The 56170-nt window shown below is 46.2% G+C and carries 65 protein-coding genes and 1 tRNA gene (1 of these 66 only partly in view); 8 read left to right on the forward strand and 58 right to left on the reverse strand.

The window, feature by feature from the left end; genetic code table 11:
* Positions 1-52: 52 nt before the first annotated feature.
* The 13 genes from NYE50_RS18435 to terL form a co-directional block, all read right to left on the reverse strand.
* A complete protein-coding gene (locus tag NYE50_RS18435) occupies positions 53-424 on the reverse strand; it encodes a hypothetical protein (protein WP_268556526.1) in 372 nt (123 codons plus the stop codon).
* 57 nt (positions 425-481) lie between these two features.
* Complete coding sequence (locus NYE50_RS18440) at positions 482-1036, reverse strand: hypothetical protein (RefSeq protein ID WP_029973260.1); 555 nt, start codon at positions 1034-1036, stop codon at positions 482-484.
* Positions 1037-1060: 24 nt separating this feature from the next.
* Positions 1061-1450: a minor capsid protein gene (locus NYE50_RS18445; RefSeq protein ID WP_104678878.1), complete on the reverse strand. Its 390-nt coding sequence runs from the start codon at positions 1448-1450 to the stop codon at positions 1061-1063.
* 6 nt (positions 1451-1456) lie between these two features.
* Positions 1457-1864, reverse strand: a complete 408-nt coding sequence (locus tag NYE50_RS18450) for a hypothetical protein (RefSeq protein WP_014470941.1) — start codon at positions 1862-1864, stop codon at positions 1457-1459.
* On the reverse strand, positions 1861-2181 hold the full coding sequence (locus tag NYE50_RS18455) for a hypothetical protein (RefSeq protein WP_129091899.1): 321 nt from the start codon (positions 2179-2181) through the stop codon (positions 1861-1863). The genes NYE50_RS18450 and NYE50_RS18455 overlap by 4 nt, the downstream gene beginning before the upstream one ends.
* A gap of 15 nt (positions 2182-2196) precedes the next feature.
* Complete coding sequence (locus tag NYE50_RS18460; RefSeq protein ID WP_129091900.1) at positions 2197-2583, reverse strand: hypothetical protein; 387 nt, start codon at positions 2581-2583, stop codon at positions 2197-2199.
* Positions 2584-2596: 13 nt separating this feature from the next.
* On the reverse strand, positions 2597-2788 hold the full coding sequence (locus NYE50_RS18465) for a hypothetical protein (protein WP_069449007.1): 192 nt from the start codon (positions 2786-2788) through the stop codon (positions 2597-2599).
* A 55-nt stretch (positions 2789-2843) separates the two neighbouring features.
* Positions 2844-3752, reverse strand: coding sequence for a major capsid protein (locus NYE50_RS18470; protein WP_069449008.1), 909 nt, complete (start codon positions 3750-3752; stop codon positions 2844-2846).
* Between the two features lie 32 nt (positions 3753-3784).
* Positions 3785-4345 (reverse strand): ribonucleoside-triphosphate reductase, encoded by a 561-nt coding sequence (locus NYE50_RS18475; protein ID WP_069449009.1) that lies wholly within the window; start codon positions 4343-4345, stop codon positions 3785-3787.
* 90 nt (positions 4346-4435) lie between these two features.
* Positions 4436-5260 carry a phage minor capsid protein gene (locus tag NYE50_RS18480; protein WP_129091901.1) on the reverse strand — a complete coding sequence of 275 codons (825 nt, stop codon included), beginning with the start codon at positions 5258-5260 and terminating at the stop codon, positions 4436-4438.
* Positions 5260-6900 (reverse strand): phage portal protein, encoded by a 1641-nt coding sequence (locus NYE50_RS18485; protein ID WP_069449011.1) that lies wholly within the window; start codon positions 6898-6900, stop codon positions 5260-5262. Before NYE50_RS18485 ends, NYE50_RS18480 begins: the two co-directional genes overlap by 1 nt.
* 5 nt (positions 6901-6905) lie before the next feature.
* On the reverse strand, positions 6906-7337 hold the full coding sequence (locus NYE50_RS18490) for a phBC6A51 family helix-turn-helix protein (RefSeq protein WP_069449012.1): 432 nt from the start codon (positions 7335-7337) through the stop codon (positions 6906-6908).
* A 16-nt stretch (positions 7338-7353) separates the two neighbouring features.
* Positions 7354-9108 carry a phage terminase large subunit gene (gene terL, locus NYE50_RS18495; protein WP_033575279.1) on the reverse strand — a complete coding sequence of 585 codons (1755 nt, stop codon included), beginning with the start codon at positions 9106-9108 and terminating at the stop codon, positions 7354-7356.
* An 82-nt stretch (positions 9109-9190) separates the two neighbouring features.
* Here terL and NYE50_RS18500 point away from each other — a divergent pair, with 82 nt between their 5' ends.
* On the forward strand, positions 9191-9739 hold the full coding sequence (locus NYE50_RS18500) for a site-specific integrase (RefSeq protein WP_146282643.1): 549 nt from the start codon (positions 9191-9193) through the stop codon (positions 9737-9739).
* Positions 9740-9943: 204 nt separating this feature from the next.
* Here the strand turns inward: NYE50_RS18500 and NYE50_RS18505 are convergent, their stop codons facing one another.
* From NYE50_RS18505 to NYE50_RS18575, 15 genes are all read right to left on the reverse strand, one after another.
* Positions 9944-10225 (reverse strand): hypothetical protein, encoded by a 282-nt coding sequence (locus tag NYE50_RS18505; RefSeq protein ID WP_233662626.1) that lies wholly within the window; start codon positions 10223-10225, stop codon positions 9944-9946.
* Positions 10226-10245: 20 nt separating this feature from the next.
* A complete protein-coding gene (locus NYE50_RS18510) occupies positions 10246-10380 on the reverse strand; it encodes a hypothetical protein (protein ID WP_267914708.1) in 135 nt (44 codons plus the stop codon).
* Positions 10381-10619: 239 nt separating this feature from the next.
* Positions 10620-10754: a hypothetical protein gene (locus NYE50_RS18515; protein ID WP_265737295.1), complete on the reverse strand. Its 135-nt coding sequence runs from the start codon at positions 10752-10754 to the stop codon at positions 10620-10622.
* Positions 10741-11031 (reverse strand): hypothetical protein, encoded by a 291-nt coding sequence (locus NYE50_RS18520; protein WP_146282645.1) that lies wholly within the window; start codon positions 11029-11031, stop codon positions 10741-10743. Before NYE50_RS18520 ends, NYE50_RS18515 begins: the two co-directional genes overlap by 14 nt.
* 1215 nt (positions 11032-12246) lie before the next feature.
* Entirely contained in the window at positions 12247-13131 is an 885-nt protein-coding gene (locus tag NYE50_RS18525) for a replication/maintenance protein RepL (RefSeq protein ID WP_069449017.1), read from the reverse strand.
* A gap of 65 nt (positions 13132-13196) precedes the next feature.
* On the reverse strand, positions 13197-13487 hold the full coding sequence (locus tag NYE50_RS18530) for a hypothetical protein (protein WP_069449018.1): 291 nt from the start codon (positions 13485-13487) through the stop codon (positions 13197-13199).
* A gap of 1 nt (position 13488) precedes the next feature.
* On the reverse strand, positions 13489-14301 hold the full coding sequence (locus NYE50_RS18535; RefSeq protein ID WP_069449019.1) for a hypothetical protein: 813 nt from the start codon (positions 14299-14301) through the stop codon (positions 13489-13491).
* A 63-nt stretch (positions 14302-14364) separates the two neighbouring features.
* Entirely contained in the window at positions 14365-14736 is a 372-nt protein-coding gene (locus NYE50_RS18540; protein ID WP_129091905.1) for a sigma factor-like helix-turn-helix DNA-binding protein, read from the reverse strand.
* Between the two features lie 102 nt (positions 14737-14838).
* On the reverse strand, positions 14839-15069 hold the full coding sequence (locus tag NYE50_RS18545; RefSeq protein WP_076984065.1) for a helix-turn-helix transcriptional regulator: 231 nt from the start codon (positions 15067-15069) through the stop codon (positions 14839-14841).
* Positions 15070-15517: 448 nt separating this feature from the next.
* Positions 15518-15718, reverse strand: coding sequence for a hypothetical protein (locus tag NYE50_RS18550; RefSeq protein WP_069449021.1), 201 nt, complete (start codon positions 15716-15718; stop codon positions 15518-15520).
* Complete coding sequence (locus tag NYE50_RS18555; RefSeq protein WP_224960667.1) at positions 15711-16028, reverse strand: hypothetical protein; 318 nt, start codon at positions 16026-16028, stop codon at positions 15711-15713. The genes NYE50_RS18550 and NYE50_RS18555 overlap by 8 nt, the downstream gene beginning before the upstream one ends.
* Positions 16029-16048: 20 nt before the next feature.
* A complete protein-coding gene (locus tag NYE50_RS18560; RefSeq protein ID WP_069449023.1) occupies positions 16049-16375 on the reverse strand; it encodes a hypothetical protein in 327 nt (108 codons plus the stop codon).
* A gap of 37 nt (positions 16376-16412) precedes the next feature.
* Positions 16413-16955, reverse strand: a complete 543-nt coding sequence (locus NYE50_RS18565; RefSeq protein WP_069449024.1) for a hypothetical protein — start codon at positions 16953-16955, stop codon at positions 16413-16415.
* Positions 16948-17085, reverse strand: coding sequence for a hypothetical protein (locus NYE50_RS18570; protein WP_169061475.1), 138 nt, complete (start codon positions 17083-17085; stop codon positions 16948-16950). Before NYE50_RS18570 ends, NYE50_RS18565 begins: the two co-directional genes overlap by 8 nt.
* A 467-nt stretch (positions 17086-17552) precedes the next feature.
* Complete coding sequence (locus NYE50_RS18575; protein ID WP_014470967.1) at positions 17553-18728, reverse strand: AimR family lysis-lysogeny pheromone receptor; 1176 nt, start codon at positions 18726-18728, stop codon at positions 17553-17555.
* A gap of 119 nt (positions 18729-18847) precedes the next feature.
* Here NYE50_RS18575 and NYE50_RS18580 point away from each other — a divergent pair, with 119 nt between their 5' ends.
* Positions 18848-19063: a helix-turn-helix domain-containing protein gene (locus NYE50_RS18580; RefSeq protein WP_014470968.1), complete on the forward strand. Its 216-nt coding sequence runs from the start codon at positions 18848-18850 to the stop codon at positions 19061-19063.
* 315 nt (positions 19064-19378) lie between these two features.
* Here NYE50_RS18580 and NYE50_RS18585 read toward each other — a convergent pair whose 3' ends face one another.
* Together NYE50_RS18585 and NYE50_RS18590 are read right to left on the reverse strand one after the other, a co-directional pair.
* Positions 19379-19717 (reverse strand): hypothetical protein, encoded by a 339-nt coding sequence (locus NYE50_RS18585; protein ID WP_069449026.1) that lies wholly within the window; start codon positions 19715-19717, stop codon positions 19379-19381.
* 270 nt (positions 19718-19987) lie between these two features.
* Entirely contained in the window at positions 19988-20131 is a 144-nt protein-coding gene (locus NYE50_RS18590) for a hypothetical protein (protein ID WP_169061474.1), read from the reverse strand.
* A 181-nt stretch (positions 20132-20312) separates the two neighbouring features.
* Here NYE50_RS18590 and NYE50_RS18595 point away from each other — a divergent pair, with 181 nt between their 5' ends.
* Complete coding sequence (locus NYE50_RS18595; protein ID WP_069449027.1) at positions 20313-20540, forward strand: helix-turn-helix domain-containing protein; 228 nt, start codon at positions 20313-20315, stop codon at positions 20538-20540.
* Positions 20541-20812: 272 nt separating this feature from the next.
* On the opposite strand, the gene NYE50_RS18600 is transcribed toward NYE50_RS18595, so the two are convergent.
* The 5 genes from NYE50_RS18600 to NYE50_RS18620 all read right to left on the reverse strand — a co-directional run bounded on the left by NYE50_RS18600 (position 20813) and on the right by NYE50_RS18620 (position 25884).
* Positions 20813-21538 carry a helix-turn-helix domain-containing protein gene (locus NYE50_RS18600; RefSeq protein WP_069449028.1) on the reverse strand — a complete coding sequence of 242 codons (726 nt, stop codon included), beginning with the start codon at positions 21536-21538 and terminating at the stop codon, positions 20813-20815.
* Positions 21539-21695: 157 nt separating this feature from the next.
* Positions 21696-22685, reverse strand: coding sequence for a tyrosine-type recombinase/integrase (locus tag NYE50_RS18605; protein ID WP_069449029.1), 990 nt, complete (start codon positions 22683-22685; stop codon positions 21696-21698).
* A 200-nt stretch (positions 22686-22885) separates the two neighbouring features.
* Positions 22886-22961: transfer RNA gene (locus NYE50_RS18610), tRNA-Arg, on the reverse strand.
* A gap of 206 nt (positions 22962-23167) precedes the next feature.
* The gene (locus NYE50_RS18615; RefSeq protein ID WP_159354621.1) at positions 23168-24637 is read right to left on the reverse strand and encodes a glycoside hydrolase family 32 protein; all 1470 of its coding nucleotides are present in this window, start codon (positions 24635-24637) and stop codon (positions 23168-23170) included.
* A 14-nt stretch (positions 24638-24651) separates the two neighbouring features.
* Positions 24652-25884 (reverse strand): MFS transporter, encoded by a 1233-nt coding sequence (locus tag NYE50_RS18620; protein ID WP_070082426.1) that lies wholly within the window; start codon positions 25882-25884, stop codon positions 24652-24654.
* Between the two features lie 388 nt (positions 25885-26272).
* Between NYE50_RS18620 and NYE50_RS18625 the strand changes: the two genes are divergently transcribed.
* Both NYE50_RS18625 and clpP read left to right on the forward strand, forming a co-directional pair.
* Positions 26273-27247 carry a LacI family DNA-binding transcriptional regulator gene (locus NYE50_RS18625; protein ID WP_014418949.1) on the forward strand — a complete coding sequence of 325 codons (975 nt, stop codon included), beginning with the start codon at positions 26273-26275 and terminating at the stop codon, positions 27245-27247.
* Between the two features lie 246 nt (positions 27248-27493).
* Complete coding sequence (clpP, locus tag NYE50_RS18630) at positions 27494-28090, forward strand: ATP-dependent Clp endopeptidase proteolytic subunit ClpP (protein ID WP_003151513.1); 597 nt, start codon at positions 27494-27496, stop codon at positions 28088-28090.
* Between the two features lie 44 nt (positions 28091-28134).
* Here clpP and pgmB read toward each other — a convergent pair whose 3' ends face one another.
* The 10 genes from pgmB to NYE50_RS18680 form a co-directional block, all read right to left on the reverse strand.
* Positions 28135-28824 carry a beta-phosphoglucomutase gene (pgmB, locus tag NYE50_RS18635; protein WP_021495243.1) on the reverse strand — a complete coding sequence of 230 codons (690 nt, stop codon included), beginning with the start codon at positions 28822-28824 and terminating at the stop codon, positions 28135-28137.
* Positions 28821-30506, reverse strand: coding sequence for a glycoside hydrolase family 13 protein (locus NYE50_RS18640; RefSeq protein ID WP_053285127.1), 1686 nt, complete (start codon positions 30504-30506; stop codon positions 28821-28823). Before NYE50_RS18640 ends, pgmB begins: the two co-directional genes overlap by 4 nt.
* Complete coding sequence (locus tag NYE50_RS18645) at positions 30499-32772, reverse strand: glycoside hydrolase family 65 protein (protein ID WP_025649320.1); 2274 nt, start codon at positions 32770-32772, stop codon at positions 30499-30501. The genes NYE50_RS18640 and NYE50_RS18645 overlap by 8 nt, the downstream gene beginning before the upstream one ends.
* Complete coding sequence (locus tag NYE50_RS18650) at positions 32750-33634, reverse strand: DUF1189 family protein (protein WP_224988847.1); 885 nt, start codon at positions 33632-33634, stop codon at positions 32750-32752. The genes NYE50_RS18645 and NYE50_RS18650 overlap by 23 nt, the downstream gene beginning before the upstream one ends.
* 4 nt (positions 33635-33638) lie before the next feature.
* Complete coding sequence (locus NYE50_RS18655; protein ID WP_025649322.1) at positions 33639-34475, reverse strand: sugar ABC transporter permease; 837 nt, start codon at positions 34473-34475, stop codon at positions 33639-33641.
* Complete coding sequence (locus NYE50_RS18660) at positions 34476-35786, reverse strand: carbohydrate ABC transporter permease (RefSeq protein ID WP_224988845.1); 1311 nt, start codon at positions 35784-35786, stop codon at positions 34476-34478.
* A gap of 39 nt (positions 35787-35825) precedes the next feature.
* On the reverse strand, positions 35826-37082 hold the full coding sequence (locus NYE50_RS18665) for an extracellular solute-binding protein (protein WP_224988843.1): 1257 nt from the start codon (positions 37080-37082) through the stop codon (positions 35826-35828).
* Between the two features lie 93 nt (positions 37083-37175).
* Positions 37176-38945: a glycoside hydrolase family 13 protein gene (locus tag NYE50_RS18670; RefSeq protein ID WP_224988841.1), complete on the reverse strand. Its 1770-nt coding sequence runs from the start codon at positions 38943-38945 to the stop codon at positions 37176-37178.
* A gap of 101 nt (positions 38946-39046) precedes the next feature.
* Positions 39047-39997: a LacI family DNA-binding transcriptional regulator gene (locus NYE50_RS18675; RefSeq protein WP_014418958.1), complete on the reverse strand. Its 951-nt coding sequence runs from the start codon at positions 39995-39997 to the stop codon at positions 39047-39049.
* Positions 39998-40170: 173 nt separating this feature from the next.
* Positions 40171-40746, reverse strand: coding sequence for an LOG family protein (locus tag NYE50_RS18680; protein WP_014418959.1), 576 nt, complete (start codon positions 40744-40746; stop codon positions 40171-40173).
* A gap of 115 nt (positions 40747-40861) precedes the next feature.
* Between NYE50_RS18680 and NYE50_RS18685 the strand changes: the two genes are divergently transcribed.
* Positions 40862-41182 carry a MazG nucleotide pyrophosphohydrolase domain-containing protein gene (locus tag NYE50_RS18685; protein ID WP_159354627.1) on the forward strand — a complete coding sequence of 107 codons (321 nt, stop codon included), beginning with the start codon at positions 40862-40864 and terminating at the stop codon, positions 41180-41182.
* A gap of 44 nt (positions 41183-41226) precedes the next feature.
* Here NYE50_RS18685 and NYE50_RS18690 read toward each other — a convergent pair whose 3' ends face one another.
* On the reverse strand, positions 41227-42816 hold the full coding sequence (locus NYE50_RS18690; protein WP_025649327.1) for a SulP family inorganic anion transporter: 1590 nt from the start codon (positions 42814-42816) through the stop codon (positions 41227-41229).
* A 2-nt stretch (positions 42817-42818) separates the two neighbouring features.
* On the reverse strand, positions 42819-43400 hold the full coding sequence (locus NYE50_RS18695) for a beta-class carbonic anhydrase (protein WP_003151503.1): 582 nt from the start codon (positions 43398-43400) through the stop codon (positions 42819-42821).
* 400 nt (positions 43401-43800) lie between these two features.
* Here NYE50_RS18695 and NYE50_RS18700 point away from each other — a divergent pair, with 400 nt between their 5' ends.
* Together NYE50_RS18700 and NYE50_RS18705 are read left to right on the forward strand one after the other, a co-directional pair.
* Entirely contained in the window at positions 43801-44766 is a 966-nt protein-coding gene (locus NYE50_RS18700; RefSeq protein WP_159354628.1) for a 2-hydroxyacid dehydrogenase, read from the forward strand.
* Between the two features lie 204 nt (positions 44767-44970).
* Positions 44971-45360 (forward strand): ribonuclease, encoded by a 390-nt coding sequence (locus NYE50_RS18705; RefSeq protein ID WP_223204413.1) that lies wholly within the window; start codon positions 44971-44973, stop codon positions 45358-45360.
* A gap of 61 nt (positions 45361-45421) precedes the next feature.
* Here NYE50_RS18705 and NYE50_RS18710 read toward each other — a convergent pair whose 3' ends face one another.
* The 11 genes from NYE50_RS18710 to NYE50_RS18760 form a co-directional block, all read right to left on the reverse strand.
* The gene (locus NYE50_RS18710; RefSeq protein ID WP_095270766.1) at positions 45422-46168 is read right to left on the reverse strand and encodes an arylamine N-acetyltransferase family protein; all 747 of its coding nucleotides are present in this window, start codon (positions 46166-46168) and stop codon (positions 45422-45424) included.
* 24 nt (positions 46169-46192) lie between these two features.
* Entirely contained in the window at positions 46193-46450 is a 258-nt protein-coding gene (locus tag NYE50_RS18715; RefSeq protein WP_012118534.1) for an HPr family phosphocarrier protein, read from the reverse strand.
* A gap of 23 nt (positions 46451-46473) precedes the next feature.
* The gene (gene whiA, locus NYE50_RS18720) at positions 46474-47424 is read right to left on the reverse strand and encodes a DNA-binding protein WhiA (protein ID WP_007407421.1); all 951 of its coding nucleotides are present in this window, start codon (positions 47422-47424) and stop codon (positions 46474-46476) included.
* 26 nt (positions 47425-47450) lie between these two features.
* On the reverse strand, positions 47451-48404 hold the full coding sequence (locus NYE50_RS18725) for a gluconeogenesis factor YvcK family protein (RefSeq protein ID WP_007407422.1): 954 nt from the start codon (positions 48402-48404) through the stop codon (positions 47451-47453).
* Positions 48401-49288, reverse strand: a complete 888-nt coding sequence (gene rapZ / locus NYE50_RS18730; protein WP_012118535.1) for an RNase adapter RapZ — start codon at positions 49286-49288, stop codon at positions 48401-48403. The genes NYE50_RS18725 and rapZ overlap by 4 nt, the downstream gene beginning before the upstream one ends.
* 25 nt (positions 49289-49313) lie before the next feature.
* Entirely contained in the window at positions 49314-49781 is a 468-nt protein-coding gene (locus tag NYE50_RS18735; protein WP_003151491.1) for an 8-oxo-dGTP diphosphatase, read from the reverse strand.
* 273 nt (positions 49782-50054) lie between these two features.
* The gene (gene trxB, locus NYE50_RS18740; RefSeq protein ID WP_007407423.1) at positions 50055-51005 is read right to left on the reverse strand and encodes a thioredoxin-disulfide reductase; all 951 of its coding nucleotides are present in this window, start codon (positions 51003-51005) and stop codon (positions 50055-50057) included.
* Positions 51006-51211: 206 nt separating this feature from the next.
* The gene (locus NYE50_RS18745; RefSeq protein ID WP_007407424.1) at positions 51212-52624 is read right to left on the reverse strand and encodes a C40 family peptidase; all 1413 of its coding nucleotides are present in this window, start codon (positions 52622-52624) and stop codon (positions 51212-51214) included.
* A 396-nt stretch (positions 52625-53020) separates the two neighbouring features.
* A complete protein-coding gene (locus NYE50_RS18750) occupies positions 53021-54475 on the reverse strand; it encodes a tetratricopeptide repeat protein (RefSeq protein WP_021495253.1) in 1455 nt (484 codons plus the stop codon).
* 115 nt (positions 54476-54590) lie between these two features.
* Positions 54591-55652: a sensor histidine kinase gene (locus NYE50_RS18755; protein ID WP_154817966.1), complete on the reverse strand. Its 1062-nt coding sequence runs from the start codon at positions 55650-55652 to the stop codon at positions 54591-54593.
* On the reverse strand, positions 55649-56170 hold the 3' portion of the coding sequence (locus NYE50_RS18760) for a response regulator transcription factor (protein ID WP_159354630.1). 156 nt of this gene lie beyond the right edge of the window; the window shows 522 of its 678 coding nt (coding positions 157-678); its start codon lies off the right edge, out of view; its stop codon occupies positions 55649-55651. Before NYE50_RS18760 ends, NYE50_RS18755 begins: the two co-directional genes overlap by 4 nt.

Raw genomic sequence — 56170 nt, forward strand, 5'->3', positions numbered from 1 at the left:
ATAGCCGCTTCGATTAGATAGTCGTCAATCGTATACGGATCGCCCTCTTCGTCTACTTTTCGAGTTTCGGAAGAAGGCTCTTCACGTTTTTTGCTTGTGAATCAAGGCGGTTCTTTTTAACGGTGAGCCTGATGTACTCGATAATTTCGTCTGTACCAACTTCTTCATGGATGTACTCAGCATCTACGCCGCTCAATAATGCCGTAATCTCGACGATCTCATCCATGCCGACCTCAATTGCGTTCACTAAGTACGAGTAGAACTCCACTTTAGGTGCGCTAAAGACTTCCAGAACGAGAAACGGAATTTTATCGAGTGCCGCGAAAAGCTGTTTCCATTTGGCCGGAGTAAGTTTCGCAACCTCGACCGGATACTTTCCGAGCTGGACCGAATCAGTCTCCTGTTTCTTTTTGAAAATGTTCATGCGACTCTCCTTTCGTTAATTAAAAAGACACCGCCTCTCGACGATGCCTTTCGTTTGTTATTCGCTGCCGGTTCCGGAAGAGGTCCCGGCCGTTTCGTCGCCCATAATAAAAAGATCGCCGTCTCCCATCGTGTCCGGATAACCGGTAAACGTTAGGTTAGCGATCCTCTCATTATCGGAATCATACGTATATTCGATGTCAGTCGACGCACCAGCTAACGGAATCGTGAGCCAGTCGTTGGCCGTCGCTTCCGGATCTGTCGGCTTAATTCGTAAAGGCTTCGCATCCTTCAGTAAGTCATATCCGGCTTTGCCGCTGACTACTAGCTTCTTTTTGTCTCCGTCAGACACGTACTTACTGTTCGGCACCGCCTTATGAATCTTTTCTAAATCATAGATCGCAAACGGTACGGTACATTCGCAAGTTCCGCCCTTTGTCCGTGAGCCTACAATCGAGTCACCGTATTGGTCGACCGTTGTATCCTGCTTAGACATCTGCGCCTTAAAAACGATGCCACCCTTCGTGATGTCAAACGTCACCATATCCTTACCCTCGCCGTATTCGACGATTGCGGGGCCGATAGGAACTTGAATCGTTTTAATTCCAGCCATCCGTTTTCCTCCTTTATTTTTGCATTAAAAAAGCGCCCGGTTAGGGCGCACTACACAATCGAAATTTAACGAGTATTGGGGACGATCATTGTCGTCGTATCCGATAAATAACGGCACCGAATTGGCTGCGCGGATAACAACGATTGAGCTATTACCGATAAACACTTCACGGAGATTCGTTAACGCTTCCTGAAGCTGATACGCTTTCTCTTCGCAGTCAGCGTCGCCCCTTGCCTTTCCTCGTACGATTATTTGAAACGACGGCTGACTCTTTCCGGTCCATTGAGACGGAGGAAATCCGCCTGTAAATCGCACATAAGTACATTCGTCTGCCGCATTCCGCGGGAATCCGTTCGCGTAATAAACGCCGTCAACCCGCGACTGTATAAACGAGATTAATTCGGTTATCTTCAACGATTATCACAACTCCCTTCTCACCGCGTCTGCTACGTGATTAATGTATTTCTGCGATTCACCTTTCAGCGGACGTTCTAGGTACTTATTTCCGACCGGATAACCGTTGATGCCGCCTGCACCTGCCGAAACTGGTCCGAGGTTGTAATCCGCCTCGTGCGTCCATAGCGCATAGTTAAAGCCTTTATCGACGGCCCGGAACGATACTTCACCGATCAGACTATCGCGCTTTAACGTAACCTTCTTCTTCATGCCTCGACGGAGCGTAGCTTTGTCAATCGGAGCGATATTTTGCGCAAGTCTAGCGAGGTCATCCGTGTTATCATGCATCGCTGTCTTTGCTGCCTGCTCAACGGCTACCTCTCGGCTATCCAATAACGATAGAAAATCGCCAGCATCCAACGTAAAACTCATACGATTACCTCGGTCAGAATCGGCTTACCGCTGACATGCCGTTTCACATTTATTTCCTTCGGTTTACGTTCAATAGTTTCGCCCAGCTCGTTCGTGAACGCGAGTGTATCCGTATACCTGATGTCGGCTAATTTATCGACCAATATACGCGCCGTGGCTACGACTTCCTCGCTCTTCACAACGCCGGAAGAACGTGAATTCGCAATAGTAGATCCTTCGTCGATTCGGCACTTAATTTCGAACGGCTCGACGTTCACAGGGTTTCCCCATACGTCTATTTCGTCTGAAGCACGAGTAACGGTCACGACCTGACGCATTGGTATGATCGCCAACTACATCACCGTCGCTTTTACGGTCCGGCCGCTAAGTTTTACGTCGTTCTCTTCTTCGATCAGGTCGATTGTCTTTTTGGGTATGAGAGACTCATCGTCAGCTCGAAGCGTTTCCTTATACGTAAACGACCCGACGCCGGTGAGTGAGTAAGACGCGATTCCATGCTTTTTCAGGCGGTTCGTATCGTTATAAGCAATCGCAAGCACGTTCGTAAACTCGTAAACTGCGTCATCCGGGATGACGTACTTACGAAACTTTCGAGCCAAGACGTCCTCGGCTACGTTTAGTACACGCTGCTGCTTTGCGTCGTCATAGTCGTTCCAATCCTCGTTATCGATTGTCATTCGGTTAATATATTCGTTTGCAGCTTCTACGCTTAAAGCCATACGCACAGCCCCCTTATTTTCCGGAGGACTTACGTGCAGGCTTTTTCGGCGCCTTAGCCTCCGGGGTGATGTCTGCATATCCGAAATTATTTACGAGATCGTCTCGTACTTCTTTCGAGTCGATTTCAGCAACGCCGGAAGAAAAAGAAACACCCGCAGTAACGCCGTTATAATGCTCATTTGGGGCCTGGATTTTATATTTCATTATCTTCCTCCTTAAAAGAATAGGGCGGACTATACCGCCCCGTTAGTCACTGCGATTAGATTTTACGCTGTACACCTTTAAGACGAGCAGCAGATGAAGAGTTCTGAACAACTAATCCGGCGTAAAACTCGATACGTGTACGGTAAGCTGGTTTTTGTTGCAGCTCGCCTAGATCGTATACTTGAACGCCACCGTTAGTAATGCCCGCAACGCCGTCAGCTTCGTCAACACGGAGCGCGTAGATAGAACCAGTGTCCGTAGAAGTTCCTTGCGTTTCATTAAAACCGAGAATTTCAGCGTTGTTTGTATCTTTGCCGATAGTACGGATAGGAACGCCGCCATACATTAATACAGGGCGACCAAACGCGTCGTAGCCTTCGGTTTCAAAATATCCGTTTTCGGCTTGGATAAGTGCTTTTAAATTTCTTCGCATTTCCTTAGACATCAACAAAACATTAGGGCCGCCATCGACCGCGTCTAGCAACTCATCAAGCATTGAAAGCGTTAAAGTATTACCGTTCTCGCCGGCGTCCACAACCGATGTGGTAAGTTTTTTCAGTCCGTCAAATCCGTTAGGGTTAGCTCCTACATCTCCGTCAATGAAGTTCTTTTCGAAAAAACGCGCAAATGCTTTTACTTTAAGAGATGTTTGTACCATTCGTTGGTCATTGATATTGCTTCTTGTTTGAGCAATAAATTTATCAACATCTACGTCTCCACCAAGAATCGCTAAACGAGCGACTTGGTTGTTCACTGTTCCTGAGCTTTCTTTGTAAGCTTCATTTACTCCACGGAAATCGATACCGGGCAGCGCACCTTCACGGTTATAAGAGAACGCATTACCTTCCATTTCAATAAACGGTAAGACCTCCAATGCTGCTGAGTTCTGCGCGTACTCTGTAATAACACCCTTCTTCAGTGCGTCTTGGGTTAGTTTTGCTGATTCCACTAATGAGATTGCCATTTAAATAAACACTCCTTTGGTTTTCATGTAGGTTACTGGTTTTTCGCGTATCCTCTTCTGATCATCTCGCGCGGCGATAAGTTTGATAGATGCTCACTTGTATCTGGTTGCGGGTTACTTGGTTTTCCTAGCGGCGTCTTAGCTTTAGAGGCAAATAGCCCTTTTTCTTCAGCTTTTACAACCCAATCTAGCCGCTGCTCGATAGGTCCGTCGCTAGGGATAAGATCACGAAACTCTTCCGGGATGCCTGTAATTTTGGAATCAAATATCTTGGTAAGTGTTCCTTCCAGGACGTCCCTTCGCGCCTCGACTTCGGCATATTTTTCTAAAGTCGAGCTGTCCGCCTTTGTCTTGTCTTCTAGCGCAGTTACTTGGGCTTTTAAATCCTCGTAATCTGCATACTTCTTCTTCTCCCGATCAACTCGTTCTGCTACAATTCTGTTAAGCTCTTCCTGAGTGAACGTCTTTTCCACCAGTGGTGCTTCCTCTGAGCTTGTGTCCGCTTTAGGTTCAGCGAGATCGCTCGACGCCTCTTCGGATGAATCCGAGAAAAACTGAAGATTCTTCATTTGAAGAAAATCTAATTTGCTCATACAGTCCCTCCACCGCTTAAAGCCCGTCGGCTATTGAGTGATGCAGCCGTTTCTTTTAACGTCATAACGTTCGGACAAAATAAAAAAGCGCTACACAGCGCTTGATGGGTTTCTTACTGTAGAAATTACGTGCTTACAACGCGGGTGAAATATCTCCCCAGTCGCTTTGAGTTCGTCATATGTCGGATAATTGCCGGGAGCATCGTCAGTCAGCTTAATGATTTGTCCCTCGTGGAGACGGCATAGATCCTTCGCTCCGTGCGACGAAATTTGCGCATAATATGCGCCACGACTTACCGCCTCATTCGTATGAGCTTCCCGGTAGGTTTCCATCATCTTTGTACGGACGACCATGTCCGCATACACTTCCGGCTTCCATCGATTTCCCCTCGCGTCGATAATGCCGGTATTCACCGAAGCCCGAAGAGACTTGCGCACCAGATCCGTTATGCTCCGCCGTCCGTTCGTCCCTTTGGTCATATTAAGCCGCATCGAATCCGAAACGGCTTTCCTCACGGCGGCCCGCGTCTTCCTATCGACGTTTTGCGTAATTGCTAATAAATCCGACTGCGTATCCGCTACAGCAGCCGCAACCATGTACTCGTTTACCTCGTTAAAAGCAACGACCTTTTCCGCGTCCGCCACCGTCTTTGCTACGTCCAGAGCGACCAGTGCCCGCGCAATACCATCGGTGGCCGCCTTCGGAACATTCTTTTTGATCCATGCGGAAGATTTTTCGTCTAAATCGCTGAGGATCTCGCTAATAGATTTCAAGGTCGCCAACGCGTTAGCCCTTCGAAAATTATCGAGGTCAATTCGTTCAAGCTCCGCCAAAATGTCTCGTACTGCTTCCTGATAATATCCGGCAAGCCGATTCGTCTGATAATCGTATTGAGGCTCAGGAGAACGAGGCATTAACTATCGTCCTCCTCTGCGATTTCCTCTTTATCCTCGTCCGAAGGGGTCTTTTCTGGTTCTTCCTTGTTGAAAATCGATCCGTCAACAAAGCCGCTCGTCGTTTTTTCGTCTTCCTCAATGCGGCGAATAATTTCGTCAGCTTTTTCGTCGTCCACATCGTCCTGCTGCTTAATGGCTCCGCGAACGTCAATCGTAGGCTTGCCGCCTGTACGGATTTGCATAATTTCAGCGAGCTCTTTTTCATTCTTCGGAAGGCCGTCGCTCCAAATAGCCTTTGGATAGACTGCCTCTTCCACGTTTAAATCGCCTATTTTTTTATCCAACAACATACACGTCCACAATGCATCTCTTATTGCCTTATCATAGTGCGTCCGAACACGCTTTACCTTCGAAAGAATCGGCATGAAGCGAGCTTTGATCGCCGCGCCGTCTGTGTGAGACGTGCCTGTGCCGCCTGAATTATCTCCGGAAATCGTCGTGCCGAATAACCACTGCGGTGTCTCGGCCATTTGAAAGACGTTACTGAAGAGGACGTCAAGCTCTTTGAACGCTGCGTCAAGCTGCGCCTGCCAAACCATATAGCCCGGAGTCGGATCGTCTTTATTTACCGGAATGTACTTGCCGCCAAACTGAACCGAATCTCCGGGCCCTTCTAAATCCGGGCCGTACGCGGTCGGGTCGCTGTGTTTCCATAGGATGTAATCGATCTGCACCAGACGGTCATTAATTGCCGAGAGAACAGTTTCGAGCTTCTCTATAACACCGATACCGAAAAGCGAATCATCGACACTTTTATAAGGTGCGTGAAAAACAGGAATGTGCGTCAAGCCTGTTTCTTCGTAGACTGTTCCACCCTCGTTCGGAATCAGCTCACCTATACGGAACACTTGGATAGGCGTACCTGTAGAATTGTCATACCCATTTTCGTAGAGACGGAATTTAGAGTATAAAATATATCCCGGGATATGCCTTTCAACAAGCAAGTATGGGATCTCTGTAGTCTCGGTTTCTACCCACTGGACTTGTGCTATATTTAGTGCTTTTAATGATTTTACGTTGCTATCAGATACTTCAGGGAAAACACAACTAGCATTAACGTGTTCAATGATTGGTTCCATCTCTACACCTTCCGGCGCGTCCCCATCGATTAAGCCAAGCTTCTTAACTTCCGAAAAGTCTTGCCTATAGCCATATCGAACTTTGAACCAAGCGTCGCCTCTATATCCGCTAGAAATAGCACTCTCATGAATTAATTGATTAATGTCGTTTTCTTCAACGTATTTGTTGAGCGCTCTTTGTTCTTTACTTGTATCCGGTTTGCCCGTCTCAAAACGAACAGGTTCCCCTACCAGCAAGTCGGCAGGTTTTGTGACGAGAATATCTGCTAAATTAATTGCAATATAGAGCTTCTCAAGTTGGTCTGCTTGTGGAGATGTTTTAAGAATTTGTGTTGCCCTTTCGTAGACATCCCTTTGTCGCCCTTCAAAGAACTTCTTTGCTCGTTTGTATTTCGCTAGCCTTTCAATTGAATCAGCAGGCGGAAACTGCGCACCTTCACGGATAATTCCATACGTTTTGATATGGAGACCTTCGTCGGGGGCATGGTCACGATGTTTAAACCATCCTAAAACACCCATTTACGCTATTCCTCCTCTCCGATAATGTCAGGCAGTTCTTCGATTTCCTTCTCGATATCTTCGTTGCTTCGGGCGCCTCCGTCTGCTTCAGCGGTCGTTATCTGACGATCGGTCAGCAAGCCGTGGCGACGCATGAACAAGTCGATAGCTTTAACTGAAGGCTGCGGTCCTTTTATCAGCTTTAGGAGCTGCCCGTATACTTCGGACCGGTGCCCGGAAAGCATGTCGTCCGCTAATAGGTTCATGTATTCGATGAATATCGGGTTTTGAAACCGCCATCGATAGAGCGTCATACGACTTACACCGATTTCTTCGGCCAACGCGTCCTGACTTCGTTTGTTCCCGTCTTCGGGCGTGACTTCATTACTCGCAACGACTTGCGCTGCCTTGCGTTGCTGAAGCGTTAGTTTTGCTTCGAGCTCTTTCATCCGCGACATTTTATCGCCTCCTTTCTTATAGCCATCCCGGCTTCTTCACTAGCCTTGTTTTCGGCCTGAATACGGATTCGAGCGCCTGCTGAAGCGCGTCGAGTGAATCAACGTAATCGCCGAAAGGATACTGCGCCATCTGATCGAGAAGCATCGTGTGCCTATCGTTCAGAATCAACGTTTTGTTATGCAGCATCGGCTCCATCGACTGAATACGCTCGTCTTTCGAAGATTTATGCGATTTCACATCGTTCACGCGGCACGTATAAAGACCTTCCTGCCGGACCCGCTCCTGAAGCTGACGATAGTATTCGTGTTGCGCGTTTATTGTTTCGACGTTGAAGGAACGATGTCGGTATTGTTTGATCTTCCGAATAATGACGTCAATGTATACGTGCGCCGGTTCCTTCGACGCGTATTCATCGAGTACGAAAATGTATCCGGTCGGCTCGTGTTTGCCGAGCGTAATAACCGAGTTATAGCAAGACCGCGCATTCTTACCCTGCGCGATATCCCACGCGCCAACAATTAGAAGATCACTGACCGGTATTTTCAATTCGTTGTACACGACGTATGCTGTTCCGTTCTCGTGGTAGTAGTGATAGTAAGCGTAGTTATCCGGGAAGAAAAACTGCTCGTCTTCACTGAAAGCAAGGTTTCGGAACTCCGAGTTATATGCACGCGTTCCCATGTTTACTTTCTCGTGCATGAGCTCGCGATAGGTCCAGCGCCAAGGCCACGCCAGTTCGACGCCGTCCTCCAACGCCTCTTTATGCGCTTCGTAGAATTCGTCAGCCTCTTCGATCGTTTCTGCTCTCGCATAGACCTCGCAGTATTTGTCCCACAATTCCGGATGCGTCGGCTCACTTATGATCGCTCCGTGAAAGCTCGCCTTGAAATCCTTACGCTTCAGAACGTGGTTAAGTAGCCCGGTCGCTGAAACCATCGTCCCGACTAACACGATCGCGGTCGCCTTGGACCCGATCGGAACAACGACCGAGTTAAACCAATGAACGAGCTTTTCCCGCGCTTCCTTGGTTCCTTCGTTGTTTGTCGATGACGGGTCGTCAATTATTACGAGGTCCGGCCGGACAGCTCCGTGCCGTTTACCGCGAAGCTGCTTACCGGAGGATGACGACTCAATAAGGATATTCGTCGTTGTAATGAACGCCTCTTCGTTATCCTTTTCGTTGCGGCTCGCCGACTCGTGCATCATAGGCCCGAAGTCTTCCCGTAGCTTTGCGTTAAATTTCATTTGCTTGTTAACCCATCCGATGAGCTTTTTCGAGAGAGAATCCGTCTCTGATATCACGAGAATATATTTACGCTTTCTATAAGCCGCTTGATGTAACGGTAAAGCGTTCGAAAACATACCGGATTTTGAGTGGCCCCGCGCAGCCGCGATTGCGAGACGCGCGTTCCTTTTTTCTTCGTTGACGTAATCGCAAAGCTCAAAAAACTCTTCGTGGATCTTCGCGATGTCTTCAATGCCGTCGTGAGGCGTCCCGTCATCCGAATTCCTTACGACATTATCCTCGTTTTCCGGGTTTAGGCCGTCGCTCAAATACTCGTAGGTAAAATATGCGATATCCACCTCGGCACGATGAACACGCTTCAGCTTAATTAATTCGGCCTTGTTCTTCCGGAACATATCGATATGATAATCGGTGGCTTTTTTCGCTTTAATGAGGGCCGCTAATCGGCGCACACTCTCGATCAATAAGTCGATACGTTCCTGCCGCTCTTCACGATCCAACCATTTTCCGTTAATATACGCCAAATTATCGCCCTCCTTTCGCTTGACTTTCGTTTTTAATTTCGTTAATATGAATTTAACATATTGAGAACGGAGTGAAATTCGAATGAACGAAGTCCAACCGATTAGAGAAAAACGCCAAATAAACGCAATAAAAAAAGCCCTTCGCGGGCGAGATCTGCTTTTATTTACGATCGGCATTAATTCCGGCCTACGCATTTCCGATATACTTGCGCTCAAAGTCGGTGATGTGCGCGGAAAGGACTTCGTTGCGATTACGGAAGGGAAAACGAAGAAGTCAAAACGTTTCTTCTTCAATGCCGCTATCAAGAAAGCCGTTGCCGACCTGATTCCGGTCGGAGCAAACGATGACGACTGGCTTTTCCCTTCTCGGAAAGGTTCGAACGCAATTACTCGCGTGCGTGCCTACGGCATCCTTAACGAAGCTGTTGAGCGCGCCGGCCTCTCAGAGAAGCTCGGCACAATCGGCTGCCACTCGTTGCGTAAGACTTTCGGCTACCACGCGTACAAGAACGGCACAGATATTACGCTACTTCAATCGATTTTCAACCATTCGAAGCAGTCGGTCACGTTGCGGTATATCGGAATCAATCAGGACCGGATCGACGAAGTATACGCGAATGTTAATCTATAAGACGACGGGCGCCCCAACGTTTGAGCCGCAGCCAACGTAGGTGTGCTCGTCTTTTTTCGTATAAGCCGGATGCATCTCCGACTTCTTCCTGTCGCTTCCGTATTTCTGCTCCATACCGCAACAGACACATCGACTTGCAATCGCAAACTTCGAAATGGCGCGAACAATTGGACAGGGCACAGTGGGATTCCATTTGCTTATTCGTCATAGGCGACCGCCTCCGTGTTTCGCTTGCTCCTCGCGCAATTCAGCCAGCGCCTGTGTCGCCGCCTTTGCTTCGCGCTGAAGCGCTTTGAGACCGGTTATAGCTTCTGATACCTCTACGGCTACTTTTACGCTAACGTCGCCTGTTGCGTAAATATTTCCGGTTTGAGATTCTAGGCTGAATTTTGGAGCTTGATATCCGTCTAATAAGGAGTAGCCTGTTTTGTTTGTAGCTACCCCAGCCATTACTGAATTTCTTGTTGATTCGCGTTTGTCCGCCATTCACATCGTCTCCTTTTCGTTTAGTTGATTTCGCTGATCAATTCGTATCTGATCGCGTCAACGGCTTCCGCAATCTCGTTACGTACTACATGTCCGGATGCCTGCAACGCAATCAAACGATCTAAATATGCGAGCAATTCCTCTGTCTTCGTCATCTTCATCGTCTCCTTTTTTCGTTTCTTATTCGCTCGCTTTACGCAAGCACGAAAAGACCGCCAAAATCGTTGGCAGCCTCGTCCTGTTTGCGGAACGTACAGTAAAAACGGTAGATCTACGTACAGGTCGCGACCCTATACGGTGAGACAGTGTTTGCAGCTCCGTTTTCCGCCGGAGTACGCAAGCACAAAAAGACCTCCGCCGTAGGGTGCGGAAACCTCGTTCTGATTGCGGTGATCTACAAAACCTTGACGCCTGCCAATTCCGCAAGCTTTTGGAAAGCTACGTTATTGACTAACGGACCTGCCTCGCATTCATATCCGCAATCTTTAAGCTGCTCGACGATTTCTTTTAACGTTTTAAATTCCGCCATTCGATTCGTTCACCCTTTCGTAAGTTTTCTCGAAAATGTCCGATCTACACATGTAATATTCGTCTTCAATACCGCGAATGATATAATCGCCAACTTGCACAACGACTTCGCTACTCGGCGTCTTAATTTTGAGCTTATCGGATGTCGGATACACTAAGCACCGTTCTTTGTACGCCTCATCTCCGATAAATTTCCGTAGATTGTCTAGCGAGTCCTGCGTAATCCCGCCCCATTTTAGCGCTTCTACTTCAACCGGCTTTTTACGATATTTCGCCACCCTTTCGTCCTCCCTTCGAAATTACACGAAATTATCGTTTCTAACGCTTACCCTACCGAATACCCTCCGAATTGATTAAAACGGCTGTGGCGTGCTTATTTCGTTGGATAATCGTATGCTATTTCGTCTACATCGCAATCCTCGCAATAAAAGTGCGCAGCCATGTCGAAGTTTCCGAAAGCTACAACGTTCTTTGATCCGCAACACTTACATATGATTTCGAAATTTTCCAGCGGTAGCACCTCCGTTTATTTGACGCCCCGAGTTCGAAAAATTGTGCGCAAGTTCCGGACAGCAGTCGCACCGGTATTTTTGGGGGCGGTTGGGGGCCCGGCGTTTCCGCAATTCTTCGTTTGGGTCATCGTATATCAAATACACAATTATGAATAACGAATTTAACAGAAGTAAATTGAGTTACATTCGAATCAATAGACAAACGTTGATATGATAACGTTCGTCATCGTTTACTCATCGCAATTAATCGTATGTTCTTTATGCATTCGAGAACCCGCGCCACGCCTGCACCCTGCCGCATGCCATGTGCCGCATGGTATGTATAGGATCGTGCATATTGCGTTGGCCATTCGGTTTGACCCCGTGAGTTTCGGAAGGGCTCATCCTCCGGCAGTGGCTCGTTGCTGTTCGCCTCATCGCGCATCGCAACCGGACGCCTCTCCGCCGCCTTCCTTCCTATATAACTATACGTATGCCTATACGGTGTTACATATAGCGTACGTGTGCCGGCTATATCCCGCCTGCCTATCGCTAGGTTATACGGTATGTTACGTCCTTCTATTACGTATAGACAGCTAAAGCCATATAATGTGCATGCTCCTTCTCATAACGTAAGACAGCATATCGGGATTTTGTGTGCATATCATTCTCATAAAACATAGATAACTGAGGGACTGGAATGTGCATAAAAAGAATAGCGCCCACTACGTCGCTTACGCTCCTTCATGGACGCGGATATTAATTATTTAGTACCTTAATCGCGATAGAAGTAATATTAAATGAATATCCCCGCCGGAGAGAGTGAAACGAACGGCAGGCGGGAGGTGTTTATTCCCTTTAAGACAGGGTTTAATATAGATAAGAGGAGATTTACACTTAAAAACATGACAAACCCATACGCATCAACGCCTCAACCCACTTTCATACCACGTCATATTTGATACGCAACTTGCCGACTACACGCCATATTTGATACGCAACTCACTCCGGACGGTCTAATTCACGGAAATGGCCTCGGACCGTGTTCGTGTATTCGGTCTCTTTTTCCGCCCGAAACATAACGTCAGGGTTTACAACGATCGCTGAATTTCTCGCCCGCATCTTCATTACGAGGTTTGCCCGCATAAGCGCGCTCATATGCCGTTTGACGGTCGGTAAGCTTTCGCAAATCACTTCCGATAGTCTCTCCTGCGTCATGTGCTCAATCGTTTCGCCTTTAGACGTTGGATTCTCGCATAAGTAGTATTCGGTTTGGTGAAAATACGGCAGCATCTTGTATAAGAGGCCGCATTCTGGAAGCGTCAGATCACGAATACGACGCTTTGTCTCCTGCTGATACAGTTTCGTATAGGTTGCGCCGGCAATCGTCTTCCCGATGCTGTGAAAGCTCTCTGAAACGTAATACTGCGTCCCAGCGCCGTGCCCTTTACGGATAATCGCGCCAGTTTTTGTCAATGCGGCCAGCGTGCGGCTTGTTTGGCGCTTCTTCTTTCCGATTATCTCCGCAATCATATCGAGGTTCATCGGTTCACCCTTATGGAAGAGTAAGCCACGTTTCTGAAACTTTAGGTACGGAAGCAACTTTATAAGCGCACCGAGCTCCGAAAGAGATAGCGCTGCGGTGAGGGCCTTTACAGGCTCATCGTAACAATTAACATAATACTTCGAAGAACGGTCCTCATTTTGGCGTTTAATATAGCTATACCGACGGCGACTTTCGATCTGTTCGGTTGTTATAAACCGGCCGGTTCTTCCGTGCTTATCCATGTAGAATGGCCCGTTGATACGGTGCAGCTCCGCGTCAGGCGCTTCCGTCTTAATCTCTGCGAATTTACGCTGCCAGTCCTTCAATTCCGGTTTCGTCAAGTAATTTCCTCCTGTAGTTTAGTTTGTTGTCGCAAATTGCGACGAGCAAGCCGGCAGGCCCGCGTTTATTCAAGGGACCCGCCGTTCAACTCTTCAATTGTAACAATATTCTGTAAAGATTGGATAATAATCGGTTTTACATCGTAGTCGGCGCCGAGGTGCTCTGACATGATAGCGCAGGCAAGCATAGATTTCGCAAGCTGTTTATTGGGTGCCGTAACCGTTTCTTCTCGTTCGCCCGACACCGTCCCATATCCGGTAAATTCGGGCATCGGAAACGCGTGGATATCATAAGGATCTGAAAGCTTAAATAACGGCTTTATCATCGGTTTATAGACGATTTTGTAAGTTTTCATATTACGCTTCCCCCTTAATTGCATTCATTAGTTCATTTAACGGCATGTCTCTTTCGTAATAATCAGCAAGCTTCCCATCCAAGCGATCGTGTGATGCTACGCTTATACCAGCGAGGTATAACGCCAGTGCCTCGATCTCCTGAACGTCGAACAGCAGCTCGATATGGCTCCCTTCACTTTTGACGAACAGGTTTTTAATTGCTTCAAGAACCGCTACTAGGTAGTTATCGAAATCAACCGGAGTATCCCAGTCGCTCAATTCGTATACAATATCGACAATTTCCTCTAACGTCTTGACTCCGGATAAGAACTCATCTATATCGGCCGCAATGCCCTCGTGCCACACAACAAGTCCGGATAGTACAACCCCCTCGACTTCCCTTAACTCTGCCGCTATGCTTACGCAGTTTTCTTCGGACTTCGCGTTCAGCTTACGGACAGACTCAAAGAATTCGCGTAAAAGCAACTTCCTCTCGCTGACTTTATTTTGCTCGCGGTCGGTCAGCTCGATCGCTTCTTCCACGTCCGGGACGTTTTCCCAATCGCCATTAACTGCGGCTTCCAGTGCGTTAATCATAACTTCGAAGCTAACATTATCGCATTCTGTTTCGTACAAAAGATCGTAAATAATCTCGGGAGCTCCATCTGCTCCAAACAGCGCATCGTCCAACAAAAATGTGCGGCCTTCTGCAAGATCAATAGTAGCGTTACGTCCGAACACCTTTTCAAAATCATGCTCTTTTTTGTAGTCATTGCGACGACCGTCCAAGATAACTGTAATAAGATTGCGCTCAATTTCCGTAAATTTTTTCATTATAAATTCCCCCATTTATTTTTTATTGTTAATCTTTTGTACATCATCCTGATTTGTAGGATGTTAACTTGCGCAGTATCCCTCGCCGCGAGCCGCCCAATATGCATATACACTCGCTATTTTTCCGACGGCCGCCGTTATGTGCTTAGAAACGACACTTCTGTCAATGCCGAGATATTCAGCGGCCATCTGTTGCGTAAGATCGTCGAAATAGATAAGCTCTAATGCCCTACGCTGAAGCGCTGTAAGGCCTGCCGCATCTATAGCATCCTTTAAATCCAGAAGTATGTCTGACGCGGCTGTATCGCCTACAAATCGCCGAGAATCAATGGCGTTATAGTCACGCAATAGATTGCGTACGCCTTCCGCATTATTTAATTGATATGTCGCCTCATATCGGCGATGGTAGTCCGGCCTGTTGGTCGCTGATCCCATTGCGTTCCCTCCATTTTTGTGGTAGTTTTCAATTGGGTATTTCTGCGTTCTTATCTTATTTCGATATAATGATCACCACCTTAAAGCCACGAAGAACTCTGTTTAATTTACAAGTTCTCGCAAACTGTCATATTTTTCTTTGTATTCGAGAAGACTCTCTGTAATCTCTATCCGTTCAATAATTCGGTGTTGCGTACGCCTTGATACCGAGCGTTCCTTCCTTTCAATTGCACTGACTGTCTTTTTGCTAATCCCTAATAACTCCGCAAACTGTTCTTGTGTCATGTTCTTGTGTCGTCGAAGTAGTTCAAATAATTCGCTAGTGATTTCCATAAGCAGGCTCCCTTCTGCGCTTAATTAGCTGTTTCTGGCCGAAAGTCTACATCCAGTGTAAATTGGCCCCTCTACTTTATAACGGGCAGGCGGCCTTCATTTGTGCGACAACCTAATTTTTTACAATTTTCTTCTGAGCCTTGCCACGATTGAGGTTTAGGGACAAAAAAATTTTTAAAACCAACCGATAATATGCACTATTTTTGAAAATCGCGCATTTATTTTCGAAAATCCAAAGATGTTTTCCAGATCAACTAGAGCACCCGGCAGCCTCCTCAAGAGATAATACCCGTGACTCTTTTTTAGACTGCACAATTCAACGTGAATTTGTTCCCTCGCTATTAACTGCGTATCAACTTTCAGCTTGGCACAACTTTTTATCGGATTTTCTTCCGTCATTTATAACTGCGAAAGCACTTCGGAAATTGGACAAAAAATAAACCGGCGTTTAACCGGCTTTTACTGCGGAGCCTTCGTCAATCAACTTTTCCGGAACATCGTGAACGGTTCCCGACTGTCCCTCGATCCTATAACTCTTTTTTACGGGATGCTGTTCGAGTATCGTACCCATCATTATTTCTGATGAGAACCACGTCAGGCCGCCCACCTTAACGCCCCAATAACGCACAGTTTCGCCTACTCTATACATGGCTTTCTCCTCCCGTGAAAAACATCCGCATGAACTGCGCGACACTCATATCTGCTATTTCGCGGCCGTCGAGCTTCTTTAGGGCCGCCGTAGCCTTAGCGAACTCAAATGAGAACGATTCCGGGTGAGCATCGTCGTATAAGTGGTATCCGTCATTCTTACGCGTTAGGCCGCCCGTGTCGTAAAACGCAAACCTGCCGCCGCCCCACGCATCAAAGTCGCACAATGCTATCGTATCCGCTGAGATTAAATAGGCGTCGTGGGTTTCTTCATATGGAAAATCCGCCGATCCGTGTCGGACCAAATGCACCTTCTGCGCTTGGAACTCGCTCATGCCGGTTGCGCCTCCTTTCTGTACTTACCGGCCAAGAACAACATAAGCTCGACTGCGGACATGGCTGCGATCTCCTCTAAGCTCGGAACAGATCCGCTTTCCGGCACCGTATACGCTACGTCTTCGTGAACTTCAGAGAACCACCCGATTTCCGGTCCGTTTAAGCCTTCATACAGTGAGTAGAGGCAGACTAGTTGCTCGTTTTCCTCAGCATTTGTCATGGTGATTACGTGACCATTCCCGATATTAACTGCGTCAATCTCTTCTTCAAAACGCTTTCCGTCCTCGACCAACCAAAGATGATTTACTTTTACTTTCTCCATTTCGTTTCCCCCTCGAATTTTAGTTCCGTCCGCAATCTTAGATATAAGGTACAAGAGCACGCTCTAAATCAGTCCGTTCTTTTCTGAATGCTGATCTATCTTCGTGCAGTCGCTTATTATCTGCGCAAAGGTCCGCTAAACGGCTGTTTAACGCCGCAGCCTCTTCGGTACCTGCGTCAATTAATTCGAAGCGCACTTTAGCGATTTCGTAACTATTTTCATGGAAAGCGAGTTCAGATTCGCACCATTTACGGTGGGTTTCGTCTCTTCTCGCAATCAAAGTCTCTTTAGTCGACTCCATAAGCGATTGTCGTACCTCTTCCGATAAGTTGTGCGGTGACTGTAGCGCGTAATCAAGGGGGAAAACGTCCAAGATGGTGCCATTCTCAGCGATAACAAGGCGCACTCTTTCTTTGTAATTATCGTAAACGGCTTGGCTGCCGCTTGTAGAGTCGAGCGCCCAAACGAACGCGGCGCCTTGTGCGTATTTAATTAAGGCGTTCGGTGCCTGCGCATTTGTAAGACTGAGACGAGCTACCGCGTTTTTTACTGCTGATCGAGAAACGTTATATTTATTCATTATCGAACCCTCCGAAGTTGTTGTTTTGAGCGTCGGAATCTGTTTTCCAAACCGCCCATACCATGCAGCCTAAGATAAACACTACGATTACTGCGGATATTGGAAATATCCATGTGAAATCGACTGGCATATCATTGACCTCCATTCAATTTCCCGAAGGTGTTCGCATACTGTTCGCCTTGTAAAATCCGGTGACAACGGATAAAATACAAAATAAGTAACAAAACCTTCGGGTTCTTTTGGTTGCTTAAAAAGCTGTTATGTGCAAGTAACAGCGATTGACAAATACGATTACTCCGCCAAGAGTGTAAATGTCGTGTTTGTTGTATCTTCTAACTGAGATTTACGGGTCGCCCGCGCCAACGGGTCGGCCTTTTTGTTATGCGTTCGCCAAAACGCGTTTGCCTTTAAGAAAAATATACCACTACTCCACAAAAGAATTTGAATTTTAAGCCATTTCATATTTTTTAAATTTCCCTGAATTTTAGGATTAGCCCGCCGACAAGCGCCAGCGGGCAAAAGCATTAGGCTCCGGGATTAAGCTCAGCTACTTTAAACTCGTCTTTTGCACTGTTTGTTACAGGTTGTTCTTTTTGGCTAAGATACCCGGCTGATACCAACACGATCCCAGTGATTAAAACAGCTAATAACTTCTTTTTCAAAACTAATCTCCACCTTATCAATTAATTTTATCGACTTTAAAGCCTCAACTTGCTCACCGTCGACACCAAATCGAGCAAGATCATCGGCAATTAAATAAGCAAATAAAAAATTCTTTTTACTGAAGAAATAGCTTATACCTTCATAGATCGATGACAGACTATTTTTTGATATAAAACCAAAGTATTTTATGAAATCAGCCTCATCTCGTAATGTCATATTCATTAAGAAGCGCTTCATCTCAGGAATAGACATCCCTTCTCGAACATCGAAATACAATTTAGCTAGTTCAAAGTTTGTTTTAGTTTCAGCGATAAGATCAGTTCTTTCGATTTTGCTCATCGCCTGATAACTGCGTTCAAGATACCTCAAACATAAAGATTTATTGCTCAGTAAGTAAGACATCCCAAGCCCGTAATACCCATCCGATAGCGCTTTGTAGCTTATATTGGAGTGAATTAAAATTTCCGCGTAACGTCGCGCTGCTTCAAAATTAGAGAAGTGAAGATGTACCGGCATCATAACCTCAGATAATCTGTAAGTATAGCATTGCTTAAAAAAAGATCTTCTGCCATTTCCTAGTTTTTGAATTTCTTTCTCGATCTTCTTAGCTCTCGTTAATATCCCAAGGAAGTCCTTTTTGTAGTAAAGCATGTAGCAGTTATAGATATTCACTATGATCGACAAGCTTTTGTCCTTCGACGTTCGGACACTTTTAAGCTCATTATATAGATCGAGAAACGGAATCTTTCCCCTCATAAAACTGTAGATTAATCCATACACACTGCGATACAAATCTAGGTATTCATCGTTTTTCGTTTTACACAACAACTCTCCGAGAAGATCCACGTCCCTCTTAACCGCCGCATACTCGAAAGCATGTTTAAGTGATTCGGTCGTGAAGAGCACCTGACACCATTTCCTCATGACATCGTGATACTCAGATCCTTTGCAAACTTGCGCTATCTTAAGCATTGAAATGAATCCGATGGTATCAGACTCTTTCAAATCAGACAGAGTAGTTCCTGATATCCCAACCATTTCTGCTACTTTTGTCGGTTTTAGATCGCTATCTTCAATCAAATTGAAAATTTCGTCCGATAAACTTTTCAAACCCTTCCCCTTCTTCCTCCAAATTATTGTGCATCCAGAAACGAATAGAAAAACAGACGGCAATAGTTTATAATTTCCTTCGTAAAGCCCGATAAAAGCTTTGCGGAGGTGTTTAATCGGTGAAGTACAGACCGGGACGGTGTCTACTTCGCGACTTGTTAGTCGAATGTGGCTTTACACAAACGATGCTTGCGGACAAAAGTGGTTACGATAAGAGTCATATCTCTAAGTACGTACAGGGTAAACAAGAAATGACTCTCGGAACTGCTCGAACGTTTGCGCAGATCTTAAACTGCACCATAGATGATCTGTACGAATGGATTCCGCAAGAATAGACAGTCGCTGGCGGGATTAAGCATCACCCGTCAACCGAGAAGTGGCTTATGTAAGCCACCTGAATTTTCACCCGTACAAGTGTTCTCTTGTTGTTCACTATATTACCTGACTATTGAGAATTTTTCCGTCGAAATATGTCGAAAGTCACAAAGTTTTTAGAGGTAATTGTTGACAAACGAGTCTAAACTACTTGAAAAGCCTGCCGATGGCTTTTCCGGCCGCCCTCCGGACAATTCTTTGACCGATTTTCCCGCGTTTGACTGCGTTGACATCACCGAGAATTCGCGCAATTAGGTAAAGTGTACTACGGATATTCATGAAACCACTGCCTTTTTCTTCGCTTTCCTTTCGGCAACCGTGAGCATGAATTCAAGAACCGACATACTCGCGAGCTTTTGGATCGGGACATCGGAGAGCCAACCATCATCGTATATATCGTGTAAGACGTGGTCATTGTCTCCGATCTCCCACGCACCGGGATCGCCAGCCATTTCATAAAGCATGATACCGCAACCATCTTCGTAGCCAATCGCTAAATTACCGCCTAAGTGAACGAGCTGTTTGTCCTTCCGCAAGTCTTTTCCTTCTCCTGCGAAATTATATATAACGTACTCAGCCGGAATAAGGCTGTTTTTATTGATAACGTTTGTCATAACGGATCATCCTTTCGTTTAGTGACGTCCGACGACTTCGCTGCCGCCGAACGCCGTTTTGTTATTCATCGGGACAGCAATTTCCACACGATCAACCCGCAATATACGACCGCTGTGCCAATTCCGATGAAGTCTAAAACAGAAAGTGCTGTAAAATTCATGCTTGCGATCCAGAAGCAAAGGGCAACAATTAGAAACAATTCGATTGTATTAATCTTTTTCATATGTGGTATAATTGATTGAACAGCCGGGGCTTTCGCCCCGTCTTGGTTACTTGCGACGTTTCTTCTTGGAGGGAGAGCGTCGCTTTTTGCTTTTCGTCTCTTTCCGCATCTTGCGAAGCTCTAGCGTGAGTTTCAGTATCGTTAGCCAAGATGCGGCGATAACGGAAAGCTTTGTGATTAGTTCAATCAATCTTCCGTCCTCCTTTCTGTTTTTGAAGGACTGTTGTTCCGTCCTTCTAATACTATAATACACTTTTGTGTAGTTTAAGTCAACACATTTATGTATTTTTCCTACACTTTTTTGTATTATTCCTATGCATATATGTTATAATAAGTGCATAAACATAGCAAGCATTTTCGGAGGTATTAGAATGACGAAGAAATCATTAACCTTAAAACCAAACTATAAACCGCTAGAGATGACTTTATTAAAGAGAGACATAACAAAGAAACAACTAAAGGATGATCTACGCATCTCGCCGACAATCATGGCGAAGTTCTCAGCCGGCGAATTTGTTTCATTGACTACAATCGCTTATATTTGCGAATACTTAGATTGTCCTATTGAAGAGGTCGTCCAGTTCGAACGCCAAGACTGACCTGCCCTCCACACAACGCCTTTCTACGCTGATATAATTGACGTAGGGAGGTGTTTTTAATGGCAAACTTAAAATGTGCGGCTTGTGGATTCGAAGAAGGTGAGCAAAGATTTACCCCCATTCAGATAGGTAATTCTTCAGTTTCCCTTAAGGAAAGCCAAGGATTAAACTCAGCATCATTCAAACTTACTCCGGTTACATTGGTTGTGTGTCCGGAGTGCGAAACAGTCCGCACTCGATGAATTACTGACGCTGAACAATCAGCGTCTTTTTTATGCTTCCAAGTCATCGAATCGATCTGAAAGCAAACGGTCAAGCATCCGGTCTAGTACGCCGTTATAATAGCCGGCCAAGTTGCGGATAGGCTTCCGTTTAGTCGCTATAAACGTTTGACGAACGGCTTCCAGTCCGATTTCTTGAAGCGCACCGGCAGCATACACGCCTTTTAAATACGACGTATGCGCAAGGTATATGCCGTACAACTTGCTCGTTAATTTCCGATCGCTGATAAACGTATTGACCGCAGACTTAAACGCAGCATACGTATTACGTAGTAACTTTAATTTGCTTTGAGAAATAACAGCTTCGTTCCCCCGTTTCGGCGCTTCCGGCTTTGTCTCCGTTGGCTTTTCGGCTTCTTGGCGGGGTAACACGGACGGGGTAACATCGGCCGCCGGCAGGATAACGTACATATTTGCGCCGTTGCCGCCGGATACTGGCCGGTATTTAATTTCTTTGCGGATAATGCCGAGATCGACTAAACGTTTAATGGCCCGAATCACAGTAACGCGGTGCCGGCCGATTAATTCCGCGATAGATGCGAGCTTCAGGTACGCCACGCCCGGCGTTTTGACGGCATGACGAGACAACACCTTTAGAACCTCGATTGCGGCAGGCGTTAGATCGGATTTATTGCGGTATATGTGCGTACGGATGGCGCCGTTAAGCTCATCCACTGAACGGAATGACGCCATTTTAGAGGCTTCTTTCGTATACATTCGGCTCTCTCCTCGATAAGAGACGCCGGTCCGTCGGAAAAACGGGCGCACTTAAATAAGCGTTGACACGTACGCTTTTTTCCGATAAGATAGACGTAGGTTAGGGCGTCTTATCTATCGGATTTATTTCCGCTGGATGGCGTTCTTTTTTTTGTTTTTATATCTTTAACGTGTCGTTTCGACTTGCTTTTCTGTATTGCTCGATTACGATATCGTCTACATAATCGAGATATATTTCTGTAGAAGCGAGGTCAGCGTGCCCCATTATTTTTTGTAGGGAACGTATGTCACCGCCGTTCCGTAGATAGTTAATCGCAAAGGAATGTCGTAAGCTGTGAAGGCTCGGTCGGCATTCTTTTTTTAAATCCGCCATTTCCCCGTACTTCGCAGCCCTCTTCCGCAAATGATCTTTCGCAATCTTATCTCCGTACTGATTAACGAAAACATGCGTAAAAGTACCGAAATAATCCGTCATTTCCGTTAGTAATTGCCGCAACTCTTCCGCGACTTGTTCAGTCATCGGTACCATTCTGTTTTTACGGTTCTTGTTGACGGCGCCCGGAAGCACAATAACGAGGTTGTCAAAGTCGATATCTTCCGGCTTGAGTCCTTCAAGCTCATTCGAGCGAAGCCCGCACTTCAGCGCAATAAGGAACGCTACATAATCGCGAAAGCCCGGAAATGTATCTTTATCGATCATTTTAAAGAAACGCCGTACTTGACTATCCGTGAGCATTTTTATCGTCTTTTCATCGACGCGAAGCTTTGTTACTCTTTTCGCTGGATTCTCGTTTAGAAGGCCGCGCTTAGTCATTCGGCTAAGGATCGATTTAATACCGCCTAAACGAATGTTTATCGTTACAGGCGAAAGAGCTCGTATGTTTAGCATCGTTGTAATATAAGAACGCAGATGATCTTCCGTGATGTCCGTCACGTTATCAGACGGCATGATTCCGACTACCTCCGTGAATTCGGCCCAATACTTCCGATAATCATTGATCGTTCTATCGCGATAGTTCTCCGTTACATATAATTCGCAAACGATTTCCAACGCTTCATGAACGGTCTTCACCGCTTTGAAGCTCTTCATTATTCCGTCAGTCTCGCGCCGATTCCGGACGCCTTGCCTCCGTTTTAAAACCGCCATAACAAAAAAACCTCCCGGATTTATTTATCCGCGAGGTTACGTTTGCTGAATCGGACTATTTCGTTTTAGGAGAAGCGAGCCGACCGATTAAAGCCGGGCCCGTTCTTTACCGGTTCGCGCCCTTCCGGACACTTTTCGTACACTTAACGCTTAACGGACCGTCGGAAAACGTTGATATGACGGGGTTATAACGTATTGGACGCGCTCGGAGGGATTCGAACCCCCGACAGACGTGGTACCGGAAACCACCGCTCTATCCAACTGAGCTACGAGCGCACGTTTTTTCAATCAGATACCTTTATATTATAATAAAGATACGCGCAGAAAGCAACTCTTTTTTGATAATGCACAACAGGATTATGCAGCGTCTTCATGCAGCATAATCCTGCATCGTTTAACGGCATTGATTGTCACAAAAAACCCATTTCAGGCGGACTGCCCCCGGCTCGGTACATTTCCAGTCACTTCAGAAAAAGCACGTTTCAGCTTTTTTTCCAAATGTCCTTTAACGTCCAATAGGTGAATTCCTCAACTTTTACGGCGCCTTTCTCAGAAAACAGCTCAATCCCCAATCTGCCTTCATTCGGATAGATACGGCTTGTCATCGTTGTTTCTCCATGATTGGCGAATACTTCAATCGAGGATCTGTCAATAAAGATACGCAGCGCCAGCTTGCCGTTTGTATCCGTCTGCACCCTTCTCACACCGTCTTTCGCTTTCCCCATCTTGGTGCAATCAAGTGTCAGCTTTTTATCCGTTAGATTGTATGTCAGCACAAGTTCTTCTTCATCAAGGCCGCGAATCTTAAAACCTGCCGTTTCGGCATCGGAATCGTTTATATCAAACACGACTCGGACTTCAAGCAGGTCTTCCGGCGTCTTTGCCAAGTAACTCCCTGAAAGCGATCGTCCGGCACATTCCCGATATTCCATTTTCCGCAGCTGCTTGGTTTCTTCCACGGGATTCATCAAAAGTTTATGATCATCACGCAAAGTCAGTTCTCGCGGCAAAGTCAGTGCACCGCACCATCCGTCCGCTTTGGTCGGCATCTCAGATTCCCACATATCCATCCAGCCGATAGCAATTCTGCGTCCTTTATCATCTAATAATGTTTGCACGGCGTAAAAGTCATGTCCGTGATCCAGTTCTTTAAAAGCGCCGTGTGTAAATTTGTTTGTTTCATCATGATAGTCACCGATTAAATAGCCGGTTTGATGTAAATTTTGATAGGAATCACCGTCCGCCTCGATCCCCTGGGGCGAAATCAGCAGGACATGCTTGCCGCCTAATTCAAAGAAATCAGGACATTCCCACATATAGCCGAGATTACCGTCACTTTGGGCGAGAACCCCCGCGTATTCCCAATCACGCAAATCAGGTGAACGGTATAAAACGACCCGTCCGACGTTTTCTTTTGAAGAGTTGCCGATGACCATATACCAAACATCGCGATGCTTCCAAACTTTCGGATCACGGAAATGACGGGCGCTGTCTTCCGGCGGTTCCGCAATAACAGGGTTTTCCTGAAGCTTTTCAAACACGGTTCCATCTTGGCTGACAGCGATATTTTGAGTTTGATAGAATAGGTCTTTCTCTTGATCAATTATATTATGTCCTGTATAGATGAGGGCTAATCTTCCATGATCATCGACCGCGCTTCCCGAAAAACAGCCGCTTTGGTCGAATGCATCGCCCGGAGCTAAGGCAACCGGCAGGTGCTCCCAATGAATGAGATCTTTACTTTTTACATGTCCCCAATGCATCGGCCCCCAATGCTCATCATACGGATGATGCTGAAAAAAGACGTGGTATTCTCCTTTAAACTGAATAAGCCCGTTCGGATCATTGATCCAATTCGCCCGGGGCATAATATGGTACCCCAATCGATACCTTTGTTTCACTTTACCCTCGGCTTCCTTCAAAGCTTCTTCCGCCTGCTGAATTCTATCCATTTGTAACATCCTCTCTATCCGATTTTTTGCAGACGCTGGACACGCCTGCTGTTTTGTTTCGGGCCCAATAAAGTAAATATGGAGATGACGGTAAAACCGAAGACGATGATTCCCATGATGAGATAGGTTTGACGGAACCCCGCACTGTCATATAATCCTCCCGCAAGCGGCGACAGAATCGACGCGCCTGCCTGAGATGCGAATTGAAAACCGACGAGATAAAGGACGGACGACAGACGCGTATCAAAATTGGCAGCCAAATATTTAAAAACGGCGATCAGCATAATCGGCAATTCCAGTGCGTGGATGAGTTTCATTGATGAAATGCCTACAGGCTCAACTGCAATTCCGGACCCGACGATGCGGAAAGCCATTAAAAATCCCGCTAATATCAAACTGTTTTTCGCCCCGAACTTATTGACGATAAAAGGCGCAAGAAACATCATGCCGGCCTCCAAAAACACCTGGAATGAATTAAGATAGCCGAATACTTGGTTACCCATCGACACTGAAGGAAACAAAGACGCATAGTAGATCGGGAACTGCTGATCATATACACCGTAAATGCAAGTCACCCCGATAATGTACATCATAAAAAACCAGAAATCTCTTAGTAAAAAGAGCCGCCCCACATCTTTTAATCGGACCGAATCCGCTCTGTTTTTCTCATGATCGGTCATTTCTATTTTCACAGACATGATAATGGCCGTTAATATGACGGCGGAAACAGACGCGATCCAGAAGTTGATATTGGGATTGATATTGAAAAGCTGCCCCGCAAAAAATGCAGCCGCCGCCCAGCCCAGCGAGCCCCACATTCTAGATTTTCCATACTCGAAATCATATTTACGGCTGACCTTTTCAATGTACGTTTCAATCGCGCCTATCCCCGCCAAAAAAGCGGCTCCCAAATATAAGCCTCCGACAACGGCGCCAAGAAAGACGTTATATTGTAAAAGCGGCCCATAGACGAAGATATAAAACGGACCCGTGAATATGAGAAGACAGCTGATCATAAACAATATCTTTTTCTTCAGCCCCAATTTGTCAGAGATAAAACCGTAAAGAGGCTGCATGCACAGGGCAAATACGGCGTTTACAGAAAAGATAATGCCTGTCGCTGATCCGTTTAAATTGATTTCCTGCCCTAACCAAATCGCAAATAAAGAATAGCTGGAAGACCAAGTAAAAAAGAAAAAGAAGAAATAAGCACTCAGTTTCCAATACAGACTTTTTGAGCTTTTCATTTGCACCGCTCCTTTAATAGGGCCTTTTAATAGCCGTTTTAGAGCCGCATACTTCCTTCTTCATTTTCATCACATACATGCGAGCTCCGAGTAAGCGCTTACTTTACATCGCTGCTTGATTCTTTCACTTCATTGCCGCCAGCCATCTCTCCATACCCGTCACTTCCCCTCACTCCATAAATAAAGCGCTTTCAAAGAGAATTGTATGTCAACCGGTTTCATATGTCAATCGGTTGACATAAAATTTTCTGATTATTTACCAAACAAAACGCACCCTCTTTGTATGAAAACAGAAACATGGAATGTCCTTGCACATGTCAGCCTGATTCTCTAAAATAAGTGCGTGACGGAAATTGTAAGCCATTTCAGTAAGCAGGAGGGCACGGGAATGAAGCCTAACATTCATGATGTTGCGAAAATAGCGGGAGTTTCATCTACAACCGTTTCGCGGGTATTAAATAACCGCGGCTATATCAGCGAAAAAACAAAAGAAAAAGTGTACAAGGCGATGGAAGAAATCAATTACTTTCCAAACGATCTGGCCCGCTCTTTATTCCGAAAACGAACCAATTTAATAGGACTTATCATCCCAAACTCCAGCAACCCGTTTTTCGGCGAACTCGCCTTTCATATTGAAAGCATTTGTACGTCCATGGGCTACAAACTGCTGCTTTGCAACAGTTTACATCGAAAGGATAAGGAAGAAAAATATTTGGAGATGCTGATAAGAAACCAAGTGGACGGCGTGATCGCCGTGACTTACAACCGGGGAATTCTCAATGATCACAAGCAGAATCTGCCGATTGTCGCCATTGATCATTACTTATCGGACACGATTCCCGTCGTCGGCTCAGACAACTATGACGGCGGAAAAAAGGCGGCAGAACTGCTGATTGAAAAAGGGTGCCGGCACATCGTCCATATCAACGGCCCGCTTGAACTCGAAACACCGGCAAACCTCAGAAGAAAAGCATACGAAGACGTCATGCATGAACACGGACGGAAGCCTATTACATATGAAGTACCCTTTTATCAGCATTACCATGACATTATTTCAACATTATTCGATGAACAGCCTGACACCGACGGAATTTTTGCCAGCGATGATATCATGGCGGCTGCCGTGATGACCGAGGCCAAAAAACGGGGAATAGACATCCCGAATCAATTAAAAGTGATCGGTTATGACGGCACTGAAACCGTTCAATCGGTTCTGCCGGACTTGGCAACCATCCAGCAGCCGATTGAATTGATTTCCAAAACAGCCATTGAGATTTTAGCAAAAGAAATTGAAGGCGAATTTGATGATTTGCCGCTGGAAACGTATTTGCCGGTACGGCTTTTGGAAGGGCGGACAACGTAGTCAGACCCTTCAGCCGTACGTAGCGACGCGATTGCGGTCTATTTTGAGCGCTCCGGCCATATCATTTTCTCAAGCGCCGGTGCTGATCATCCTCATTTCCACTTTGCTGTTTGAACTTTTTGTTTTATGGGAAAAATGGTGTTAGAAGAAAAGGTTGGCATTTTGGTCAGCGTTTTGTTTGACCTTTATTGACCAAAAATGTATCATGTAAATACATACTTACCTAAAAGGTGAAGGAGGAGCATTATGAATTTAATACCTACAGTCATTGAACAAACGAACCGCGGAGAAAGAGCTTATGACATTTACTCCCGTCTTTTGAAGGACCGTATTATCATGCTTGGATCTGCGATTGATGACAACGTTGCGAACTCCATCGTGTCACAGCTTTTATTCCTTGAAGCGGAAGACCCTGAAAAAGATATTTCCATTTACATTAACAGCCCTGGCGGATCAATCACTGCCGGTATGGCAATCTATGATACAATGCAGTTCATTAAACCGAAAGTATCCACGATCTGCATCGGTATGGCCGCTTCTATGGGAGCATTTTTACTTGCAGCCGGAGAAAAAGGCAAACGTTACGCGCTTCCTAACAGTGAAGTTATGATTCACCAGCCGCTTGGCGGAGCGCAAGGACAGGCGACAGAAATTGAAATCGCGGCAAAACGCATTCTCTTGCTTCGCGACAAATTAAACAAAGTGCTTGCTGAACGTACCGGCCAGCCGCTTGAAGTCATTGAGCGCGATACAGACCGCGACAACTTCAAATCAGCTGATGAAGCCTTAGAATACGGCTTAATCGATAAAGTGCTGACACGCAATACAGAAGACCAGAAGTAATGCCCAAAAAACCTGCAAGAGATGATGTCTCTTGCAGGTTTTTTTCACTCTCTGATGCTTTTTAAAACCTTTCCCCTATACTGCTTCCATTCTTCCTTCAACAGCTCAAACGACAATTCACCGGTTTGCCTCACAACCAGATCAGCACCAAGCATCGACTGTTCACGCCCGACACCGACCGCGAACATCCCGGCAGATTTAATTGCAGATATTCCTGCTTCAGCATCTTCTATTGCCGCGCATTCAGCCGTGGAAACACCGAGCAGCGCTGCAGCTGTTAAAAAGATTTCGGGATCAGGCTTCCCCTTCGCAAGAGCCGCCGGGTCAACAATGGCTTGAAAATCATCGATAATCGCCAAACGTTTTAAGATCGCGCGGGCATTGCGGCTTGAAGATGCTAACCCGATTTTTATATGTTCATTTTTTAATTCACAAAGAAGCCTGCCGATTCCCGGCAAGAGATCTTCCGGCGTCAATCTGCTGATCAACGTTTGATAATATTGGTTTTTTTGATGCAGCAGTTCTTGTTTCTCCGCATGTGTAAACCTTTTTTCCGCTCCGCCAAAGATCAGTATGCTTTCCAGTGACTCTTCCCGGCTGATTCCTTTCAGGCCTTCATTCACATTCCTGTCAAAGGGAATATCAATTTGTTCTGCGATGTGCTTCCAAGCGAGAAAATGATATTCAGCCGTATCTGTTATCACTCCGTCTAAATCAAAAATAACCGCTTTCATATGCTGATGCCCATCACAGCTTCATAAGGTTTGAGGCTGATACTCTTCAAGTCAGCCCGCTCCTGCGGATAGTTCGAAATCAGGATTTTCCAGCGCTCATGGATCAGTTCCGGAGGCGCTTCGAACCGGGCCTTGTCTTCCGACAAATTCACAACGACGAGAAGCTTTTTCCCTTGATATTTACGGATATAACAATAGATTTGCGGATCATCTTCCAGCAGCAGCTGATAATCTCCGTATACCATGATCTTATATTGCTTTCGTAATTGAATGAGCTTCTGATAGTAATAGAAAATTGAATCTTGATCTTCCAAGGATTCTTTCACATTGATTTCTTGATAGCGGGAATTGACCGCTAACCAAGGGTCTCCGGCTGTGAATCCGGCATGTTTTCCTGCATCCCATTGCATCGGCGTCCTCGCGTGATCCCTTCCTTTTATCATCACGGCTTTGACAAACTCTTTTTCTGACATCGTTTTGTTTTCGATGACTAGTTCACGGTATGCATTTTTTATTTCAAGATCGTCATACATCTCCAGCGGCATATCACTGTTGACCATGCCGATTTCTTCTCCCTGGTAAATAAACGGTGTGCCTTTCATCCCGTGGAGAACCGTTGCGAATGCTTTCGCACATTGTTTTCGCAGCTCACCGTCATTGCCCCAGCGGGAAATCACTCTCGGCTGATCATGATTCTCAAAATACAGGGTATTCCAGCCGCTATTCATCAACCCGGTCTGCCACCTTGTCATTGTTTGTTTTAAAGCAATCACATCAAACGGCTTGATCTGCCATTTCCCATTTGGCGAGTTTTGTTCTGTATCGATATCCATATGTTCAAATGTAAAGATCATATTCAGCTCTTGCCTGCCTGCATCCGTATATTTTTTCGCCTCTTCAATATCAGAACCGTTTGCCTCTCCGACTGTCATGCAGTCGTAATGAGAAAGCACTTCCCTGTTCATCTCTTGAATAAATTCATGCAGGCGGGGGCCGTTAGAGTGATAACGGCCGACGATATGGGGGCGGCTGTTATCTGTTTCATAGTCCGGAAAATCAGTGTGCTTGGAAATGGAGCCGATCACATCCATCCGCCAGCCGTCAACGCCTTTATCCATCCAGAACTTCATCAGATCATACACTTCCCGGCGAACGGCTTCATTTTCCCAATTTAAATCAGGCTGTTTTTTCGAAAAGTAGTGCAAATAATACTGTCCTGTCCCTTCATCGAACGTCCACGCCGAGCCTGAAAAAATCGATCCCCAATTATTCGGCTCAGAACCGTCCGATTTCGGGTCTTTCCAAAAATAATAATCCCGGTAAGGATTGTCCTTCGACTTGCGGCTTTCAGCAAACCAGGCATGTTCATCCGACGTGTGGTTCACGACCAGATCCATGATGATTTTCATTCCGCGCTGATGCACTTCATCAATTAACTGAAACATATCTTCATTTGTTCCGAATTTTTCGTACATGTTTCTGTAGTCACTGATGTCATAACCGTTGTCATCCTGCGGAGAATCAAACACGGGCGACAGCCAGATCACATCCGCGCCAAGTCTTTTGATATAATCAAGCTTTTTGATAATGCCTTGTAAATCCCCAAATCCATCTCCATTGGAATCATAAAAACTGCGCGGGTAAATTTGATACACGACAGCTTCTTTCCACCATTCACTCATCAGGCATTCTCCTTTCACATCGTTCATTCAGCACCATCGGTTCTCCATAAACTGTGATGGACACCGGTTCGCCTTTGACAAGCTCAAAAATGGCGCGCCTTTCTTCGACCGTCACCTTGATCAAGCGGTTTCGATAATTGATATGGAACGAGTAACCGTCCCATTCATTCGGCAAAAATGGGGTGAATGAGAGCGTTCCTTTTAAAGTACGCATGCCGGCAAACCCTTGGACGATCGCCAGCCAGCTTCCCGTCATTGAAGTAATGTGAAGACCTTCCTCCGTATCGCGATTGTAATTGTCGAGATCAAGCCTTGCTGTACGCTTATATAATTCAAGCGCCTTCTTTTCCATCCTCAATTCGGCAGCGAGCACCGCGTGAATGGAGGGCGATAAGCTTGATTCATGAACCGTCATCGGTTCATAAAATTCATAGTTGCGGCGTTTTTCGTCTATAGAGAAACGGTCAGGAAATAAATAAATGCCTTGCAGCACATCGGCTTGTTTAATAAAGCTGGAGCGGAGGATTTTGTCCCATGACCAATTTTGATAAAGAGGCCGTTCAGCTGGATCTAATTCGTCAACTGATTGCAGGTCTTTGTCCAAAAATGTGTCATGCTGAACGAAAATTTGCAGTTCTTCACTATACGGATAGTACATGTGCCGGATGATTTCTCTCCAGACTTTCAATTCTTCTTCCTGCACATCCAGAAGGCGGCGTTTCTCCGCTGAGATCCTTTCGAGACTTTGCAGAGTATAATCCAACGTCCAAGCCGCAATGACATTCGTATACCAATTGTTGTTAACGTTGTTTTCATATTCATTCGGCCCTGTGACGCCGTGGATCATATACTTATTTTTTCGTTTCGAAAAGTGAACGCGGCCGGCCCAGAATCTGCTGACTGCCACAAGAACGTCTATCCCATATTCCTCCATATAGGCGCGATCACCTGTATATTGGACATAATTGCAGATCGCATAGCAAATCGCGCCGTTGCGGTGAATTTCTTCAAACGTAATCTCCCACTCATTGTGGCATTCATCTCCGGTAAACGTCACCATCGGATAAAGCGCCCCCTTCATCCCCAGCTTGGCGGCGTTCCGTTTGGCAGCCTCCAAATGATGATAGCGGTACAAAAGCAGGTTTTTCGTGACTTCCGGCTCGGCTGTCGCCAAATACATCGGAACGGCATACGCCTCGGTATCCCAATAGGCGGCACCGCCGTATTTTTCGCCTGTAAATCCTTTCGGTCCGATGTTCAAACGGGCATCTGCCCCGTAGTATGTCGAGAATAACTGAAAGATATTGTAGCGGATGCCTTGCTGAAGTTCCTTATCTCCCTTTATCTCTATATCCGCTTTTGCCCATCTTTCCTTCCACTTGGCAATATGCTGCTGTCTCGCTTCTTCATAACCTTGCTTAAGAATAGCCGCCAAAAGCTCCTCCCCTTTCGAAGTAAGCTCTGCTTCTTGAACATCGCGTGAAGTCGTGACAACAATAAACTTCTTCAATGAAGCTTTGTTTTGGTAGCTGAAGCGATTTTCAGCATACATGCCGGAAGTTTGAAAGCTTTGACTGACATAGCCTTCTGTCAAATTTTCCATTAAGGCTGAGACAGTGAAACGCGGCGTTCCGAACGGATTGTCGAGCGTTTTTGCCGTTATATGCCCGCGGCGGTAATCCGCTCCTGTCTCTTTTTCCTGCCAAAACCGCTCTTGATAGTTTGAATCTTCGTTTACAACATTGCCATCAAGATAAGGGACAAGCGTAATAACGGCGTCCCCTGTCAGACACTCCGCTTCATAATGAATCGCACATAGCTCTTTTACGGCCAGGCTGAGAAATCGTTCTGATTTGATTCGCACGGTTTTATCCTGAATACGGACAACAGCGCTCCTCCTCAGAATTCCTTCTTTCATATGAAGCTCTAACTCAAATGATTCGAGTCGGTTTTGATAGAGATCGACTTTTTCACCGTCAACATACACATCTATTCCAATAAAATTCATCGCATTGATCACTTTTCCGAAATAGTCCGGATACCCGTTTTTCCACCAGCCTACCCGCGTTTTGTCAGGGAACCACACGCCCGCAATATATGTGCCTTGATGGCTGCCGCCTGAATACCCCTCTTCAAAATTCCCCCTGATGCCCATATAGCCGTTGGCAAGAGAAGTCAGGCTTTCCTGCAGCCGTATATACTCTTTTTGAAATGTATTGGTTTTGATTTTCCATTCATCAATCTCAAACAACCGCTGATTTATCATGTCTTCCTCCCGAATGAACATTTTCATTATGACGGCGGGTTTTGGCCATATATCTGAATAAAAAAGCAATCATCAACGTGACTCCGCATGTATGAACCATTAATACAGTAATCAAATCAAAGCGGATCAGCCCGATAGCAGCTGCCGCGAATGCAGGCAGAGCCGATGCGCAAATCGCTGCAGAAGCTGCTTCCTTACATGACGCGATATCGATCATTTTTGATAATTTTGCCATCCAGATGCCTCCCGCAAGCACAGCTGTAAAAAACAGCTGGATCAAAAAAATCACTGCGCACCCCAGCATCATGATCATCGGCTTATACTGTGCCAGCCACAATTGACCGATAACAGCCTCCGTCTCATATACGCCCGGGTCCGTAAGCCTGGCGTCCGCTTTCCCATAGCGAACTGAAAACCCCATTCCGTTTTGGTCGGTAATAATCAGCCGGTCAGGCTGGAATATGACCGCGTTGTCATATCCTTTTACACGCAAACGCCCATTTTCACCGTTTGGTTTCCATTCATGCTCCATATCGACTGCCATCAGATGGTTGCCCTCTTCAATTTGATCAAAACGCTGTCCGCCTGTCAGTTTTCCGTTCCTGATTTGAATACCGTTTAATTGTTCGGCAAAACGATCATTCACTGCAGAAAGCGCCGCAGGCATAACCAATTTGAGGCTGAAGCGGTCCATTTTCAAAAACGACATCGTAAACGGCGCCATAAGGCAGGACGTCAAAAACATAAAGAGAAAGGAAAGCTGAAGCCAGCTGAATGTTTTCCCGTAACGGCAAATACCTGACGGAGACACCGATGCTTTAAGACTGCGGATCATAAAGCTTTCATTATGCACATTCTTCATTGAACTACCCCTTTGTTCCGCCCGCCGCCAGCCCGGATACAAAGTTCTTTTGGAGAAAAAAGAACAAGATGCATATCGGCAGTGCGGCAAGTATAGCTCCCGCCGCAAACAGGGCGACTTTTTGCTGCTGCGGATTTGAAATGAACGACTGCAACCCTACTGCAATGGTCAGCCTTTCCGGCGAGCGAAGCAAAAACTTCGCCAGCAAATAGTCCCCGAACGGCGCCATAAACGCCCAAAGCGCTTGAACGGCAAGCATCGGCTTCACAAGCGGCAGCACAATGGAGGCAAATATCCTGAAGTGCCCCGCTCCATCCATCCGCGCAGCCTCATCAATTTCTCTCGGAACTGTATCAAAATAACCTTTCATCAGCCACGTGTTCATCGGAATTCCGCCGCCGATATAGATCGCTGTCAAAAACCAGTATTGATCAAGAGCGCCTATCAGCATGGCCAATACATAAAAAGCAGTCAGCGCTGCCATTGTGGGCACCATTTGAATGATTAAAAAGAAAACAAGACTCTTTTTTCGCCCCGCAAACCGATAGCGGCTGTACGTATACCCGGCAAGCGTTACAATCGTGACCTGCAATACCATGACTGACAGCGCGATAACCAGCGTATTGCTGTACCAATGAAGATAGAGCGTCTCTTCAAACAGCCGCTTAAAATGATCAAAAGTCCAGGAACCTGAGAAATCGAGCTGAAAAGCCGTCACATTTCCCGCACGGAAAGCGGAGGAAGCCGTAATCAGCAGCGGATATAAAATGACAATGCTTAAAACCAGCAAAAATAAATAGGTGCAGATTTTCGTAAGCATTCCGGCCGTTCTGGAACCCATCTACATCACCTCCTCATTGCCGAAAGCATTTGACTTTTTAAAAGCAATCAGGGAAATTCCAATGACGACGAAAGATATTAACAGTGTCACGGCCGCTGCCACAGCATATTGCGGAGAAGTGCCGGTTGTCAGTTTATAGATCCAGGAAATTAAAATATCGGTCGACCCGGCACCGGCTCCCGCGCTTCCCGGACCGCCTTCATTAAACAAATAGATGATCGAAAAATTATTAAAGTTAAATGTGTACTGTGTAATCATCACCGGTGCCGTCGCAAATAAAATCATCGGTAATGTAATATTGCGAAAACGCTGCATAAAAGAAGCCCCGTCAATCTTTGCGGCTTCATACAATTCACCCGGAATCGACTGCAAGACCCCCGTTACCATGACATAAATATAAGGAAAGCCAAGCCAGGTCTGAATCATAATCAGAGCGGTCTTCGTCCAGAAAGCATCAGTCTTCCACGCGATCGCCGGCAGTTCCACAAACGGCAGGTGGTTAATTAATGGAATCACCTGCGTGTTCATCGCCCCTATACTGTCATTAAAAATATTGGAAAAGCTCATAATTGTGATAAAGGCCGGAACAGCCCATGGAAATAAGAAAATCATTCGGAATATCCGTCTGCCTTTAATAAAATCTTGATTCACGAATAGTGCCGTCACGATCCCCAAAATGATTTGCAGCGTTGTTGCACAGATTGTCCATATCATGGTCCAGCCCAGTACATTCACAAATGTTTCCCGGTAAGAACCGACAAAAAAGATATTCAAGAAATTTTTAAAGCCGACCCAGTCAATCAGACTGTTAGGCGGTATATGATAAAAATCATAGTTTGTTAAGGCAACAAACAGAGTCACCAAAACAGGAAAAATAATCACAAACACCATCATGAGATATGCCGGCAGTGTAAATAAATAAGGAAACCCTTTATCTCCCGCATGGCGGATGATATCCTTGGCCGCTGTATTCACCTTCAAACCCGCCGCTTTCATAGCGGCGGTATGACGGAAATCACAAACTGAAAAGATATAGAACATGAGAAAAATCAACGTCAAGATCAATTGCAGCGTGCCTTCAATCAGCATAAATAATGAGTGATCTTCACCGGGAACACTTCCCAAGGTAACCAATCCGGTCAGCGCCTCAATACCGAAAACGCATAATTCAACAGCAAACAAACTCGTAATGACCAGAAATAAGATCCCCTTTGATATCTGCTGATTCGCGATCTGTCCAATTCCCGGAATGATCGATAAAAACCATGACGCCTTCCGTTTTTGGTGTAAAAGTGTATCATCTTTATTCATTTTTCGCCCTCTATTCTTACGGACACTTCCCCTCCGATTTTATTTCACATATTTTTCTTTGATGTTTTCTTTTATGACGTTTACCGCATCATCCGCCGATTTTTTTGCTGTTTTTTTCCCCGAAGCCGCATCAAACATTAAACTTTCAGCGCCGGTCCATACCTCGGCCATTTCAGGAATATTCGGCGCAGGTGCCGCTGACTCATATTGTTTAATAACAGCTGACGCCAGCTCATTTTTTTGCTCCCCCGCTTTCTTCCTTGCGGCTGTGTTGGCCGGAACTTCATTTGTATCCTCATAAAAGGCGTAAGCATTGGCATCATTTGTTGCATACTCAAGCCATTTTTCAGCCAGCTCGGGTTCCTTTGTATATTTTGAAGCAACCCAGCCTTTGCCGCCCGCAAACGGAGCATATTCTTTTCCGTTTGGCAATGTCGGAATTGGAGCGGCGCCATAGTTCAGGCCGGCCTCTTGAAAATTGGCAGCCGACCAAGGCCCGCCGATGATTGCAGCCGCTTTCTTATCCAAAAACATTTGCTGAATAAAATCGTCTGCGCTTGAGTTATCCTGCATGCCTTTTGGCCAATACGTTTTAAACCATTTCTCCGCATATTTCACCGCTTCTGCAGCGCCTTTATTGTTCAGGCCGATATCCCCGGGATCTGTGCCGTTTTTCCCGAATACATATCCGCCGTAACCGGACAGCAAACCGTACGACATATAAAAGTCAGTCCACTTTGCCAAAAATCCCGTTGACTTTCCTTTTTCAGAAACAAATGAAAACCGGGGATCCTCTGTTAATGTTTCAAGGTCTTTAAATGTTGCCGGCGCTTTTTTTATAAGATCTTTGTTGTAATACAGAACAAGCGTCTCAATCACCAGCGGCATTCCATACACCTTTCCGTTAACCGTTACCTGCTGCATCTCTTTATCTCCAAAGCTTTTTGTATCAGCAGGTTTTAGATCAAGCAAATGGCCTTGCTGCGCCAAACTGCCGATCCGGTCATATGCGGCAAGCATTACGTCAGGCGCATTGCCGGCCGGGCCGTCCAAAGGAAGCGCCTCCAGCTGATCGAACATTTGCTTTTCTGCAATGTTGACTGTGACGTTATTCTCTTTTTCAAACTCTCCTTTAATGCTTTCAATATATTTTTTATAGGTTTCTTCAACGGACACGGTCAGTACCTTTTTGCCGTCAGCGCCGGCCGATTCCTTTGAATTTGAACAGGCGCCGAGACAGAATGCCAAAACTGATGCCGTCAATAAAGCCAATCCCTTTTTGACGAACCCCGCCATATCTTTTCCCCCTTTTATTATGAATCTATTACAATTCTACTCTGTTAGAGAAAGCGGTTTCAAAGCCTTTCAGCCTGTTACCGATAACAGAATTCAGACAGGGGCGTCAGCACTCAAAATCAAAAATTCTCCCGGCTGAACAGCAATAACGGCATCATGTTGAAGGATCTGATCCGTCCACGCATCGTAAACTATTCTGCTTCTCTCCATATTAAAATCTTGCAAACGGATTTCCCCGGCCCGATTCCCCTGATTAAAATAGAAAATCAATTGCCTGCCATTGAAAACCCTCGAAAAACTGATACAATCGTTTTGATCATCAAGCAGATGCCACTCAAGACTTCCGTACGTCAATAAAGCGTTTTCTTTTTTGCGTAAGGTGATTAAGCGTTTCATAAAGCTGAGCATTTCCTGGTTTTGCTTTTCCTTTTCCCAAACCATACACTTCCGGCATAATGGATCTCTCCCGCCGTCCAGACCGATTTCCGTTCCGTAGTAGATGCAGGGCGCTCCTGTCTGGGCAAACATAAAGGCCAGCAGAGCGCGGGCTGTTTTCTCATCATTTCCGCACCTTGTCAGAAGACGTTCTGTATCATGGCTGTCCAGTAAATTAAACATCACCTCGTTGGCCTGCCGCATCCCATTCATCAAGTGCGCGTTTAATCGATAGGCCATGGATGAAGCAGAAATCTCCCGGTCAGCAAAATAAGCAATCATCGGCTCTGTGAAAGGATAATTCATCACAGCGTGAAACTCATCTCCTCTGAGCCAAGGTTCGGAGGAATGCCATATCTCTCCCAAAATATAAAGATCGGGTTTCTCGGCCGTTACAGCCTGCCTGAATGCCTTCCAAAAAGCGTGATCCACTTCATTTGCCACATCTAAACGCCAGCCGTCAATGTCAAATTCACGAATCCAGTACAAAGCAATCTCAAACAAATACCTCTGTACTTCCGGATTAGCCGTATTCAGCTTCGGCATATCAGGCGTAAACGCAAACCTGTCATAATTGTCTTCTTTCACAGGAAAAGAGTGAACATGGAACCAGTCTTTGTAGCGGGACCGGGCCCCGTGTTTTACAACATCCTGCCATTGCGGAGAAGCGCTGCCTATATGATTAAAAACAGCATCAAGCATAATTTTCATTCCCCGCTGATGAAGCCGGCTGACCAATGTCCGGAAAAGCTCCCGATCCCCAAAATGCGGATCGATGGAATAGTAATCCAGCGTGTCATATTTATGGTTGGATGGAGAGGAGAAGATCGGAGTTAAATAAATTCCGTTCACCCCTAATTCTTCTAAATAGTCGAGTTTGTCAATAATCCCCTGCAAATCTCCGCCAAAAAAATCATTAACGTCCGGGTCCTTGCTCCCCCAAGGCAGTGCAGCTTCCGGTGACAGGTCTTCTCTTCCATTCGCAAAACGTTCCGGAAAAATTTGATACCAAAGCGTTGATTTCGCCCATTCAGGCGCTTGAAATGTATCCGCCTCATGAACAAACGGAAGCTTAAAATAATAATGAATCGTTTCCAGCGTTTTTTTATTTACAGGACAGACCCCTGACGCTCCGAAAAAGATGTTTTCATACTGGTCTGAGACAATAAATGCATATTGCAAACGCCTGAATGGCGGCGACACTTCAGCAAACCAATAATCATGATTTTGGGTTGCGGCTGTTTTTCTCATTGGCTGCTCGGCTGCCGACCATCTGCCGCCGCTGTATTCATAAGGATCGCCCCAAACCAATCGAATCTGATCAGCATCACCTTTTTTCGTCCGGATTTTGATATGCACCGTCCGCCCGTCATAAGAATAAGCATCAGCACTGAACGGCTGATGATGTATTGCGGCATATTCCATCATGTTTCCCCCTTTTTATAGGCTGGCTTATGCTTTGAAGGTAGCATGATGAAATCGGGAGAAGCAATCGTTTTTCTCTTGTTACCGATAACAGAATCAAGCTTTCACAAAGTTGATTCCCGCACAATTAACTCCGGTTCAAAAAACAAATGACCTTGAGCTGCGCCGCCTTCATTCATTTTTTTCAGCAGCATTTTCGCACAGGCCTCTCCCATTTCCACAACCGGCTGTCTGACCGTAGTCAGCCGCGGGGAGGAAATGCGGTCAAGAAAAACACCGTCATTTCCAGTAACGGCCACATCTTCGGGAATTCGTTTTCCGAGTGACTGCACCGCACGAATGACCCCGAGCGCGATTCGGTCGGTGGCGCAGACAAACGCGGCTTGCCGGCCGAGCGTTTTCAAAACTTCTCTTGCCAGGCTTTCGCTTTTTTTTGAACTGTTAGCGATCCGAAACAGCTTCGTTTCTCTGCAGCTCTCTTTCATCGCCCGAATATACCCCTGTTCTCTTGAGCGTTCGAATGGCTCATCCAAATCAATGCCGAAAAAGACAACCTCACGCTCCCCCAGCCCCATGACATGGCGGGTTGCCATAAAAGTCCCTTTTTCGTTATTCACATCGACGAAATCATAGCCCATTTCATTTTCTCCAAATACGACTAACGGCTTTTCAAAAGCTTTGATGACAAATTCAAAATCGGCCTTTCTCAAGCCGGTGGCAATAATGCCGTCGCATTGCCCGATATTGAGTGAATTTCTTGTCACAAGCTGCAAAGCATAATGATGGCGATCCAGCTCCCGGCTGATTCCGGTCAGCAAGTTCATGTAATAGGGTTCGGTCGTATCCATTTCCTCAAGAATCAGCAATTTGACAACCTGTGTTCTGTTTTGCACAAGCGCTCTTGCCGCATAATTAGGGATGTAATTCAGCTCTTTCATTGCGGAATGAACGAGCTTTTTCAGTTCATCTGTTACCGTATCAGGGTGATTAATCACACGTGACACCGTCATTTTCGAAACATTCGCTCTCTTAGCCACATCTGACAACGTCGCCATTTTCCGTCTCCTTCCGCTTTTGCTTAGATAGCCAATCCGAATTAGTTAAATTATACTACGATGGTAATCTGGACATAAAAAAAGATTTCCCTAAGGAAATCTCACATTGTCAAATACACTCGATTTTCATGAAGTCCGCCCGGCACTCACACACATGTCAGATGGCTCTTTTTTTATATTTCCGTCCATTTTTTCTGAAGGATCGGGTACGAGTAATTGTTCATCTGCTCAATCAGCTCATCCGGCCGGGAGGAACTGTGTATCAGTTTTAAATGAGACTCATTCGAAAATCCTTCCTGAATGCTGTACTTGACCATCTTCATCATCGGCTCAAAATACCCGTTCACATTGTACAGTCCGATCGGTTTTTGATGAATGCCGATTTGCGCCCAGCACAGCACTTCAAATAACTCTTCATATGTTCCGAAACCGCCGGGCATGGCAATGTACCCATCGGCAAGTTCACTCATTTTCGCTTTCCGCTCATGCATGCCGCTGACTTCAATCAGCTCCGTCAGATTCTGATGAACAACCTCTCCGCTGAACAGCCCGCTCGGCATGACGCCGACAGCTTTTCCGCCGCCTGCCATTAACGCATCGGCGACGGTTCCCATCAGACCGACCCGTGAACCGCCGTAAACAAGGCCGATTCCCTGCTCCGCCATATATTCACCCAGTTCGGCCGCTTTGCGTTTGTACTCTTCATTTACCCCCGGGTTTGACCCCGCAAATACACAAATGGTTTTCATTTTTTCATCTCCACATCTATATATGTACATCAATAAATCAAAATACACTATATATTGTCCCATCTCTATATGATAATATCAATAAGAATCATACAGGACATAAGGAGTGTTTCACATGCAGATGGCTGAAGCAGAACGATGGACGAAAGATTTTTACGAAAAACGAGGATGGACGGCGTACGGGCCATTTATCAGAATCGGCTTTTTAATGGAAGAGGCGGGTGAGCTCGCCCGGGCGGTAAGAGCATATGAAATCGGCAGAGACCGGCCGGATGAAAAGGACGCGACCCAGTCTGAACGCAGGCAGGAGCTGATTGAAGAAATGGGTGACGTCCTCGGAAATCTGGCCATCCTTGCCGATAAGTACGGAATCACGTTAGAAGATGCGATGAAAGCCCATCAGGAAAAACTGATCAAACGCTTTGAAACCGAATAAAAACACGGCCTGTCCGCTTTTTCATGGACAGGCCGTATCTGAATTTATCCCGTTATCTCGTCCTGATGCTCAAAGAAATGCTGTTTCCCGATTTTATGAAACAGCCCTGTCTTCCGGATCAGCTCTCTCGGCTGTGATTGCAATCCGACGATCATCAATCTCCCGTTATGCCGTTTGATCCGGTTCATCACATTCCCCAGCACCGCTTCTGCGGAGGTATCCATGTAATGTACATTATTCATCAGCAGAATAAGCGTCTTCGGCTTTTCCTGAAGCCTCTCCAGCAGCGATGATTCCAGTGAATCAATTGAACCGAAAAACAGCGGCCCCTCAATGGAATATGTGCTGACGGACGAATCATTTTTAACCGATTTGACAGCGGCATGCGGTGTTTTGATGCTTGTTGATTCGCTCATTTTTCTGATAAAGAAAACAAAAGCGAGCACGAGACCGGCAGAAACGCCGATGATTAAATCAAACAGAACCGTCAGTAAAAAGGTTGCCGCCAGTACGAATGAATCAGTGTTTTTCAGCCGCATCATATTGGCGACTTCCCTCCGCTCACTCATGTTCCAAGCCACAACCATCAATACCGGCGCCATGCTTGCAAGCGGTACATGAACGGCAAGCGGGGCGAAGACGAGCAGGACGAGGAGGACGGTGACTCCGTGGACAACACCGGAAATCGGAGAAACTGCGCCGTTTTTAATATTTGTTGCGGTCCGCGCAATCGCTCCCGTTGCCGGTATGCCGCCGAAAAGCGGCGCTGCCATATTGGCGATGCCCTGCCCGACAAGCTCCCTATTGCTGTCATGCCGTGATCCTTTCATATTGTCCGCGACCATCGCCGATAATATGGACTCAAGTCCGCCGAGAAGCGCAATGATCAAAGCAGACGGGAACATCATCACCATGTTATCGATTGAGAAATCCGGAAGCTGAAAAGCCGGGAGCTGCCGCGGAATCTCCCCGTAAGCAGAACCGATTGTCGCCATTTTGTCAGGAAAAAACACGACCGCCGCGGCTGTAGAGACAAGCAGCGCCACAAGCGCGCCCGGAATCTTCGGCATCAGCCTGGCTGATAACACCAAAATGGCCAAAGCAATTCCCGCGATTAGGATGCTGTACAAATTAAAGGTTCCGATCTTCTTGCCTATTTCCGCAATGTTGAGGATAAAGCTTTCATGCTTTTGAATATCGCGCAGACCGAGAAAATGGGCAATCTGCTCCGAGAAAATCAGCACCGCGATCCCGGCCGTAAATCCGACGATCACCGGCTTCGGCACGAATTTCATAATCTTTCCGAGCTTAAATACGCCAAACAGGACGAGCATGACGCCTGCCATAAAACCGGCTACAAGTAAATTCTCAAAACCATACTGCATCACAATGGCAAATAAAATGGGAACAAACGCCCCCGTAGGCCCGCCGATCTGATATTTAGAGCCGCCCAACAGCGAAATCAGAATTCCGGCCACAATAACGGTGTAAAGCCCGTATTCCGGACCGACCCCCGAGGCGATAGCAAAGGCCATTCCCAGTGGAATCGCTACAATTCCGACCACAATTCCCGCGATTAGGTCTTTCTGAAATTTCTGCAAATTGTATCCCTGATATCTGCCGGTAAATTGCATTGTCAGCTGCATCCTCCTTTGACTGTTTCATAACCGTCAACGACTACATCCAGCGTCCCCGTCCCCGGATCGATCACCAGCCCGTGCACCGGCACCTCTTCAGGCAAGAGCGGATGATGCCTGACCATATTCACGCTGTGGGCCACGCTTTCTTCGACGCTGTGAAAACCGGTCAGCCATGTTTCCAAATCGACTCCCGCATGCTGCAGAAGGCTGAGACATTTGTCCTCCACGCCGCGCTCTTTCGCTTTATTTAATATGGAAGCCGCATTTAATCCCGACATTCCGCACTCGCGGTGACCTATGATGCAGACTTCCTCTGCCTGCAGTTCATAAACGGCAACCAAAATGCTCCGCATGACACTTCCAAATGGGTGAGAAACAATGGCTCCCGCGTTTTTTATGATTTTGGCATCGCCGTTTCTGAGTCCCATCGCCTGCGGCAGAAGCTCCGTCAGCCTTGTATCCATACAGGATACGATGACAAGCTTTTTTTTCGGGAATTTTGTCGTTTGGTAAGGTTCATATTTCCTTTCTTGGACAAACTGCTGGTTGTGCTCCAAAATGCTTGATAAAGAAACCATTTTTCTATTCATCTCCCATCCGATTGTATTGCAAGCCTTCTTACCCAGCTTACAGTAAGGAATTATAGCACAGAAAAAGGCCTCAAAAGCGCTTTCAAAAAAAGACACGATAATTTGACTGTAAATTCAGATTATGTTCATTTATATCTTTCAAAAATAATAAAATTTATCTTTACACCAACCTATAAAGCTTTTGAAAACAGCGGTTCCGCTCATTTTGCCTTCAGAAATATAGGCGGATTCTGTTATTGTTTGGAGAAATCAAGCATGTACGTTTCTTTTTCTTTCATTTTAAGTTCAAAAGAACCAGAAATTTATCGTAATGCGTTTGAATATTTCTCACGTTACCGCTTCTCTTATATAATAAAATAGAGAAGAAAGACAAAGGAGGAGAAGCCCGTTGAAACCCTATGTATTCATCGCGAAACCAATACCGCCGGAAGTCGAACAAATGATAGGCGAGCATTGCCGCTATGACATCTGGAAAGAAGATACCATTCCAATAGAGGAACTGTACGAAAAAATGAAAGATGCTGAAGGGCTGCTGACATCCGGAACGGCGATTGACAGTGATTTACTGGATCACGCGCCGAAGCTGAAGGTCGTCAGCAATAATTCTGTCGGCTATGATAATTTTAATATTGAAGAAATGAAAAGACGCGGGGTTGTCGGCACGCATACGCCGTACACCTTAGATGACACTGTCGCTGATCTGGCTTTTTCATTAATTCTGTCTTCCGCCAGACGGGTTGCCGAATTGGATCGATTCGTCCGCGCCGGCAAATGGGGAACCGTTGAGGAAGAATCTCTTTTCGGTATGGATGTCCACCATCAGACATTAGGAATTATCGGCATGGGCAGAATCGGTGAACAAGCTGCCAAACGGGCAAAATTCGGCTTCGACATGGACGTGCTGTATTATAACCGCAGCAGAAAACCGGACGCTGAGAAGGAACTCGGGGTTACATATGCCGACTTAGATACACTGCTGAAAACATCAGACTTTGTGCTGTTAATTACGCCGCTTACTGACGAAACGTATCATATGATGGGAGAGCGGGAATTTAAATTGATGAAAGATACGGCATGTTTCGTCAATATTTCCCGGGGAAAGACGGTTGATGAGAAAGCGCTCATCCGCGCATTGCAGGAGGGCTGGATAAAAGGCGCCGGTTTAGATGTGTTTGAAAAAGAGCCGATCGCCGAAGACAATCCGCTCCTGCAGCTGGAAAACGTCACATTGCTTCCGCATATCGGGTCAGCAACGGCAAAAATCCGCTTGAATATGTTCAAGCAAGCCGCACAAAACATGATTGACGCCGTATACGGAAAAACACCGAAAAACCTCACGAAGGAATTTCAATGAGATGAAAAATCCCGGCCGTTCAGCCGGGGTTTATTTTTTTGCTAGATCAAAAGTACTATTTTTAAATTCTTTCTATTCCTTTCTCTCGATGCTGATACAATGAAAAGGAATCAGCTTCACATGATAAAAATGGGAGGTATTGCTTTGAAAAAACGATTATCGTGGATTTCCGTTTGTTTGCTGGTGCTGTTCTCCGCGGCGGGGATGCTGTTTTCCACGGCTGCCAAGACGGATACATCTTCTCACAAGGCGCACACTGAAGCACAGGTTATCAACACGTTTGACGGGGTTGCGGATTATCTTCAGACCTATCATAAGCTTCCTGATAATTACATTACAAAGTCAGAAGCACAGGCCCTCGGCTGGGTTGCATCAAAGGGGAATCTTGCAGACGTCGCTCCGGGGAAAAGCATCGGCGGAGACATCTTCTCAAACAGGGAAGGCAAACTCCCTGCCAAAAGCGGACGGACGTGGCGTGAAGCGGATATTAACTATACATCAGGCTTCAGAAATTCAGACCGGATTCTTTACTCAAGCGACTGGCTGATTTATAAGACGACAGATCATTATAAAACCTTTACAAAAATGAGATAAACACATACAAAAAAACGGCTTCCCTGCGGAGGCCGTTTTTTTTGCAGAGAACCTGCGAGCTTCATATAAAATGAGCAGTAAATTTTTCTTCAAACTCTGACCGGTCTATTCTGCTGTTTTCCGCCGTGCCATCGTGTTTTTTTATTGTTATATTGCGTTCAGACAGAACCATGTGCCCTTCCGGTGTCCGCTTAGAAGCAAGCAGGCGTTTGTTGAAAGGAGAGCGTTCATGTTCAAAGATTGTTTGTTTCATAGACTTGAGGTCCTTTTCATCGATTTCTTCAAGTGAAAATGCGTAACCTGTCTGCCAGCCGTCCCCTTTGTTCATTTCAAGCAGGTATGTCCCGAATTCCGTCTCTTCTATCCTCACGCGGAACGCTCCGGCCGCTGATACCATCTCGTCTCCCGACATCGGTACAGGCTGCATGGCGAGATTGAGGCCGAAGCCTGCATCAGCGATGTACTCATTCCCTCCGGCGGAAAGAAGTACGGCCGCATGTGTGCCGGGCAGCGCCCAGCCGTTTTTCCAGACCGTTCCGCGGATCAATTTGACATCAAATCCGGCATCTTTCAGGATGAAATAAAGCAGTCCGTTCAAGTCATAACAAAGGCCGCCATGAGGTTCCTTCACCATGTGCCGCCACAGTCCTTCTTTCGTGACGTCATATTCTTTTTTGGACAAAACCGCGCGATTTTCAAACGGAAACCGATACGCGAGCGCCTTTAAAAACTCCGGCAGGTTGCTGAAATCGAGGGAATCCTTTTCCCAGCCTATCGTTTGATAACAATCTTTCAGAAACTCATTCATCGTTCCGTCCCCCTTACAAAGTGTTTACACTTCTTCCTGCACATAAGCGGACAACTTTTCCAGCGCTTCCTTTTCATCATCGCCTTCAGCGATCAGAGTGACTTCCGTCCCCGTGCTGACCGCCAGGCTCATTAATCCCATAATGCTTTTGGCATTCACTTTCTTGCCGTTTTTCTCAAGAAACACATCTGATGCAAAGCGATTTGCCTCCTGTACAAACAATGCAGCGGGACGCGCCTGCAAACCCGTCTTTAAACGCACTTCCACTTTCTCCTGAACCATAAGATCTCCCCTTTTCTGTACGGTTATTTCAAAGTGATGCTTTGTCCTGTACGCAGCTGTTCTGCGATTTCATCGAGCTTTCTCAGCCTGTGATTGATGCCGGATTTGCTGATTTTCCCGCTTGCAACCATTTCCCCCAGTTCTTTCAGCGTGACCTCCTGATAATCAATCCGCAGCTGCGCAATTTCGCGAAGCTTTTCCGGCAGCGCTTCAAGACCGATCCGTTCATCAATGTATTTAATATTTTCCACCTGTCTGAGCGAAGCACCGATGGTTTTGTTTAAGTTTGCTGTTTCACAATTGACGAGGCGGTTCACTGAGTTTCTCATATCTCTGACAATCCGCACATCTTCAAAACGCAGCAGTGAATTGTGAGCGCCGATGACATTCAGAAATTCAGTGATTTTTTCCGCCTCTTTTAAATACGTAATATAGCCTTTTTTCCGTTCAAGCGTTTTGCTGTTCAGATGAAATTCATTCAGCAGCGCGCATAATGAATCGTTATGTTCCTTATAAAGCGAGAAGATTTCCAAGTGGTATGACGAGGTTTCGGGATTATTCACAGATCCCCCCGCCAAAAACGCCCCTCTCATATAAGAACGTTTGCAGCAGCGTTTCGCCACCAGTTCCTCAGAAATATTCCGTTCAAATACAAAGTTCTCTCCGAGGATTTTCAATTCCTCTAAAATCAGCTTTGCATTTTCAGAAAAGCGCACAATATAAACATTATTTTTTTTCAGCCGCATTTTTTTTCTGACTAACAGTTCGACCGATACATCATATTGTTTCTTCAGCAATGTATAAATGCGGCGGGCAATCGCCGCATTTTCGGTTTGAACGTCAAGCACGAGATGGCGGTTTGAAAATGACAGGGAACCGTTCATCCGAATCAGCGCGGACAGCTCCGCCTTGGCGCAGCAGTCCTTCACTTCCAGATTCGTCAGTTCTTTTTTTGTTTCCGATGCAAATGACATATTAGCCACCTCATTTCAAAAGGCCTCTAGTCCCTTAATAAATCGACAAGAAGAGAAGCCACTTTATGTGTATCGTGACGGATTACGCCATTTTTATACGTGATAATCTGATCCCTGATGACCTCAAGCCCCATGGATTTCAGCTTTTCAACATTGAAGTCGACGGGCCGGGCCAGCTCTTTCGCATATTTGCTTTTGATTTCGTCAGGGATCTCCTCATTGTTGATTAAGATCGTGTCGATAAACGGCTGCTCCATATGATCGTTCAGCGCCTTGACATGGTCGGCCGCGCTGTATTGCAGCGTCTCGCCGGGCTGTGTCATGACGTTGCATATATATACTTTTTTGGCCGCAGCCTTGACGACTTCTTCTCCGATTTTCGGCACGAGCAGATTCGGAAGAATGCTTGTGTACAGGCTTCCCGGACCGATAATGATTAAATCGGCCTGACGGATGACGTCAATCGTTTCCGGGAGCGGATCAATTTTTTCAGGCGTAAGAAACACCCGTTTAATCCGCTGGCCGTAAGAAGGGATTGTCGATTCTCCGGAGACGACCTGCCCGTCCTCCATTTCAGCGTGAAGAACGACACTGGTGTTGGCAGCCGGCAGCACTCTGCCGCGGACATTCAGCACCTTGCTCATTTCGGTGACAGCGTGAAAGAAATCACCGGTTATATTTGTCATCGCTGCCAAAATCAAATTGCCGAGCGAATGTCCGGTTAAGTCGCTTCCTTTGTTGAAACGGTGCTGAAACAGATTTTCAACGAGCGGCTCAACATCTGACAAAGCGGCCAGTACGTTACGAATGTCACCCGGCGGCGGAATTTGAAGTTCATCCCGCAGACGGCCTGAACTTCCGCCGTCATCAGCAACTGTCACAATCGCCGTAATATCAACGGGCTTATGCTTTAACCCCCGAAGCAGCACGGACAGACCCGTTCCGCCGCCGAAGATTGCGATTTTCGGCTTCTTATTCATTTCCGGCTTCTCTTTTCAATGTCCCGGTGAGTGACATGAGTATAGAAATCTTTTTTAAAATAGTCAGCCAAATACTCAGCGAGCGTGACGGAGCGGTGCTGGCCGCCCGTACAGCCGATCGCGATGACAAGCTGGCTTTTACCTTCCCGCTTATAAGACGGAAGCATAAAGCCGAGCAGATCAACAAGCTTTTCAATAAACTTTTGTGTTTCGTTCCACTTCATCACATAGGATGACACTTCCTCATCTTTCCCCGTAAGCGGCCTCATGCTTTCAATGTAGAACGGATTCGGCAGAAACCTTACATCAAACACGAGGTCGGCATCTATCGGAAGCCCGTATTTGAACCCGAATGACATTACGTTCACTGTAAATGTTTCACCTTGGTTCGTGGCGAAATGCGCCACGATTTTTTCACGCAGATCACGCGGTTTCATATCCGATGTGTCATAGATCAGCTGAGAGCGCCCTTTCAATTCTTCAAGCAGCTGGCGTTCCAGCGCGATTCCTTCAAGAGGAAGCCCGGTAGCGGCCAGCGGGTGAGAACGCCTCGTTTCTTTGTATCTCGTCACAAGAATGGAATCCTTAGCGTCTAAAAAGAGAATACGCGGTGTAATCCACGGATTTTCCGCCATTTCATCCAGCGCCTCAATCAGCCTGTCAAAAAATTCGCGTCCCCGCAGATCCATGACAAGCGCGACCTTGCTCATTTTTGAACTTGATTCTTTCATCAGCTCCAAAAATTTCGGCAGCAAGGAAGGCGGCAGATTGTCGACGCAAAAATAGCCGAGATCCTCAAAGCTTTGAATGGCGACGGTTTTCCCCGCTCCAGACATTCCCGTAATGATGACGAGCTGAATATCATGGTTTTCATTCATACTCATCTTTCTCCCCCCTGCGGTCTTTCTTTTATTTGATAAGCTGCGGATCTAAACGATAGCTGAGCAGCTCGAAGTCCGGCGTATACGTAAAGGTGCCGTGCAAAAGCCCTTGGCCCTTGATCATAAAATCAAGGATATGCCCGTCTCCGGGGGCCATCGGAAGGCTGTGGATATCTTTTACGTCATGCCACTTCAGAACGCCTTCCTCTGATTCAGCGACATTCCGCCCCGTGTAGGAATCGGCGACGAAAGTAAACATCATCCACTCTGACACGATTTGTTCCTGTTCCTTAATAATAAAGGTAAACACGCCTTTTAACTGCGGATTTAGTATATAAATGCCCGTCTCTTCTCTGTACTCTCTGATGACGGAATCTCTGACGGATTCGCCGCTTTCCATCTTCCCGCCGGGCGCGACCCACCAGCCCCGTCTCGGCTTTTGGAGAAGGAGAACCTGATCATCTGTCTGCAGCACACAATTTGTCACTCTTTGCACAAGTACGTCACCTAACCTTCTCAACAAATCATCGTCTCTTCATTATACCGTTTCGGCATGTCTCTCACAATGCAGAGACACCGACATCCTTTTCTTTTATTTGACAGAAAACAGAAAATCGCAAAAAAAGGGCACGGATACTGGAATCCGTGCCAAAGTGTATTCATTAAAAAGGGGGTCAATTACTACATTCATCTTAAAACATCAGTATTTCACCCGTGTTACAGCGTAATTAAAACACAGTAACGATTCAAAAACTGAACATTACAGTGATTATTTAACGGTTTTGAGCGTTTCCTCAAGCTCTTCCACATAATGCTGAACGCTTTGAGCCGCAATACTTCCGTCGCCTGTCGCCGTTACGATCTGGCGGAGCGTTTTTTCACGGATGTCTCCCGCGGCGAAAATGCCCGGAACTTTTGTCTCCATTTGAGCATTTGTTTCAATGTAGCCTTCTTCATTTGTGATGCCCAAGTTTTCGAACGGTTTAGAAAGCGGAAGCATACCGATATAAATAAAGACACCGTCAGCTTTGAATTCTTCTTCTTCTCCCGTCACGGTATCCACAAGAGTAAGTCTGCCGACTTTTCCGTTTTCCTCATGGATTTCTTTTACGGTTTTGTTCCATTTGAAGTCAATTTTCTCATTGTCAAAAGCACGCGCCTGAAGAATGCTTTGCGCCCGCAATTTGTCACGTCTGTGAACGATGGTGACTTTTGAAGCGAAGCGTGTCAGATAGACGCCTTCTTCAACGGCGGAGTCTCCGCCGCCGACAACGACAAGCTCTTTATTCTTAAAGAACGCGCCGTCACAAACCGCGCAGTACGATACGCCGCGGCCGCCCAGTTCTTTTTCGCCGGGAACGCCGATCTTTTTGTATTCCGCTCCGGCAGAAATGACGATGGCGCGCGCTTTATATTCTTTTGAACCGGCTTTGACCGTTTTATATTCTTTGCCGTCAACGATTTCTTTAATATCGCCGTACGCATATTCCGCACCGAATTTTTTCGCATGTTCAAACATTTTATTAGAAAGTTCAGGGCCGAGAATGCTTTCAAAACCCGGATAGTTTTCAACATCCTCCGTGTTGGCCATCTGGCCGCCCGGAATTCCTCTTTCGATCATTAATGTGGATAAGTTCGCTCGTGATGTGTAAACAGCAGCGGTCATCCCCGCCGGACCCGCGCCGATAATGATCACATCATAAATTTTTTCTTCTGACACCATGATTCACTCCTTTTCGAAATGGGGCGCACCCTATCTGGATAAGAATCCCCATCAATCGTATTCCTTACCCATATCCTATTAAATCTGAGGGCAATTCGCTATTTTTTTGCTCATTTTTCTGAGAAACCATGATTAGTCGGCTCCTGAGCGGGTATACAAATAAAGAAAGAGCCTTCCGGGATAGAAGGCCCTTGTCTTATTCATTATTGCACGACACGTCTTACATTGCCGTTGAATGCTTTCTTCCAGTAAGGGTTGCTCATAGAATCAATGGATACACCGTGTGATGTATTATCGTTCAGGAACGTTCCGTTACCTAAGTAGATGCCGACGTGGCCGTTTGTTTTATACGTATTGAAGAATACTAAGTCTCCGCGTTTCATGTCAGACGCGCTTACTGCTTTACCTCTTCCGATTAATGTATCTGTGTTTGTGCCGCTTGCAGGTCCGAGGTTAACGCCTGCGTTAGCATAAGCCCAGCGTACGAATGAAGAGCAGTCAAAAATACGGTTGTTAATATCAGATTGAGTGCGTCCGCCGCCGAATTTGTACGGGGATTGACCCACAAGGCTTGAACCTACGCTGATCGCGCCTTCAATACCGCCTGAATTTGAAATAACAGATCCGCCGTCAGAATCATCTGAACCGCCGCTGTTATGAGATGATCCGCCTGAAGTGCTCTTCGGTTTGCTTGAGCTGTCAGATGAATCAGATGATGTTGAAACAGCCGCTTTTTTCACAGTTTTAACCGCCGGTGCCGGCTGGCTGTCATCTTTTTGGTTTTGGTCTTCAGAAGCTTTTTGCGCTTCTTCCTGTTTTTTGATCAGGGCAGCCGCTGCAGCCTGCTCAGCTTTAATGCGCTTCTGTTCTTTTTCAGTGTCAGCTTTTTCGTTTGCAAGCTTTGATGCTTCTTTTTTCAGATCAGAGATAGCGGAAGCCGCTTTTTTCTGTCCGTTTTTCGCTTCGTCAAAAAGCTTGTCTTTCTGATCAAGCTGTTTATTCAGGTCTTTTTGCATAGACTCGAGTTTCGCAAGATCATCTTGAACTTTTTTCAGCTTCACGTTAAGTTCAGCTTCTGCGTCTTCGAGTTTCGCTTTATCCTGCTCCTGCTGTTTGATCAGCTCTTTATCCGCATCAACGATAGAAGATACCGCAGTCGCACGGGAAATGAAGTCTCCGAAGCTTGTCGCCCCTAAAAGAACATCTATGTATCCTTGAGAACCGCCGTTTTCCTGTAAAGAACGAACGCGTTTTTTCAGGATTTCATTGCGTTTTTCAATACGCGCTTCTGTTTCTTTGATTTCTTTTTTCAAATCAGCGATCTGCTTTTTCGTTTTTTCGTTTTCAGCTTTTTTATCTTCGATTTTATTGCTTGTATCCAACGCTTTAGCGTTAATGTCTTTCAGTTCTTTTTCAATCTTAGCCTGCTTGTCCTGAAGCTTAGACAATTCTCTTTCTTTTGCTTCAAGGCTTGAAGCCACCTCAGATTGTTTGCTTTCAATTTTCGCTTTTTTGCTGTCTAATGTTTCCGCCGATGCAGTTTTTGTAAACGGGATCAAAAAACTGCTTGTCCCGATGACGGAAGCCAAACCAAGTGTTAATAAACTCTTTTTCACTTTTTCTTTCCTCCCTTTTACTTTAAACCTGTTCTCATTTGGAATTCTATTATGAACATCAAAGTTACGCTCCCTCACATACCCGTGAGGCTGATGATTTTTATGTATGAATCTTTAAATCTTTTAAATTGGTATAGATTATACAGCACATGTAAAATAAACTAATCTCTTATGTACGAGACTCATTATACCATCATGTTTCGACAATTTTTATTACAGTTATATTTCAATGTGATTGCAAATCTCATATTTTGCAAAATAAACGGTGATTACAGCCCGATTTCGATTCAAAAAGCAAAAAAATACGTATGAATACCTCTTTTTTCGGCGGTAAAGTTCTGTTTTGCCCCTTTCTGATAAAAAAAGAACCGACTCTTTATATAGAAAGAATCGGTTTTATTCTAATATATCATCTATTTGTCTGATGTATTTCGAAAGTGTTGCCGGCGTTATACCGTAAACGGCGGCCGTTTCTTTTTTCGTCGTTTTTTCGCCGTTTGCTTCTTTCCATACATATGCGATGGCTGCGGCCCACGCCCGCTCATTCTGTACGGCAGCGGCGGCGCGGATGTGCTGAATGACGTGAAAAACCCAGCAGCTCATGACGTCAGTTTTTAAACTGTCGGCTTCCGCTTTCTCCAGAAGCTTGACCGTCCGATACGTGAACAGCGCATCACCGGAAACGCCTGAAGCGCCTTTTTCACCGGAAAGCAGCAGTCTGACGAAATCTTGTTCAAACGGTGAAACGGCGCGTTTTGCCGTCAGAACTTTTTCAAGCTGGTTCCGCTCTCCTTCAGCGCTGCTGATATAATAGGCGGCAAGCCGCTGTTCAAGTGAAGCAGGCAGCGGTTCCTGCCGCTCCGCCCAAGGCGCGGGCCGGTCTGATTCGGGAAATTCGGCTTCTGCCTTTTTCCAAATGGTTTCCGCAAATTCTGTGCGGCCTGTCCCGTAGGCTGAGGCGGCAAGCCAGTAATAAAACGTGTCGTCGCCTTCGAACCCGCTTTTGTAAAGAGAACGGAGCCATTTATAACCGAGATCATGTCTGCCGACAAGCGCAAGCGTCGCCCCCAGCTTATAGCGCTGTTCGAATAAAATCGGATACACATTAGCGAGCCTTTCGCTCAATTCTCCGACTTTTTCATCTTCCCTCTCGTAATAGCAGAATACAAGGAGGTTGCACAGGGCATGGAGATTGCCTTCATTTTTCTCAAGCACTTCGAATACCGTTTGTTTCGCTTTTGTGACATTGCCTGAGTAAAAGTAAGCGAGCGCCAGGTTGTTGTATGCAGACCAAAGCTCGGGGTAATCGGCCGTAATCTCTTCAAGCATGACAACCGCTTCATGAAGCTGGCCGCTCTCAAGAAGCGTTTTTGCCCGGTCCTGCCTGATCAGCAGCTCATCCTGGTCATAGAGCGATTCGTCTTCACCCGCTTCGCCGAAATCCAAAAGCTCCATCAGATTTTCAATCTCTTCGCTGAATTCCCCGTCCGGATCGGCATCTGAATAAGCCGCCGCTTCTTTGTATGCTTCCTGAAAGAGCCCCAAATGCGCGAAATTATTCGCTTTAAAGTAATGACACTCGGGCATTTCTTCTTTCAGGTTCACCAAAATAAAGTCAAACAGCTCATTTGACTGCTGGTAGTGGCCCATTTCAGAATAAATGACGGCCAGCCGGGACAGCATTTCGGAATCATTCGGCTCGAGGTGGACGGCCCGCTGAATCAGTTTGCTGGCCCGTTTTAAATTCCGCTCTTTATATGCTTTTAAGCCTTTATGAAAAAAATATTGTCCATCCTGAAGCAGCTGGACAATTTGCGCGTGCTTTTTCTGTTCAGAAGTGTGTTTTCCCACAAATATCCTCCGTTTTATACGTATTACCGTCAGTAGTATACCATAAAACGGTTTCGCCTCAATAGTTCAAAAGACAGGATCGGCTTCGTTTTTTACTGGCTGGTTCGACCAGATTTTAGCTGTTTTTTTCACGAGGATCGGCTGGAAGAATGACGCGGAAAAGGGTTCCTTCGCCGCGCTTGCTCTCAACCTCTATCGAACCGCCGTGCAGCTCTGCGATTTTTTGGGCGATGGACAGACCGAGCCCGCTTCCCCCTGCGTTTCTCGCCTTGTCCGCTTTATAAAACCGTTCAAATACACGCTCCGCCTGTTCAGGCTCCATTCCGATTCCGTCGTCGGCGATTTCGACAGCCGCCGCTCCCGGCAGATCTGCAATTTTAACGGAAATGCGGCCGCCTTCACCGGTAAATTTTACGGCATTGTGAATCAGATTCATCCATACTTGGCTGAGCAGCGCTTCATCTCCGTACACATACGACTCCTGTAAATCAATGAGAAACTCAATCTGTTTGGCGGACCATTCAGGCTCACAGGTCAATATGGTGCGCCGCAGCTGTTTGTCAATGCGGAACGGTTTTTTTTGTATCGGTTCGGTTTGGCGGTCCAGCGCAGTGAGCTTCAGCAGATTTTCACTGATTTTTGATAATCGTTCTGTTTCTGTTTCGATGATGTGTAAGTAGCGCCCCCGCTCCTCATATGATAAATCCGGTTTTTTCAGAAGATGCGCGTAGCCCTTTAATGAAGTGAGCGGGGTTTGGATTTCATGGGAAACGTTCGAAATAAATTCTTGTTTCAGTTTTTCCATTTCACTCAGTTCCGCGGCGAGTGTCGACAGTTCATCAGCCAATTTCGTCACGGGGTGGTTCCGCTCAATCTTCTCCATTTTCCGGGAAGCGGCCGCTGTGAAGTTGCCGCTCGACATTTGCTTGATCGTGGCGGTCAGCGAATCCCAGATCGCATGATGTCTTTCACGTGCTGACTTTGAAAAAATAAACATCGTTACAAACAGCAGGCCGAAAACAAGCCAAAGCGTCACAATCTGCTCGGCGTACGGCACAAGCAAAATCGGCCATATGAGACCGAATCCCTGAACGATCAGATGAGCCGCCAGCCATAAGAATGCGGTGACGGTGAGAAGGATGATGATTTTCCCAGCCGTTCTGAAGATCCGTTTCATCCTGTCACCACAAACCGATACCCGAGCCCCCGCACCGTATGGATGGCAAACGGATAGTCTTTTTCCGGAAACCGTTCTCTCAGCCTTTTAATATGCACATCAACGGTCCGCTCGTCACCTTCATAATCAAAGCCCCAAATATCTTCTATTAATTGTTCTCTTGAAAACGTCTTATTCGGATAACCGGCGAGCTTAAATAAAAGCTCAAATTCACGCCGGGGCAGTGTCAATCCCGCTCCGCCGCCGCGCGTTACGGTGCGGGATTGCTTATCTAATGTGACCGTTCCGATGGTCAGCAGTTTTTCAGCGGTGATCCGGTACCGTTTCAGCAATGCTTTGACCCTTGCTTCCAGCTCAAGCGGCTCAAACGGTTTGACGAGATAATCATCCGCTCCGGAAGTAAAACCTTGCACTTTGTCCTGCGTTTCGCCTTTTGCCGTCAGCATCAAAATCGGAATGTCCGTAAAGCTGCGGACGGCTTCACTGACTTCAAACCCGTCCATTTTCGGCATCATCAC

The organism is Bacillus sp. EU55, from assembly GCF_038005925.1.
Lineage (GTDB): Bacteria > Bacillota > Bacilli > Bacillales > Bacillaceae > Bacillus > Bacillus velezensis.

What these genes read in the sequence shown, in the direction of transcription:
- NYE50_RS18490 (WP_069449012.1), bottom strand. Translation starts at nt 7,337, where the DNA reads ATGTCGCGGATGAAAGAGCTCGAAGCAAAACTAACGCTTCAGCAACGC.
- NYE50_RS18705 (WP_223204413.1), top strand. Translation starts at nt 44,971, where the DNA reads ATGCTGTTTTCCACGGCTGCCAAGACGGATACATCTTCTCACAAGGCG.
- NYE50_RS18515 (WP_265737295.1), bottom strand. Translation starts at nt 10,754, where the DNA reads ATGGCGGAATTTAAAACGTTAAAAGAAATCGTCGAGCAGCTTAAAGAT.
- NYE50_RS18500 (WP_146282643.1), top strand. Translation starts at nt 9,191, where the DNA reads ATGAACGAAGTCCAACCGATTAGAGAAAAACGCCAAATAAACGCAATA.
- NYE50_RS18435 (WP_268556526.1), bottom strand. Translation starts at nt 424, where the DNA reads ATGAACATTTTCAAAAAGAAACAGGAGACTGATTCGGTCCAGCTCGGA.
- NYE50_RS18535 (WP_069449019.1), bottom strand. Translation starts at nt 14,301, where the DNA reads ATGAAAAAATTTACGGAAATTGAGCGCAATCTTATTACAGTTATCTTG.
- NYE50_RS18680 (WP_014418959.1), bottom strand. Translation starts at nt 40,746, where the DNA reads ATGAAAACCATTTGTGTATTTGCGGGGTCAAACCCGGGGGTAAATGAA.
- NYE50_RS18485 (WP_069449011.1), bottom strand. Translation starts at nt 6,900, where the DNA reads ATGGGTGTTTTAGGATGGTTTAAACATCGTGACCATGCCCCCGACGAA.
- clpP (WP_003151513.1), top strand. Translation starts at nt 27,494, where the DNA reads ATGAATTTAATACCTACAGTCATTGAACAAACGAACCGCGGAGAAAGA.
- NYE50_RS18455 (WP_129091899.1), bottom strand. Translation starts at nt 2,181, where the DNA reads ATGCGTCAGGTCGTGACCGTTACTCGTGCTTCAGACGAAATAGACGTA.
- NYE50_RS18645 (WP_025649320.1), bottom strand. Translation starts at nt 32,772, where the DNA reads ATGATAAATCAGCGGTTGTTTGAGATTGATGAATGGAAAATCAAAACC.
- pgmB (WP_021495243.1), bottom strand. Translation starts at nt 28,824, where the DNA reads ATGAAAGCGGTTATTTTTGATTTAGACGGAGTGATAACAGATACGGCT.
- NYE50_RS18690 (WP_025649327.1), bottom strand. Translation starts at nt 42,816, where the DNA reads ATGCAATTTACCGGCAGATATCAGGGATACAATTTGCAGAAATTTCAG.
- NYE50_RS18640 (WP_053285127.1), bottom strand. Translation starts at nt 30,506, where the DNA reads ATGAGTGAATGGTGGAAAGAAGCTGTCGTGTATCAAATTTACCCGCGC.
- NYE50_RS18650 (WP_224988847.1), bottom strand. Translation starts at nt 33,634, where the DNA reads ATGAAGAATGTGCATAATGAAAGCTTTATGATCCGCAGTCTTAAAGCA.
- NYE50_RS18725 (WP_007407422.1), bottom strand. Translation starts at nt 48,404, where the DNA reads ATGAATAAGAAGCCGAAAATCGCAATCTTCGGCGGCGGAACGGGTCTG.
- NYE50_RS18655 (WP_025649322.1), bottom strand. Translation starts at nt 34,475, where the DNA reads ATGGGTTCCAGAACGGCCGGAATGCTTACGAAAATCTGCACCTATTTA.
- NYE50_RS18550 (WP_069449021.1), bottom strand. Translation starts at nt 15,718, where the DNA reads ATGTATAGAGTAGGCGAAACTGTGCGTTATTGGGGCGTTAAGGTGGGC.
- NYE50_RS18570 (WP_169061475.1), bottom strand. Translation starts at nt 17,085, where the DNA reads ATGCCAGTCGATTTCACATGGATATTTCCAATATCCGCAGTAATCGTA.
- NYE50_RS18480 (WP_129091901.1), bottom strand. Translation starts at nt 5,260, where the DNA reads ATGCCTCGTTCTCCTGAGCCTCAATACGATTATCAGACGAATCGGCTT.
- NYE50_RS18620 (WP_070082426.1), bottom strand. Translation starts at nt 25,884, where the DNA reads ATGAAAAGCTCAAAAAGTCTGTATTGGAAACTGAGTGCTTATTTCTTC.
- NYE50_RS18460 (WP_129091900.1), bottom strand. Translation starts at nt 2,583, where the DNA reads ATGGCTTTAAGCGTAGAAGCTGCAAACGAATATATTAACCGAATGACA.
- NYE50_RS18450 (WP_014470941.1), bottom strand. Translation starts at nt 1,864, where the DNA reads ATGAGTTTTACGTTGGATGCTGGCGATTTTCTATCGTTATTGGATAGC.
- NYE50_RS18505 (WP_233662626.1), bottom strand. Translation starts at nt 10,225, where the DNA reads ATGGCGGACAAACGCGAATCAACAAGAAATTCAGTAATGGCTGGGGTA.
- NYE50_RS18540 (WP_129091905.1), bottom strand. Translation starts at nt 14,736, where the DNA reads ATGGGATCAGCGACCAACAGGCCGGACTACCATCGCCGATATGAGGCG.
- NYE50_RS18600 (WP_069449028.1), bottom strand. Translation starts at nt 21,538, where the DNA reads ATGTATACGAAAGAAGCCTCTAAAATGGCGTCATTCCGTTCAGTGGAT.
- NYE50_RS18560 (WP_069449023.1), bottom strand. Translation starts at nt 16,375, where the DNA reads ATGGAGAAAGTAAAAGTAAATCATCTTTGGTTGGTCGAGGACGGAAAG.
- NYE50_RS18545 (WP_076984065.1), bottom strand. Translation starts at nt 15,069, where the DNA reads ATGGAAATCACTAGCGAATTATTTGAACTACTTCGACGACACAAGAAC.
- NYE50_RS18605 (WP_069449029.1), bottom strand. Translation starts at nt 22,685, where the DNA reads ATGGCGGTTTTAAAACGGAGGCAAGGCGTCCGGAATCGGCGCGAGACT.
- NYE50_RS18665 (WP_224988843.1), bottom strand. Translation starts at nt 37,082, where the DNA reads ATGGCGGGGTTCGTCAAAAAGGGATTGGCTTTATTGACGGCATCAGTT.
- NYE50_RS18565 (WP_069449024.1), bottom strand. Translation starts at nt 16,955, where the DNA reads ATGAATAAATATAACGTTTCTCGATCAGCAGTAAAAAACGCGGTAGCT.
- NYE50_RS18595 (WP_069449027.1), top strand. Translation starts at nt 20,313, where the DNA reads ATGACGAAGAAATCATTAACCTTAAAACCAAACTATAAACCGCTAGAG.
- NYE50_RS18530 (WP_069449018.1), bottom strand. Translation starts at nt 13,487, where the DNA reads ATGAAAACTTACAAAATCGTCTATAAACCGATGATAAAGCCGTTATTT.
- NYE50_RS18710 (WP_095270766.1), bottom strand. Translation starts at nt 46,168, where the DNA reads ATGAATGAGTTTCTGAAAGATTGTTATCAAACGATAGGCTGGGAAAAG.
- NYE50_RS18440 (WP_029973260.1), bottom strand. Translation starts at nt 1,036, where the DNA reads ATGGCTGGAATTAAAACGATTCAAGTTCCTATCGGCCCCGCAATCGTC.
- NYE50_RS18625 (WP_014418949.1), top strand. Translation starts at nt 26,273, where the DNA reads ATGAAGCCTAACATTCATGATGTTGCGAAAATAGCGGGAGTTTCATCT.
- NYE50_RS18695 (WP_003151503.1), bottom strand. Translation starts at nt 43,400, where the DNA reads ATGGTTTCTTTATCAAGCATTTTGGAGCACAACCAGCAGTTTGTCCAA.
- NYE50_RS18615 (WP_159354621.1), bottom strand. Translation starts at nt 24,637, where the DNA reads ATGGATAGAATTCAGCAGGCGGAAGAAGCTTTGAAGGAAGCCGAGGGT.
- NYE50_RS18660 (WP_224988845.1), bottom strand. Translation starts at nt 35,786, where the DNA reads ATGAATAAAGATGATACACTTTTACACCAAAAACGGAAGGCGTCATGG.
- NYE50_RS18470 (WP_069449008.1), bottom strand. Translation starts at nt 3,752, where the DNA reads ATGGCAATCTCATTAGTGGAATCAGCAAAACTAACCCAAGACGCACTG.
- NYE50_RS18475 (WP_069449009.1), bottom strand. Translation starts at nt 4,345, where the DNA reads ATGAGCAAATTAGATTTTCTTCAAATGAAGAATCTTCAGTTTTTCTCG.
- rapZ (WP_012118535.1), bottom strand. Translation starts at nt 49,288, where the DNA reads ATGAGTATGAATGAAAACCATGATATTCAGCTCGTCATCATTACGGGA.
- NYE50_RS18715 (WP_012118534.1), bottom strand. Translation starts at nt 46,450, where the DNA reads ATGGTTCAGGAGAAAGTGGAAGTGCGTTTAAAGACGGGTTTGCAGGCG.
- NYE50_RS18585 (WP_069449026.1), bottom strand. Translation starts at nt 19,717, where the DNA reads ATGACAAACGTTATCAATAAAAACAGCCTTATTCCGGCTGAGTACGTT.
- NYE50_RS18675 (WP_014418958.1), bottom strand. Translation starts at nt 39,997, where the DNA reads ATGGCGACGTTGTCAGATGTGGCTAAGAGAGCGAATGTTTCGAAAATG.
- NYE50_RS18510 (WP_267914708.1), bottom strand. Translation starts at nt 10,380, where the DNA reads ATGACGAAGACAGAGGAATTGCTCGCATATTTAGATCGTTTGATTGCG.
- NYE50_RS18465 (WP_069449007.1), bottom strand. Translation starts at nt 2,788, where the DNA reads ATGAAATATAAAATCCAGGCCCCAAATGAGCATTATAACGGCGTTACT.
- NYE50_RS18685 (WP_159354627.1), top strand. Translation starts at nt 40,862, where the DNA reads ATGCAGATGGCTGAAGCAGAACGATGGACGAAAGATTTTTACGAAAAA.
- NYE50_RS18670 (WP_224988841.1), bottom strand. Translation starts at nt 38,945, where the DNA reads ATGATGGAATATGCCGCAATACATCATCAGCCGTTCAGTGCTGATGCT.
- NYE50_RS18755 (WP_154817966.1), bottom strand. Translation starts at nt 55,652, where the DNA reads ATGAAACGGATCTTCAGAACGGCTGGGAAAATCATCATCCTTCTCACC.
- whiA (WP_007407421.1), bottom strand. Translation starts at nt 47,424, where the DNA reads ATGTCATTTGCATCGGAAACAAAAAAAGAACTGACGAATCTGGAAGTG.